The 57,671-nt window shown below is 49.3% G+C and carries 54 protein-coding genes and 2 tRNA genes (2 of these 56 cut by a window edge); 29 read left to right on the top strand and 27 right to left on the bottom strand.

Annotated elements, in window-relative coordinates; all coding sequences use genetic code 11:
- A protein-coding gene (locus Q1A54_RS06495) for a BamA/TamA family outer membrane protein (RefSeq protein ID WP_299986017.1) crosses the window boundary here: on the bottom strand, window positions 1-1,182 show its 5' end (the start). The gene continues 1,203 nt to the left of window position 1, outside the view; 1,182 of the gene's 2,385 nt are visible here — the first part of the coding sequence; its start codon is at window positions 1,180-1,182; its stop codon lies off the left edge, out of view.
- Between the two features lie 75 nt (window positions 1,183-1,257).
- Here Q1A54_RS06495 and Q1A54_RS06490 point away from each other — a divergent pair, with 75 nt between their 5' ends.
- On the top strand, window positions 1,258-2,010 hold the full coding sequence (locus Q1A54_RS06490) for an RNA methyltransferase (RefSeq protein ID WP_299986015.1): 753 nt from the start codon (window positions 1,258-1,260) through the stop codon (window positions 2,008-2,010).
- A gap of 65 nt (window positions 2,011-2,075) precedes the next feature.
- Here Q1A54_RS06490 and Q1A54_RS06485 read toward each other — a convergent pair whose 3' ends face one another.
- From Q1A54_RS06485 to Q1A54_RS06475, 3 genes are read right to left on the bottom strand one after another with little or no spacing between them, the layout of a single operon-like run.
- Entirely contained in the window at window positions 2,076-3,203 is a 1,128-nt protein-coding gene (locus Q1A54_RS06485) for an outer membrane beta-barrel protein (RefSeq protein WP_299986014.1), read from the bottom strand.
- A gap of 12 nt (window positions 3,204-3,215) precedes the next feature.
- Window positions 3,216-4,100, bottom strand: coding sequence for a hypothetical protein (locus Q1A54_RS06480; RefSeq protein WP_299986012.1), 885 nt, complete (start codon window positions 4,098-4,100; stop codon window positions 3,216-3,218).
- A 19-nt stretch (window positions 4,101-4,119) separates the two neighbouring features.
- A complete protein-coding gene (locus Q1A54_RS06475; RefSeq protein ID WP_299986010.1) occupies window positions 4,120-4,653 on the bottom strand; it encodes a sigma-70 family RNA polymerase sigma factor in 534 nt (177 codons plus the stop codon).
- 291 nt (window positions 4,654-4,944) lie between these two features.
- Here Q1A54_RS06475 and Q1A54_RS06470 point away from each other — a divergent pair, with 291 nt between their 5' ends.
- The 3 genes from Q1A54_RS06470 (at window position 4,945) to Q1A54_RS06460 (ending at window position 10,943) form a co-directional block, all read left to right on the top strand.
- The gene (locus Q1A54_RS06470) at window positions 4,945-5,268 is read left to right on the top strand and encodes a DUF6660 family protein (RefSeq protein ID WP_196114864.1); all 324 of its coding nucleotides are present in this window, start codon (window positions 4,945-4,947) and stop codon (window positions 5,266-5,268) included.
- Between the two features lie 103 nt (window positions 5,269-5,371).
- Entirely contained in the window at window positions 5,372-9,769 is a 4,398-nt protein-coding gene (locus Q1A54_RS06465) for a CusA/CzcA family heavy metal efflux RND transporter (RefSeq protein WP_299986006.1), read from the top strand.
- 1 nt (window position 9,770) lies between these two features.
- Window positions 9,771-10,943, top strand: coding sequence for an efflux RND transporter periplasmic adaptor subunit (locus Q1A54_RS06460; RefSeq protein ID WP_299986004.1), 1,173 nt, complete (start codon window positions 9,771-9,773; stop codon window positions 10,941-10,943).
- Between the two features lie 184 nt (window positions 10,944-11,127).
- Here the strand turns inward: Q1A54_RS06460 and Q1A54_RS06455 are convergent, their stop codons facing one another.
- Complete coding sequence (locus Q1A54_RS06455) at window positions 11,128-11,847, bottom strand: arylesterase (RefSeq protein WP_299986002.1); 720 nt, start codon at window positions 11,845-11,847, stop codon at window positions 11,128-11,130.
- Window positions 11,848-11,991: 144 nt separating this feature from the next.
- On the opposite strand from Q1A54_RS06455, the gene Q1A54_RS06450 reads away from it, so the two are divergent.
- Both Q1A54_RS06450 and Q1A54_RS06445 read left to right on the top strand, forming a co-directional pair.
- Window positions 11,992-12,711 carry an ABC transporter ATP-binding protein gene (locus Q1A54_RS06450; RefSeq protein WP_007652491.1) on the top strand — a complete coding sequence of 240 codons (720 nt, stop codon included), beginning with the start codon at window positions 11,992-11,994 and terminating at the stop codon, window positions 12,709-12,711.
- 112 nt (window positions 12,712-12,823) lie between these two features.
- A complete protein-coding gene (locus Q1A54_RS06445) occupies window positions 12,824-15,334 on the top strand; it encodes an FtsX-like permease family protein (protein WP_299986911.1) in 2,511 nt (836 codons plus the stop codon).
- 143 nt (window positions 15,335-15,477) lie between these two features.
- On the opposite strand, the gene Q1A54_RS06440 is transcribed toward Q1A54_RS06445, so the two are convergent.
- The 3 genes from Q1A54_RS06440 to Q1A54_RS06430 form a co-directional block, all read right to left on the bottom strand.
- The gene (locus tag Q1A54_RS06440; protein ID WP_196114858.1) at window positions 15,478-15,840 is read right to left on the bottom strand and encodes a CoA-binding protein; all 363 of its coding nucleotides are present in this window, start codon (window positions 15,838-15,840) and stop codon (window positions 15,478-15,480) included.
- Between the two features lie 90 nt (window positions 15,841-15,930).
- Complete coding sequence (locus Q1A54_RS06435; RefSeq protein WP_299985999.1) at window positions 15,931-17,508, bottom strand: FAD-dependent protein; 1,578 nt, start codon at window positions 17,506-17,508, stop codon at window positions 15,931-15,933.
- Window positions 17,509-17,694: 186 nt separating this feature from the next.
- Window positions 17,695-18,663, bottom strand: coding sequence for a tryptophan 2,3-dioxygenase family protein (locus Q1A54_RS06430; protein WP_299985997.1), 969 nt, complete (start codon window positions 18,661-18,663; stop codon window positions 17,695-17,697).
- A 343-nt stretch (window positions 18,664-19,006) separates the two neighbouring features.
- Here Q1A54_RS06430 and sdaAB point away from each other — a divergent pair, with 343 nt between their 5' ends.
- The 7 genes from sdaAB to Q1A54_RS06395 all read left to right on the top strand — a co-directional run bounded on the left by sdaAB (window position 19,007) and on the right by Q1A54_RS06395 (window position 26,556).
- A complete protein-coding gene (sdaAB, locus tag Q1A54_RS06425) occupies window positions 19,007-19,684 on the top strand; it encodes an L-serine ammonia-lyase, iron-sulfur-dependent subunit beta (RefSeq protein ID WP_196114855.1) in 678 nt (225 codons plus the stop codon).
- A 14-nt stretch (window positions 19,685-19,698) separates the two neighbouring features.
- On the top strand, window positions 19,699-21,177 hold the full coding sequence (locus Q1A54_RS06420) for a TolC family protein (protein ID WP_196114854.1): 1,479 nt from the start codon (window positions 19,699-19,701) through the stop codon (window positions 21,175-21,177).
- Between the two features lie 9 nt (window positions 21,178-21,186).
- The gene (locus Q1A54_RS06415; protein WP_299985994.1) at window positions 21,187-22,587 is read left to right on the top strand and encodes an efflux RND transporter periplasmic adaptor subunit; all 1,401 of its coding nucleotides are present in this window, start codon (window positions 21,187-21,189) and stop codon (window positions 22,585-22,587) included.
- Between the two features lie 16 nt (window positions 22,588-22,603).
- Complete coding sequence (locus Q1A54_RS06410) at window positions 22,604-23,593, top strand: NAD(P)H-dependent glycerol-3-phosphate dehydrogenase (RefSeq protein WP_196114853.1); 990 nt, start codon at window positions 22,604-22,606, stop codon at window positions 23,591-23,593.
- Window positions 23,594-23,680: 87 nt separating this feature from the next.
- Window positions 23,681-24,673: an acyltransferase gene (locus Q1A54_RS06405; protein ID WP_299985992.1), complete on the top strand. Its 993-nt coding sequence runs from the start codon at window positions 23,681-23,683 to the stop codon at window positions 24,671-24,673.
- A gap of 37 nt (window positions 24,674-24,710) precedes the next feature.
- On the top strand, window positions 24,711-25,112 hold the full coding sequence (locus tag Q1A54_RS06400; RefSeq protein WP_299985990.1) for a (deoxy)nucleoside triphosphate pyrophosphohydrolase: 402 nt from the start codon (window positions 24,711-24,713) through the stop codon (window positions 25,110-25,112).
- A 52-nt stretch (window positions 25,113-25,164) separates the two neighbouring features.
- Complete coding sequence (locus Q1A54_RS06395) at window positions 25,165-26,556, top strand: rRNA methyltransferase (RefSeq protein ID WP_299985988.1); 1,392 nt, start codon at window positions 25,165-25,167, stop codon at window positions 26,554-26,556.
- A 320-nt stretch (window positions 26,557-26,876) separates the two neighbouring features.
- Here Q1A54_RS06395 and Q1A54_RS06390 read toward each other — a convergent pair whose 3' ends face one another.
- From Q1A54_RS06390 to pdxH, 4 genes are all read right to left on the bottom strand, one after another.
- On the bottom strand, window positions 26,877-28,064 hold the full coding sequence (locus tag Q1A54_RS06390; protein WP_299985987.1) for a class I SAM-dependent rRNA methyltransferase: 1,188 nt from the start codon (window positions 28,062-28,064) through the stop codon (window positions 26,877-26,879).
- Between the two features lie 194 nt (window positions 28,065-28,258).
- Entirely contained in the window at window positions 28,259-28,840 is a 582-nt protein-coding gene (locus Q1A54_RS06385) for a Maf-like protein (protein ID WP_299985985.1), read from the bottom strand.
- The gene (locus tag Q1A54_RS06380) at window positions 28,806-30,104 is read right to left on the bottom strand and encodes a DUF1015 domain-containing protein (RefSeq protein WP_299985983.1); all 1,299 of its coding nucleotides are present in this window, start codon (window positions 30,102-30,104) and stop codon (window positions 28,806-28,808) included. Before Q1A54_RS06380 ends, Q1A54_RS06385 begins: the two co-directional genes overlap by 35 nt.
- A gap of 29 nt (window positions 30,105-30,133) precedes the next feature.
- The gene (gene pdxH / locus Q1A54_RS06375) at window positions 30,134-30,784 is read right to left on the bottom strand and encodes a pyridoxamine 5'-phosphate oxidase (RefSeq protein ID WP_299985981.1); all 651 of its coding nucleotides are present in this window, start codon (window positions 30,782-30,784) and stop codon (window positions 30,134-30,136) included.
- A gap of 275 nt (window positions 30,785-31,059) precedes the next feature.
- Here pdxH and Q1A54_RS06370 point away from each other — a divergent pair, with 275 nt between their 5' ends.
- The 10 genes from Q1A54_RS06370 to Q1A54_RS06325 all read left to right on the top strand — a co-directional run bounded on the left by Q1A54_RS06370 (window position 31,060) and on the right by Q1A54_RS06325 (window position 41,486).
- Window positions 31,060-31,629, top strand: coding sequence for a YqgE/AlgH family protein (locus tag Q1A54_RS06370; protein WP_076421796.1), 570 nt, complete (start codon window positions 31,060-31,062; stop codon window positions 31,627-31,629).
- Window positions 31,630-31,655: 26 nt separating this feature from the next.
- Window positions 31,656-33,833, top strand: coding sequence for a DUF349 domain-containing protein (locus Q1A54_RS06365; protein ID WP_299985978.1), 2,178 nt, complete (start codon window positions 31,656-31,658; stop codon window positions 33,831-33,833).
- A gap of 130 nt (window positions 33,834-33,963) precedes the next feature.
- A tRNA-Thr gene (locus tag Q1A54_RS06360) sits at window positions 33,964-34,036 on the top strand.
- A gap of 22 nt (window positions 34,037-34,058) precedes the next feature.
- Window positions 34,059-34,131 (top strand) — tRNA-Thr (locus Q1A54_RS06355).
- Between the two features lie 167 nt (window positions 34,132-34,298).
- Window positions 34,299-35,465 (top strand): hypothetical protein, encoded by a 1,167-nt coding sequence (locus Q1A54_RS06350; RefSeq protein ID WP_299985976.1) that lies wholly within the window; start codon window positions 34,299-34,301, stop codon window positions 35,463-35,465.
- Between the two features lie 6 nt (window positions 35,466-35,471).
- The gene (locus tag Q1A54_RS06345) at window positions 35,472-36,491 is read left to right on the top strand and encodes a metal-dependent hydrolase (protein ID WP_299985974.1); all 1,020 of its coding nucleotides are present in this window, start codon (window positions 35,472-35,474) and stop codon (window positions 36,489-36,491) included.
- A 10-nt stretch (window positions 36,492-36,501) separates the two neighbouring features.
- Window positions 36,502-37,272, top strand: coding sequence for an SDR family oxidoreductase (locus Q1A54_RS06340; RefSeq protein ID WP_299985972.1), 771 nt, complete (start codon window positions 36,502-36,504; stop codon window positions 37,270-37,272).
- Between the two features lie 147 nt (window positions 37,273-37,419).
- Window positions 37,420-37,662 (top strand): hypothetical protein, encoded by a 243-nt coding sequence (locus Q1A54_RS06335; protein ID WP_196114841.1) that lies wholly within the window; start codon window positions 37,420-37,422, stop codon window positions 37,660-37,662.
- Between the two features lie 67 nt (window positions 37,663-37,729).
- Entirely contained in the window at window positions 37,730-40,282 is a 2,553-nt protein-coding gene (gene gyrA / locus Q1A54_RS06330; protein ID WP_299985970.1) for a DNA gyrase subunit A, read from the top strand.
- A gap of 70 nt (window positions 40,283-40,352) precedes the next feature.
- Window positions 40,353-41,486, top strand: a complete 1,134-nt coding sequence (locus Q1A54_RS06325) for a tetratricopeptide repeat protein (protein WP_299985968.1) — start codon at window positions 40,353-40,355, stop codon at window positions 41,484-41,486.
- Window positions 41,487-41,667: 181 nt separating this feature from the next.
- Here the strand turns inward: Q1A54_RS06325 and Q1A54_RS06320 are convergent, their stop codons facing one another.
- The gene (locus tag Q1A54_RS06320) at window positions 41,668-42,591 is read right to left on the bottom strand and encodes an AraC family transcriptional regulator (RefSeq protein ID WP_299985966.1); all 924 of its coding nucleotides are present in this window, start codon (window positions 42,589-42,591) and stop codon (window positions 41,668-41,670) included.
- Window positions 42,592-42,713: 122 nt separating this feature from the next.
- Here Q1A54_RS06320 and Q1A54_RS06315 point away from each other — a divergent pair, with 122 nt between their 5' ends.
- Together Q1A54_RS06315 and Q1A54_RS06310 are read left to right on the top strand one after the other, a co-directional pair.
- Window positions 42,714-44,246 (top strand): aldehyde dehydrogenase family protein, encoded by a 1,533-nt coding sequence (locus Q1A54_RS06315; RefSeq protein WP_196114837.1) that lies wholly within the window; start codon window positions 42,714-42,716, stop codon window positions 44,244-44,246.
- A 62-nt stretch (window positions 44,247-44,308) separates the two neighbouring features.
- Window positions 44,309-44,671 (top strand): DUF779 domain-containing protein, encoded by a 363-nt coding sequence (locus Q1A54_RS06310; protein ID WP_299985964.1) that lies wholly within the window; start codon window positions 44,309-44,311, stop codon window positions 44,669-44,671.
- 107 nt (window positions 44,672-44,778) lie between these two features.
- On the opposite strand, the gene Q1A54_RS06305 is transcribed toward Q1A54_RS06310, so the two are convergent.
- From Q1A54_RS06305 to Q1A54_RS06285, 5 genes are all read right to left on the bottom strand, one after another.
- Window positions 44,779-45,213: a phage holin family protein gene (locus tag Q1A54_RS06305; RefSeq protein WP_196114835.1), complete on the bottom strand. Its 435-nt coding sequence runs from the start codon at window positions 45,211-45,213 to the stop codon at window positions 44,779-44,781.
- A gap of 96 nt (window positions 45,214-45,309) precedes the next feature.
- Window positions 45,310-45,990 (bottom strand): peptide-methionine (S)-S-oxide reductase MsrA, encoded by a 681-nt coding sequence (gene msrA, locus Q1A54_RS06300; RefSeq protein WP_299985960.1) that lies wholly within the window; start codon window positions 45,988-45,990, stop codon window positions 45,310-45,312.
- 64 nt (window positions 45,991-46,054) lie between these two features.
- Window positions 46,055-47,092 carry a cation diffusion facilitator family transporter gene (locus Q1A54_RS06295; protein WP_299985958.1) on the bottom strand — a complete coding sequence of 346 codons (1,038 nt, stop codon included), beginning with the start codon at window positions 47,090-47,092 and terminating at the stop codon, window positions 46,055-46,057.
- Between the two features lie 117 nt (window positions 47,093-47,209).
- Window positions 47,210-47,491 carry an excinuclease ABC subunit C gene (locus tag Q1A54_RS06290; RefSeq protein WP_196114832.1) on the bottom strand — a complete coding sequence of 94 codons (282 nt, stop codon included), beginning with the start codon at window positions 47,489-47,491 and terminating at the stop codon, window positions 47,210-47,212.
- A gap of 47 nt (window positions 47,492-47,538) precedes the next feature.
- Entirely contained in the window at window positions 47,539-47,949 is a 411-nt protein-coding gene (locus Q1A54_RS06285; protein ID WP_299985955.1) for a hypothetical protein, read from the bottom strand.
- A gap of 178 nt (window positions 47,950-48,127) precedes the next feature.
- Here Q1A54_RS06285 and Q1A54_RS06280 point away from each other — a divergent pair, with 178 nt between their 5' ends.
- Together Q1A54_RS06280 and Q1A54_RS06275 are read left to right on the top strand one after the other, a co-directional pair.
- Window positions 48,128-48,547 carry a hypothetical protein gene (locus Q1A54_RS06280; protein ID WP_299985953.1) on the top strand — a complete coding sequence of 140 codons (420 nt, stop codon included), beginning with the start codon at window positions 48,128-48,130 and terminating at the stop codon, window positions 48,545-48,547.
- Between the two features lie 31 nt (window positions 48,548-48,578).
- Window positions 48,579-48,842, top strand: a complete 264-nt coding sequence (locus tag Q1A54_RS06275) for a hypothetical protein (protein WP_196114829.1) — start codon at window positions 48,579-48,581, stop codon at window positions 48,840-48,842.
- Window positions 48,843-48,844: 2 nt separating this feature from the next.
- Here Q1A54_RS06275 and Q1A54_RS06270 read toward each other — a convergent pair whose 3' ends face one another.
- Window positions 48,845-49,045 (bottom strand): hypothetical protein, encoded by a 201-nt coding sequence (locus tag Q1A54_RS06270; RefSeq protein WP_007656593.1) that lies wholly within the window; start codon window positions 49,043-49,045, stop codon window positions 48,845-48,847.
- A 94-nt stretch (window positions 49,046-49,139) separates the two neighbouring features.
- Between Q1A54_RS06270 and Q1A54_RS06265 the strand changes: the two genes are divergently transcribed.
- Window positions 49,140-49,889, top strand: coding sequence for a pseudouridine synthase (locus Q1A54_RS06265; protein ID WP_299985948.1), 750 nt, complete (start codon window positions 49,140-49,142; stop codon window positions 49,887-49,889).
- Here Q1A54_RS06265 and Q1A54_RS06260 read toward each other — a convergent pair.
- The 7 genes from Q1A54_RS06260 to Q1A54_RS06230 all read right to left on the bottom strand — a co-directional run bounded on the left by Q1A54_RS06260 (window position 49,875) and on the right by Q1A54_RS06230 (window position 56,247).
- A complete protein-coding gene (locus Q1A54_RS06260) occupies window positions 49,875-50,231 on the bottom strand; it encodes a hypothetical protein (protein WP_230391969.1) in 357 nt (118 codons plus the stop codon). The two genes, Q1A54_RS06265 and Q1A54_RS06260, sit on opposite strands and share 15 nt — an antisense overlap.
- A gap of 32 nt (window positions 50,232-50,263) precedes the next feature.
- Window positions 50,264-51,199 (bottom strand): J domain-containing protein, encoded by a 936-nt coding sequence (locus Q1A54_RS06255; RefSeq protein WP_299985946.1) that lies wholly within the window; start codon window positions 51,197-51,199, stop codon window positions 50,264-50,266.
- Between the two features lie 127 nt (window positions 51,200-51,326).
- On the bottom strand, window positions 51,327-51,488 hold the full coding sequence (locus Q1A54_RS20360; protein WP_007656604.1) for a YqaE/Pmp3 family membrane protein: 162 nt from the start codon (window positions 51,486-51,488) through the stop codon (window positions 51,327-51,329).
- A gap of 589 nt (window positions 51,489-52,077) precedes the next feature.
- On the bottom strand, window positions 52,078-52,803 hold the full coding sequence (locus tag Q1A54_RS06245) for an N-formylglutamate amidohydrolase (RefSeq protein ID WP_196114807.1): 726 nt from the start codon (window positions 52,801-52,803) through the stop codon (window positions 52,078-52,080).
- A complete protein-coding gene (locus Q1A54_RS06240) occupies window positions 52,797-54,053 on the bottom strand; it encodes a glutamate-cysteine ligase family protein (protein ID WP_196114806.1) in 1,257 nt (418 codons plus the stop codon). The genes Q1A54_RS06245 and Q1A54_RS06240 overlap by 7 nt, the downstream gene beginning before the upstream one ends.
- Window positions 54,043-55,521: a RimK family protein gene (locus Q1A54_RS06235; RefSeq protein ID WP_196114805.1), complete on the bottom strand. Its 1,479-nt coding sequence runs from the start codon at window positions 55,519-55,521 to the stop codon at window positions 54,043-54,045. The genes Q1A54_RS06240 and Q1A54_RS06235 overlap by 11 nt, the downstream gene beginning before the upstream one ends.
- A gap of 3 nt (window positions 55,522-55,524) precedes the next feature.
- Window positions 55,525-56,247, bottom strand: a complete 723-nt coding sequence (locus Q1A54_RS06230) for a peptidase-C39 like family protein (RefSeq protein ID WP_299985940.1) — start codon at window positions 56,245-56,247, stop codon at window positions 55,525-55,527.
- 198 nt (window positions 56,248-56,445) lie between these two features.
- On the opposite strand from Q1A54_RS06230, the gene Q1A54_RS06225 reads away from it, so the two are divergent.
- Window positions 56,446-57,132, top strand: coding sequence for an MCP four helix bundle domain-containing protein (locus Q1A54_RS06225; RefSeq protein WP_299985938.1), 687 nt, complete (start codon window positions 56,446-56,448; stop codon window positions 57,130-57,132).
- Window positions 57,133-57,222: 90 nt separating this feature from the next.
- Here the strand turns inward: Q1A54_RS06225 and argH are convergent, their stop codons facing one another.
- Window positions 57,223-57,671, bottom strand: partial view of an argininosuccinate lyase gene (gene argH / locus Q1A54_RS06220; protein WP_299985936.1) — the 3' end only. 883 nt of this gene lie beyond the right edge of the window; the window shows 449 of its 1,332 coding nt (coding positions 884-1,332); its start codon lies off the right edge, out of view; the stop codon is at window positions 57,223-57,225.

Raw genomic sequence — 57,671 nt, 5'->3', positions numbered from 1 at the left:
ATTTCGTGTCTTCAATCGGATGCTGGAAAAAGGACCCGGTCTGCGCTCGGTAAAGTTCATACCCAATTCAGCCGTTTCCTGAAATTTCTTGGAGGGGAGGGCATTAATGAAGGCATTCAACTGGTTACCAGCTGTTGAGTCGGTCGCATCTGTGATCTTGTTATAGCTTACATTGGTAAACTGAAAAACATCCATCTCGGTCAGTCGCCGCTGTGTAAGGGATGTCCTGAACTGGCTATACCGCTGACCAGGGTATACCGAAACTTTATTGTCAAGTATGTTAAAGGAGTACTTGTGGTCGTATGCCAGGTATTTTACATTGTTGTATTCCAGCGTGTCGCGCGCCAAACCAAACCGGTCCGCATCTGTCTTAAAGTATACGTTCCGAATAGTATAAGCTTTGTGGCGCGTTCCATTCTCCGGATTCTGAATAATGGTATGCAAACGCACTGTGTTCCCCCCATAGCTGGTATCCGGTTCAAATATTATATACGCACGTGAAAAGTCAAAATATCCGTTGTGGCGGATCATCTCATGCAGGCGATCCCGCTCTTGTGTGAGCAACTGCTCATCAAACACATCACCTACCTTAAGTAGCGACCTGTCCTCGTATCGCTTCACAATCTGGAGCAGAGAGTCATCGGGAATAGTGTAGTTGAGCGCACTGTAGCGGTAAGGCTCATTTTCGGCGATGTTGATCGTAATGTATACCTTTTTGCCTTTTACCTGTTTCTCGTAGTCCGCTTCGTGATTAAAAAACCCTTTGGTATTCATGTAAATATCCACCTGGTCCATGGTGCGCTCCATCAGCAGGGAGTCATAGATGGCAGGAGGTTCACCTATTTGCATGAGCAGATTACCCTTTTCTTTACGATCACGCTGACGGGCAATGCGGCGGTCAAAACGGTCCTGGATTCGGCGCACCTTCGTGGAGTCATCGGCCTGGGCTGTTTTCTCTGCGCGTTTTCTACGTAGCTTTTCAATGCGCTCATCGATGCGGGCCGGACTGTAAAATTGCTTCCCGAAGTTATAGATGGCCAGATAAGGCGTAGAGCCAAGGAAAGTCCGGTTAGGGCGCTGTTGGTAAACGGCCTCTATATCAGTCTGGCTGACGTGTTCGATCCCTTTAGGTTCTATACCTAACAAGAGCTGCTCGTTCTCGCCCAGATTTTTGGTCGGCACGCAGGCGGTGAAACTTAAAATTGTAATTACCAGCCCGAATATATAATATCGTGTTCTCAAACGATTCTCCGCTCTATGTTGTCGAAAGCAATTGTAAAATACGTTACCTCCCTGCAAGTAAAAAAATACCGCAACCAACACCAAGCCTTTGTGGTGGAGGGAGCTAAAAGTGTACTGGAGCTGTTAAACTCAGATTTTGAGATACAGCACCTGTTCATAACCCAGGATTTCCTGCAGGAGCATGGAAACAGGCTAATCAAAGGTACAAGATACGAACTTGTTACGGAACAGGATCTGACCAGGGCGGGTACTTTTTCAAGTAATAATGCTGGTTTGGCTGTAGCCCGCATGCACCAGCTCCCTGACTTGCAGTTCCAGCCTAGCGATTTTACTCTGGCACTCGACGACATTCGCGATCCGGGTAACATGGGTACCATCATCCGGATTGCAGACTGGTACGGCATCCAGACCATTGTGTGTTCCGAAAACTGTGCTGATTTCTATAATCCCAAGACCATTTCAGCCACCATGGGTTCTTTTACCCGTGTTAAGGCCTTTTACCTCAACCTGGGTGAGTGGCTGCACCAGCTTCCGGAGAATGTGCCTGTTTACGGCGCTTCGCTGGATGGCGAAAACCTGCACCGCATGCAACTGCAGCCAACAGGCGTGGTAGTGATGGGAAATGAGGCGAATGGAATACGCCCGGAAGTTGCCAGCGAAGTAAACAGACTTATCAAGATTCCTGCTTTCGGAGAGGCAGAGTCGCTGAATGTGGCTACAGCTACCGCCATCATCATCGATAACTTTATGCGTAACACCGGCCTTTAAAACAAAAGAAGCCTCTGTGAAGAGGCCTCTTTCGCAAACAATATAATCACCTAATTAACAGCTTATTAATTGAACAGCCTTAAACCAAAGCTGATTACGTTGGCATCCGGGCCGCGGTTGTCTTTGAACAAGTCGTTCATGTTGTATTTCACGAAGAGGTCCAGGTTGCCGTAGCCTATCACGCCGGTCAGGCCATACTGGAAGTCACTCAGGTTGTAGCTGCTGCGTACCTTTTCTTTCTGCGTTCTGCCACTGTCCTCAAACTTAAACTTAGAGTGGGCACCCAGGCGGTAGCCAACAAACGGTCCGGCGCCAAGCTTAAATCCTTCCTTGCCGTTTTGGCGCTTAAACTTCAGCATTGGCATTAGCGGAACATTTACAGAAGAGTGAGTCAATTTCACTTTGTCATAGTTGATCTCCATCTCACGGCGGAAGAAGGTCACATCATTTACATCCTCCTCAATTACGAAGTTGCGGTCGAACATGTAGTTGTTGAAGGCAAATTCAAGGCCTGACACCAGGTATAGTGGGCTTTTGCGACCACCGATTTGTGAATTGAGGTGCCAGTTGATACTTACATAGCGTGAACCCAGCGGCTTCAGGTCCGGTACCTGTTGGCTATTGGTGTTTAAGAAGTTATTCAGGCCAAGGTCCAAGTCAAAATTGAAGCGGGTAGCTTTGTAAGACTTCTTCACATTGCTTGTCCGTATACTGTCCCGCTCGGCGCGGTTAGGCATGTTCACGTCAACCTTGGTGTTGCCATCCTTTTCTTCTATTTCCACATCGATCTTGATGTTCTTGTTGATTCGGATCTCGTGTTTTTCTCTGTTTACTTTCCCATCCTGGCCGGTTTCCTGCACGGTAATCGTCACAGTTTCCGGATCATTGTCATCTTTGCCAAACACAACGGTGGTCTCCTGCGATTTCAGCTCCTTGTTGGCACCGTCCATGCGGTCTACCTGGTCTACATACTTATTCAGCACGCGCATCAGGGAGTCCAGGCTATAGTTTTCGAAAGCTTTGAGCTGCTCTATATTCTGAAGGTATAGCACCATTTTAGCGCCGTTTGCCATTTTCACAACGATCGTATCCTGCTGGCCGAGTCGTTCGCCTATGGTTTGGCCGCCTTTGGCAGACACACCGGTGGCTGCAGCCATGATAATGGCCGTTACGAGAAGTAGTATCTTTTTCATGGTTTTAAAAGATTAGAGATTAATTACTTTTGATATTTTCTGTTTTCCAATTTGAGTTTCAAGTGCAATTCTGTCTGCGTTTATACCGAGTTCCGACAACTCAACCTTTTCTCCGTTCGAGAGGTTACGAACCTGCTTGAAGATATTCTTGGCAAGTTTTTGCTTCTTTTCGAAGCCGCTCAACTCTTCATCGACCTCAACCCCCTGTACATGGACAGCCCGCTTTATTATAATTTCTACTGGCTGAGCATTCATGTCGACTGTGTTGGCGGCAAAAGCAACCGGAGTTGTCTCTCCTGTGTTATAGTAGTCTCCTTTCTGAGGAGCATCCGGTATAGCTGGCTTTTCTACCTGAGCCGCCAGTTGTTGCGTTGTAGCAACGCTCTTTGTACTGATTTCAGGCCTGGTCTTTTTTGTCTCCGCGCTGGGTTCCGCTTTGGCAATCACTTGCTTCTTAACCGTTTTTGGCTGCGTAGGTGCTGGAGCAACAGTTTCAGCTGGACTGACAGGCTCAACCAATTCTTCACCTGCTGATGGGGTAGCGGCATGCTCTTCAATTACTTGTTCCAGCTGATCGTCTGCTGGGGCAGGTGCTGTGATAATAAGCGGTTGCTCAGGTTTCAGACCATTGCGGTCCGCCAGGCCGTCTCTGTCTACAGGCACGGTACCGTTCTGCACATTATAGAACACGACGCCCACCGACAGCACCAGTGCAATAGCCGCCGCAATGGAGTAGGAGAGCCACATAAAGCCTCGGGGCTTCGCGTCCTCCTTCTGGGCGCCGGGCATCTCAGTTTCTATCCGGTCCTGCAATCTGTTCCAAAGATCGGCAGGAGGCGTGGGCGAAGAAGGGCCCAATCGCTCTTTGAATAGTTTGTCTATGTCTTCTGGTTTCATAATTGAACCTCCTTTTATATTAGCTGGCGACTGCTTCCTGACCGGTTAGTCTTCGCTGCAGCATAGCACGTGCTTTGCTTAGCTGCGATTTCGAAGTGCCTTCCGTGATATTTAGCATGTCGGCTATTTCTTTGTGTGAATATCCCTCAATTGCATACAGGTTAAAAACTGCCCTGTAGCCGGCAGGTAAAGTGCGCAACAAATCCAGTAATTCGCCTTCAGCCAGATCGTGATCGGCTCCCATGCTGCCTGCCACTTGTATGTGGTCGTCTTCAACAGACAGGTATAGCGACTCTTTTTTTCTCAAAAACCCAAGAGCTTCATTCACCATGATGCGTCTTACCCAACCCTCGAAACTGCCTTTGCCCTCAAACTTGTCTATGTTCTGGTATACCTTCATAAACCCGTTCAGCAAAGCCTCTTCCGCGTCCATCTGGTTTTTGAGGTAACGCAGGCACACACCGTACATCGGTGAAGCGAAGCGCTCGTAAAGGCATTTCTGCGCTTTACTTTCGGCCTTCTGGCAACCTGCTATTAACTCCTGTTCCGTCACGCTGGGTAAAATTTTATCAAATGATGTCGCTTTTCTGGCCTTAAGTGAGCTGTTTTTGTCTCTCTTTACCTCTTAGATGTAGATACCCACCCGGAGGTTGCCTAAGCAAAAATAAATTTCTCATATTTTTTTCAGAATGTGGCATCATTAACTATAAAATACTGACTACCAACTAGATTTTATTTAACTATTTCGGCATTAACACTAGCTTCAGACTTTCGCTTTTTAAGAATTGTTCTGAATAGGTATACCTGGAACCTGTTTAGAGCAGAATACCTTATATTTGTAGAAATGAAGTTCGTGGCAATCCTTTTCTCAATCTTCCTGTTTTGGACGGCCTGTCTGCCGTGCACAGATAAGATTATGGATAGTCACGAGCACCTTCCCAATCTGACTGACGTAGCGGACACCACGGGTGAGTCGCCCTTTCACGAAGACACTTGCCCGCTATTCTGCAGCTGCGGCTGTTGCGCCACATTCACGGTCACGGTTGAGCCCGAGCATATCGTGTTCCGTGTTCCTTTCATCCCTCAAACCAAACCTCTTGTTTATCCGGAGTTGCGCGAAATAAAGATCGCCTCTACCTGGTGGCATCCTCCACGGCTGGTGGCCTGATTCTTCTATCAAGATAAAATGCAGCTTAATGATAACCACAAGCCATAAAAGTGCTTGAGTCTTTGCTGCATACCTATTTCTGTTGATTAAAATCAAGCTTACCATGTTTAATAAAATCATCGATTTTTCGATTCATAATAAACTGGTGGTGGGGCTGATGGTACTGGCATTGATCGTCTGGGGAACTTACTCCCTGACACAGCTGCCCGTTGATGCAGTACCCGACATCACCAATAACCAGGTGCAGGTGGTCACATCCTCGCCAACACTTGCGGCCCAGGAAGTCGAGCGCTTCATTACCACCCCCATTGAAATGGCTTTGGCCAACGTTCCGGATGTAATCGAGATGCGATCTGTGTCGCGCTTTGGTCTTTCAGTGATCACAGTCGTGTTTAAAGACGAGGTGGATCAATACCTGGCCCGGCAAATGATCACCGAGCGATTAGGAGAGGCCAGCAGACAGATTCCCGAACAGATGGGGACGCCAGAACTGGCCCCTGTCACCACCGGCCTCGGCGAAATTTACCAGTATGTGCTGATCACAGAACCGGGCAGTGAAAAAAAATACAGCCCAACTGAACTCCGCACCATTCAGGACTGGATTGTACGCCGGCAACTGCTCGGCACGCCCGGTGTGGCCGATGTGAGTAGCTTTGGCGGCTTCCTGAAAGAGTATGAAGTAGCCGTAAATCCGGCCAGCCTCCGCAGCATGAACCTGACCGTGACGGATGTAATTGCAGCGCTGGAGCAGAACAACGAAAATACGGGTGCGGCCTACATCGAAAAAAATCAGAGTGCCCTGTTTATCCGTGGCCTCGGACTGGTAAACACCCTGGAAGACATCGAGAAGATCGTGGTTTCCAACCGAAATGGCATGCCGGTGCTTGTTCGTGATGTGGCACAGGTACAATACGGCCACCCGGTTCGATATGGGGCCCTCACCCGCAATACAGAAGGCGAAGTGGTCGGCGGCATCGTACTGATGCTGAAAGGAGCCAGCTCGTCTGAAGTGATCAAAAATGTGCAGGATAAAGTTGCCACTATACAGTCTTCGCTACCGGAGGGCCTCATAATTGAAGCGTATCTCGATCGCAGTGACCTGGTAGGGAAAGCGATCAACACCGTGGCAACCAACCTGATCGAAGGCGGCCTGATTGTGATTTTTGTGCTGGTGCTCTTGCTGGGCAACTTGCGGGCAGGACTGGTCGTGGCATCGGTTATACCTTTGTCTATGCTCTTCGCTTTGGGTATGATGAACGTATTTGGCGTGTCAGGTAACCTGATGAGTCTGGGCGCGATCGACTTTGGTCTGATCGTGGACGGAGCTGTGATTATCGTGGAGGGCGTGCTGCACTTCATTGTGGTCAAGAACAAGGACCTGCCACTGCGCCGCCTGACCCAAAAAGAGATGGACCTGGAAGTGAAAAGCGCTGCTTCCAACATCATGAACTCAGCCGCCTTTGGTATGCTGATCATCCTGATCGTATACCTGCCCATCATGGCGCTGGTAGGTATAGAGGGTAAGATGTTTAAGCCGATGGCGCAGACCGTGAGCTTTGCTATTATGGGCGCTTTCATCCTGTCGCTCACCTATGTGCCGATGGTTTCTACTCTCTTGTTGAGTAAGACGACAAAGCACAAGCCGAACATATCCGACCGGATCATGGGCTTTCTGGAGCGGGTATACCGTCCGGTCATCACCTTTGCCCTGCACAGCAAGGCGCTTGTAATTGGAGCAGCATTAATCTTGTTTGCTTTCAGTTTGTTTGTGTTCAGCCGCATGGGAGGGGAGTTCTTGCCAGACCTGGAAGAAGGTGACTTTGCGATGGACCTACGTCTTGTGCCGGGAGCCTCTCTCAGCCAAACCATCGAAACGACGACTAAAGCCAGTGAAATTCTATTAACGCAATTCCCTGAAGTGACCGAGGTGATCGGTAAGATAGGGACTGCAGAGATTCCAACGGACCCGATGCCAATTGAGGCGGCTGACGTCATGATTCTGCTCAAAGATAAAGACGAGTGGACCAGCGCCAGCACCCGACAAGAACTGGCAGCCAAAATGGATGAAGCCTTGAAAGTGCTGCCGGGTGTAAACTATGGCTTTCAGCAACCCATCCAGCTGCGCTTCAACGAGCTCATGACGGGAGCACGGCAGGACGTTGCTATCAAAATATTCGGAGAGGATCTGGATCAGCTTTCGGAGCTGGCCGATCAGGTTGATAAACTGATAACTCCCGTAGCAGGTGTGCAGGACATTTATGTGGAAGAGGTGACGGGGCTGCCGCAGATCGTGGTGGACTACAACCGCGCCCGCATGTCGCAGTATGGCTTGCAGGTGGCTGATGTGAATGCCGTGCTCCGTACGGCCTTTGCCGGACAGGCTGCCGGGGCCATTTACGAAGGCGACCGCCGCTTTGACCTGGTCGTGCGCATGGAGGGTGGCTCCCGCAGTGACCTTAATGACATCGAGAACCTGTTTGTAGGACTCCCACAAGGCGGGCAAGTGCCCTTGCAACAGGTAGCTGACATCCGTTTTGAAGAAGGACCAATGCAGATCTCACGTGAAGAAGGCCGTCGCCGTATTGTGGTGGGCTTCAACGTGCGCGAGCGGGATGTGGAGTCGATTGTGACCGAGATACAGGACAAACTGAGCCGTGAGCTGCCCCTTCCAGCTGGCTATTTCATTACCTACGGCGGTCAGTTCGAAAACCTCGTGCACGCCAAGCAACGCCTATCAGTAGCCGTTCCGGCGGCTCTTCTGCTGATCCTGCTGCTCCTGTACTTTGCCTTTAAGTCCGTGAAGCAAAGTCTGCTTATTTTCACCGCTATACCTTTGTCAGCGATCGGCGGCATCTTTGCCCTCTGGCTGCGCGATATGCCTTTCAGTATCTCGGCAGGCGTGGGATTTATCGCCTTGTTTGGAGTGGCAGTGCTAAACGGAATCGTACTGATCGGCTACTTTAACCAGCTCAAACGGGAGGGTATGACCGATGTCTACGAGCGGGTGCTGCTCGGCACGAGTGTTCGTCTGCGCCCGGTACTGATGACTGCGTCTGTGGCCGCACTGGGCTTCCTGCCGATGGCCCTTTCCGGTTCAGCCGGAGCCGAAGTGCAGCGTCCGCTGGCTACAGTAGTGATTGGAGGCCTGTTCACTTCCACGCTGCTGACTCTCGTGGTACTGCCGGTGCTCTATTACATTTTCTCTTCGAATGAAAAGTACACGGAAGAGGAGCTGCAGCGCAAACCTGTATCTGCCCACCTGATTGCGCTCCTTCTGGTAGCCGGCAGTCTGCTTTACCCGGTACAAGGTATAGCGCAGACAACACAAGGGCCGCTGAACCTGCAGCAGAGCATAAACTATGCCCGGGAGCACAACCTCGGTTTAAAGAGTGCAGCTTATGGTGTGGAGCGCGAGCAGGCCCTGCGCGGCGCTGCGACAGATCTCCCCAAGACCAACCTCTCCTACAGCAGGGGCCAGATCAGCACCATCAATAAAGATGAATATATCTCCGCTTCCCAGCAGTTTGCCTTCCCGACGGTATACCGCGATCAGGCACGACTGGCTGATGCCACCATCCAACAGGCTGAAGCGCAGAAGCAGATCGTGGAGCGGGAGCTGATTCGGGACGTGAAGCAGGCCTGGTATTTGTTGCAGTACCACAACGAGCGCCTGCGCCTTCTGCAGCAACAGGACAGTCTGTATGGACGCTTTACCAGGGCCGCCACCATTCGCTTCAAAACAGGAGAGACTGGTTATCTGGAGCAGGCCACGGCCGAGACCCGCAGCTTGGGTGTAAAAACCGAACTGCAGCAAGCCCAGGCAGACCAGCAGATAGCCGAGCGCCGACTCCTTCAGCTTCTGCAGGCACAGGAGCCTTTGGAATTTGAAGAAGTGAGACTAAGCAGGCGGGAATTGATCTTGCAGGCGGACAGTGCAGCTTTGGCTGCCAACCCCTATATCGCCTTTCTGCAAAGCGCGACACAGGTAGCTGGACGGCAGAAACAACTGGAGCAATCTCGTCTGCTGCCAGACTTTACAGTCGGTTACTTCAATCAAACCTTTATAGGCGAAGTACCGCGTGAGAACCCGAACCGGATATACAATTCCGGTGACCGTTTTACGGGATACGAGGTAGGTATAGCCGTTCCGCTCTGGTTCGGGGCACAGCGGTCGCGTATAAAGGCGGCTAAGATGAACGAGGAGGCCGTGAAAAGCCAGGTGCGGTATCAGCAGCAGATACTCCTTACCGAACTACAGAATCTGGCGCAGGAACTGCAGAAGCATGGCAACACCCTGGCATTCTTTGAGCAGGGAGCGTTACGCCAGGCCGACCAGATGAACAAGGCCGCTGAACTCAGCTTCCGCACCGGCGACATCGACTATGTAGAGTATGTGCAAGCGCTCGACCAGGCGTACCAACTGCGCAATAATTATCTGAACGCCCTCCGCGACTACAACCAAACCATTATCAGTTTAGAATTTACTGCAGGAATCGAATAACATGACAGCATATAACATAAAAATCATCGCCCTGTGCGGACTGCTCAGTCTGGCGGCATGCTCTAAACAAGCAACAGCCGAGGAACCAGAGGCTGCTACAACGGAAACTTCCACCACCGCATCGCCCTTTGTCGTTTCATTTTCCGAAGCGCAGCAAAAGGTTGGCGGCATTGAACTGGGCACGATCGAAAACAAGCCGCTTTCGGCCCGCGTGACAGCTAACGGACAACTTCAACTGCCCCCTCAGAACAAGGCCAGTATCAATCCTTTAATGGGAGGCGTAGTGCGCTCTATTCCTGTAAAAGAAGGGGAGTACGTGCAGAAAGGCAAGGTGCTGGCCACAATCCAAAACCCGGAGCTTATCAAGCTGCAGGAAGAGTACCTGACTACACGCAACCAGCTGCGTTTTGCGGAGCAGGACTACGATCGCCAGCGTACGCTTAACGAAGAACAGGTGGGCTCTCGCAAGCGTTTTGAGCAGGCCGAGTCAGACGTGCAGGTACAACGGGCACGGCTAAAGGCACTTGCCACCCACCTGTCTGCCATGGGCATATCGCCTAAAAACGTGGAAGCAGGGCAGATCACCTCTACCATGGCCATCACGGCGCCCATTAATGGCTTTGTACGCGTTATCGACGTGAACATGGGTTCTTATGCACAACCGGGCCAGCAGATGTTCGAACTAGTGAACAACCACCACCTGCACTTAGAACTCAGCGTGTTTGAGCGGGATTTCAGCAAAATGAAAGAAGGACAGAAAGTACTGTTTACCATGCCAAATGTAGCCGGGGAGCCACTGGAGGCGGAGATCTTCGCATTGGGCAGGGCATTTGAAGGCGATTCGCGCATGGTGACGGTGCATGCCGAACTAGAGAACAACAAAAACGCCAACCTGTTGCCCGGTATGTATGTGAACGCACAGATTCTGGCCGGAAAACAGGATTTACCCGCGCTGCCCGAAGAATCGGTGGTACGCTACAAGGGCAAGCACTATGTTTTTGTGAAAGAGGGGCCAACGACTTTTCGCATGCAGGAAGTGGAGACAGGTATAGCCGAGAATAGTTTTATGGAAGTAAAGCCTTTGAAAGAAATGCCTGCCACTGCGCAGGTAGTTACCAAAGGCGCCTACTATGTACTGGCCGAGAAGATGAAATCTGAAGTGGCAGAAGAGTAGCCAGGTATAGAATCCATGTAAAAAAATACAGCGCCGGCTCCAATGAAGGGACCGGCGCTGTTATTTTTTGAAAGGATTAATTATTAATTAAACTTTCAACTTTTAGCCATGCTTTTATACGTGACTAGTGTTACAATTGGTTACAAAACTTTGAAAATAAATTAATTATTTTTCAGAAAGTGCCTTAGGAGGCTCGTTTGGCCACTAAAATTGGCTCCAGTACGGACCACACATTATCTGCCAGTATCCGCTGTCCCTCTACAGTCGGGTGAATACCATCGCCCTGGTTAAGCGCCCGGTCGCCTGCCACACCTTCCAGCAGGAAAGGTATAAGCGCTACATTCTTGTCGTTGGACAGTCGGGTAAACACCTCCTGAAACTCCTGGGTATAGCGCTGCCCCATGCTCGGCGGCATTTGCATACCTGCCAAAATGATCTCCGCCTCCGGATTTTTCTCACGCACCTTGTCAATGATTGTCCCGAGGTTATCATAGGTCGAAGCCGGGTCTATACCTCTCAGGCCGTCATTAGCACCCAGTTCCAGCACAAATACATCGATTGGCTGCTTCAGCAACCAGTCAATACGGCTTTTGCCACCGGCAGAAGTTTCACCGCTAAGTCCGGCATTTACGGCTTTGTAAGGTAGACCAAGGGAATCGATTCGCTCTTGGATCAGCGCCGGAAAGGCCTGGTCAGGTTCCAGCCCGTAGCCAGCAGTAAGGCTGTTGCCAAAGAACACAATGGTTTTGATACGCTCGTTTTTCGGTGCTTCAGCTGTAGTAGTGGTGTCTAATTGTGTCTGTTGTTCTGTTGCCACCTGCTCGGTGGTAGTGGCCTGCTCGCAGCCCGACAGGGTAAGGAAGAGGGCGAGGAATAAAGAGATATACTTGCTCGTTTTGTTCATGTAGCTTATTTTTTGCTAAATTTAGTTCTATCAATCTTAAAACCTATAACGACCTGTATAAGTTATTAGGTTCGGGAATAGTGCAGCAGTAGCTATACCTACTGCGCTATACCCGTCGTTCAATTTCATAAAAACACTACCTACGTGTCTACTATACTAGAAATCAACAACCTGAAGAAAACCTACGACAGCGGCGACCGTCACCTGACGGTGCTGGAGGGCATCAACTTTACGCTGCAGGCCGGAGATACCTGTTCTATCGTAGGGCCTTCCGGAAGCGGCAAAACCACTTTGCTGGGCCTTTGTGCTGGACTTGACAGGGCCAGTAGCGGCTCTGTTGTTCTCAATGGCGTGCGCCTCGACAACCTGAGTGAAGACGCCCGGGCGCAGGTTCGTAACCAGTACGTGGGCTTCATCTTTCAGAATTTCCAGCTTATACCTACACTCACGGCACTTGAAAACGTGATGGTGCCCTTGGAGCTGCGTGGTGAGCGCAACGTGCAGCGACAAGCCATGGATCTGCTGGCCCGCGTGGGACTGGCTGAGCGCCACGACCATTACCCGACTCAGCTTTCAGGTGGAGAGCAGCAGCGGGTGTCGCTCGCAAGGGCTTTCTCCAATCGACCTACCATCCTCTTTGCCGATGAGCCAACCGGTAACCTGGACGAGGAGACCGGCGATAAGGTTGAAAAGCTGCTGTTTGACCTGAATAGAGAAGCGGGTACTACGCTGGTACTCGTAACCCACGATCTGGAACTGGCCGAAAAGACGCAACGCATTATTCGCATAAAGGGCGGGCATGTGGTGTCTGATACAGGGGCTCCTGAAACGGTTCACCAGTCCGAGGACTCCAACCTTTCCTAAGGTATAAGCATCAAGTTTATAAACTCTTACCTCACTAAACATCAAGTATACCTTGTCTGACAACAAGCCAAATCCGGATAAACCGAAACTAAACATACCCTGGCTGCTCAAAATGGCCTGGCGCGATACCCGTCGCAGCCGGGGCAGGCTGGTGCTGTTCCTGTCGTCTATTGTGCTGGGTATAGCCGCGCTGGTGGCCATCAACTCTTTCCGCGACAGTCTGCAGGTAGCCATTGACGATAAGGCCCGTGGCCTTATAGGCGCAGACCTGGTGATGGGCATGAACAAAGAGCCTGATTCGCTTTCCATGGCCCTGATCGATTCGGTGAGCACACTGGGTAAGCGTTCTGACGAGAACCGCATGATGTCGATGGTATACTTTGTGAAGAGCAACGACACCCGGCTTGTGCAGGTGCGGGCGCTGGAAGGGGAGTTCCCTTACTTCGGAGCCATTGAAACCGACCCGGTAGAAGCCAGCCGAAGCTTCCGTGAAGACAGAAGAGCACTGGTGGATTACAACCTGATGCTGCAATACGAGGCCCAGCCGGGCGACTCGATCCGGGTGGGTGCGCTGACCTTTGCTATCGAAGGAGCCCTGCACCGTATACCTGGCCAGACCGCCATGACGGCTGCTGTTGCGCCTGTGGTGTACATACCGAGACAATACCTGCCCGAAACCGGACTGATACAGCGCGGCAGCCGGGTATCTTATTATTATTACTACGACCTGAATGATAGTGTACAACCCGATACGCTAGGCAACAGGCTGGATCCGCGCTTTGAGGAGCTAGGTATGTTCTACGACACGGTAGAGACCCGCAAAAAGAGTATGGGCCGCTCTTATGATGAACTGGCCCGTTTTCTGGCACTAGTAGGCTTTGTGGCACTACTGTTAGGTTGCGTGGGAGTAGCCAGTGCCGTGCATGTGTACATGCGTGACAAGCTGGCAACCATTGGTATACTTCGCTGTCTGGGTATGAGCGGCAAACAGGCCTTTCTGGTATACCTGTTCCAGGTGATGGGCATGGGGTTACTGGGCGGACTCGCTGGTGCGGTATTAGGTAGCGTCGTGCAACTGGTGCTGCCAGAGCTGTTTGGCTCCTTCCTGCCGGTATCGGTAGATGCCTATTTCTCCGTAACTGCTGCTGCACAAGGTATATTGCTGGGTGTGGTCGTATCGGTGCTCTTTGCGCTGCTCCCTCTGTTAAGCATACGGCAGGTTTCGCCTCTGATTACCCTGCGTGCCACGGTAGAGCACCTGACCAACCAGAAAGACCCGCTCCGTTGGGCGGTATATGGTCTGATACTGGCCTTTGTCGTTATTTTCTCCCGTTGGCAAATGGGCACCTGGTGGCAGGCCTTATACTTCACGGGTGGGGTCATTGCAGCCTTCCTGGTACTGGCTCTGCTCGCAAAAGGCCTGTCATGGGCTGTCAAGCGCTTTTTCCCGTCGCACTGGGGCTACATATGGCGTCAGGGGTTGGCCAATCTGTACCGACCAAACAACCAGACCTTGCTACTGGTGGTTTCCATCGGTTTAGGTACGGCCCTGATCGGCACGCTTTTCATGGTGCAGCGAACACTGCTTAGCGAAGTATCGCTTTCAGGTACTGAAGAACAGCCAAACCTGGTATTGTTTGACATTCAGAATGCTCAGCGTGAGCAGGTAGCTGACCTGACAAAACAGGAGGGACTCCCGATCCTCTACTTTGACCCGATTGTGACAGTACGGCTTGAGCAGATCAATAACCTGACACTGGCAGATGTACGCAAGGATACCACGCTGGAAATCAGACCATGGAACTTCACGCGGGAGTATCGGGTGACGTACCGTGACCGATTGAGCGATTCTGAAAAGACACAGGAGGGCGCCTGGAGCGAAAACCAGTATAGCGGCAGTGGTAAGGTGCCCGTGTCGCTGGAGGAACGCTATGCCGAGCGGATAAAAGTTAAAGTCGGTGATTCGCTGCTGTACAATGTGCAGGGAGCAACTATACCTGCCCGCGTAGCCCATATCAGGCGTGTGGACTGGAACAGGGTGCAGACCAACTTCCAGGTTCTTTTCCCCACAGGAGTGTTGGAAGAAGCGCCTCAGTTTCATGTATTAATGACGCGCAGTGACAACGAGCAACAAGCTGCGCAGTTTCAGCGCCGCGTCGTGGAGGCCTTTCCGAACGTATCAGCTATCGGACTCGACCTGATCCTACGGACACTCGAGGAAGTGGTCAGCCAGATCTCTTTTGTAATCCAGTTTATGGCACTCTTCAGTATTTTCACAGGATTACTGGTGCTGGTAGGCTCAGTTAATGTAAGCAAATATCAGCGGGTACAAGAGAGTGTGCTCCTGCGTACACTTGGGGCCAACAAAAAGCAGATATTAGGTATAACGCTAATGGAATACATGATGCTGGGTGTACTGGCTGCCGCTGTAGGCTGCGTGATCGCCTTTGGTGCCGCATGGGCCCTGGCTGTATTTAGCTTTGAGATGGACTTTGTGCCAGTACTCTGGCCACTGCTGATCATCTTTGTGCTGGTGACATTGCTTACTGTGGCAGTGGGTTTGCTCAACAGCCGCGGGGTACTGAACAGACCACCATTGGAAGTGCTGAGAAGGGAGGCATAAAAACAAAAAAGGGATCTCTTGAAAGATCCCTTTTTCTAAAGATTGCATAGACAACAAATGCCATCTGCAAACTTTGATTATATTGGATTATACGCCCGGCTTTTCCGGAAGTTACAGCCTCCAAAAAATATTTTGAAAAAATTTTAATAGGTGCTGGAAGCCAGCATCACCAGCGTGCAATGGTGCATGGTTTCTATACCTGCATCCTCGGCCATTTGCTCCAATTCACGGTTTTCAGTACCCGGATTGAAGATAATGCGCTTGGGCTGCAGGGAGATAATGTAATCATACCATGTTGGCTGATTCTGTGGCCCTACATATAGCGTAACCGTATCAATGCCATCAATCTTTTGTGTCTTATCAGTAATAATGGGCTGCCCGCCGACTTCTCCTTTTCGAATGCCCACTGGCACCACTTCGTGACCATGCTGTTGCAGCCGGTGTATAGCCTTGTAGGCAAAACGTGAAGGATTATCAGTAGCACCCAGTACAAGTGTCTTTTTCATAGTTCAGATATTTTGCTCCCTCTATTTAACAGCTATACGCTCTGAAACGTTACAGGGCAATCAGGTATAAGACATATACAATCCAATTGGCTATACCTGTCGGAGCACTTTTGCTGCTATTTTTTCGGCACAGCGTTCCCCGTCCATTGCCGCTGACACAATGCCACCTGCATAACCGGCACCTTCTGCACATGGGTACAGGTTCTTCACCTGCACATGCTCCAGGGTCTCTCTATCGCGGGGTATCCGTACAGGGGAGGAGGTACGGCTTTCCACCCCAATGATCTGGGCGTCGTTGCTCAGGTAGCCGCGCATTTTGTTGCCAAAGGCCTTGAAACCTTCCCGCAGACGATAAGCCATAGCAGGGGAGAACAGTTTGTTCATGTCTACAGGTGTCAAGCCAGGCTGGTAGGAAGTCTCCAGCAGGGCTCCTCCGGTTTTCTGACGTGTAAAGTCAAGGAGGAGCTGGGCGGGAGCTTTCTGGGTGCCACCTGCCATTTCGCAAGCTTTGCGCTCCAGGGCTTCCTGCATACGCAATCCGGCCAAAGGACCGTACTTGTCAAGCTCCATGTCTTCCAGCTCTATCGCTACGACTATACCTGAGTTGGCAAACTTAGAGTCGCGGCGACTCGGGGACATACCATTCACCACCACCTCACCAGGAGATGTGGCAGAAGGTACGATAAATCCACCCGGACACATGCAGAACGAGAAAATACCGCGCTGCTTGTTATCATATACCGTCTGGTGTACCAGCGCATAGGAAGAGGCTGGCAGCCAGCAACCGCGGGCTTCGCACTTGTACTGTATGCTGTCAATTAGTTTTTGCTGATGTTCTACACGCACACCCATGGCAAAAGGCTTTGCCTCAATGGTGATACCCTTGTTATGCAGCAGTTCAAAAATATCGCGGGCGCTATGGCCGGTTGCCAGTATAACGGCTTCACCGGAATACTCCTGCCCATCCTGCGTCACGACGCCTTTCATCTCATCCTTCTCCACCATAAAGTCTGTGACACGCTTATCGAACAGCACCTCGCCACCTGCAGCCTCTATAGTTTCGCGGATAGCGGTAATAATACGGGGCAGTTTGTTTGTACCGATATGGGGATGTGCATCGAAGAGGATATCGCGGGTAGCACCGTGCTGCACGAAAATCTCGAGTATACGCTGCAGATCGCCCCGCTTTTTGGAGCGGGTATAGAGTTTGCCGTCCGAATAAGTACCAGCACCGCCTTCCCCGAAACAATAGTTCGAATCCGGGTTCACGATATGCTCTTTGTTGATAGCCGCTAGGTCGCGGCGGCGCGAACGGACGTCTTTCCCACGCTCCAGCACAACAGGCTTCAGACCAAGCTCAATGCAACGCAGAGCGGCAAACAGACCAGCCGGACCAGCACCGACAATAATAACCTTCTTTTCAGTGCTTACATCAGGGTAGTTATACCTTGGGGCGATAATATCAGCAGGAGGGGTGTCCAGGTAAATATCGGCTCTGACCCGCAGCAGCACCTGGCGCCCGCGGGCATCAATAGAACGCTTGATGCGGTGAATATGCTTTACATCTTCCGGCTTCACACCGGCACTTTTAATAAGCTCCAGCTCCAGCACTTCGTCGTTGTACGCCACCTCAGGCGACAGCACAACTTCAACTTCTTTCTTATTCATTTACAGTTAGTAAGGTATTTATCCTTAAAGTTTAAATTGTTGATTGATTAACTCAATATGAGTAGTGGTGTAACACTTCGAGTTAGATTGTAGTCCAAAAGCTTTAAACTAAGTACTGGCTCAAGATTGGTTACAACTAAGTGTTAAATTGGTGGAAATACAATCAACAATTAGCGATCAGTAATTCTAAATATCACCATTCAGCACTTTCTCGACCCAGCCCTTGCCCCAGTTTTCAAGCTCTTCTTCAGACCAAAGCTCCGGGTAGAAAATGCGCTTCTGGAACTTGGGAGGAAGGTATTTCTGCCAGTTGGTCCCGCCTGTGGCAGCAATCACCTCCGGGTCGCGCTGCAGGTAGCGTACGGCTGACTTATAGTGCATCAGCGGCCAATTTACATTCACATTGCTGTCAAGCTCACGCAGCTGGCGAATCAGGCGAGGGTTTTGCTGTTCTTCCTCAGACAAACGCTTATAGACAGCCCAGACATTCATGCCTTCATACTGCCTTGCAAACTGAATGAGTTGCTGCGTATACTTTTCTTCAAATCGGATCAGCGTGAGCGTCTTGGCTCCAGATGACACTTCGGTGGCGCCTTCTTTCCAGTAGATACAGCCCATCAGTTCCTCATGCGTACTTTGCAAGCCCAATGCTTTGCGTTTCTCTTTATCCGTAAGGTTGCGCAATTCTGTCGAGGCAATCTCAATCATGCGGTACTGAACCGACTGGAATCCACTGGCTGGCATCAGTGCCATTCGGAACTGTAGGAATTGCTTCGGGTCCATACCGTCCACCATCACATCAAAGGAGTCGATCAGGTTTTCAAAATAGCGGTTGATACGCTTCAAGCGTTTGAAGAGCACTTCTCCTGTAATCCCTTTATCTTCACCTATTTGCCGGTACTCCTCCAGGCACAGCTTAAAGTAGAGCTCGGTTATCTGGTGGTACATGATGAAGATCTTTTCATCCGGTATGGTCGTGCGAGGGTTCTGCAGGCTCAACAGGGTATCGAGGTGAATGTAATCCCAGTAGTTGAGGTAATCCGTGTAGTAAAGTCCCTCCAGATAGGCTGCCAGATCCTGCCCGAGCGGCACGTACTTGGCTTCCAGTCTGCGGAGTTGATCCAGCACTTCCGACTTAAAAGGTTGTTGCTCCATGGTATACAGATGGGGGTTTATGAGACGCCATTAGCCTACAAATAAAGTAAAACAATCGCATAGATTTTGAAGACGAACCCATATTTATCACTCCTTCCATGAAAACAATTATCTGCCAAAATAAATCCAATGATGCCAGGCAACCATTTTTTTACCATTAGCATCATGTGTGTTGAAGGCTTACAAAGCCGTGCAATTCAATATAGTTGATGGGCCGAATACCGATATTAATAGAGCAAAAGCGACTGTTGGTAGAAATCACCAGAATATACAGGCGAAAAAATGTTATAATAAGCCTTAATTGTTAAATTTGGGTTTTACGATATTTACCCGCTTTATCCCCATGGCAGAAAAAAGCAGTGTCTTTGATATGATTGGTCCCATTATGATAGGTCCCTCAAGCTCCCATACCGCTGGCGTAGTGCGCATTGCGCGTGCGGCCATCCGTGTTTTAGGAACGGCTCCCGAGGAAGCTATCATTACTTTTTATAATTCTTTTGCCCAAACCTACGAGGGCCATGGCTCTGACCGTGCTATTGTAGCAGGGCTGCTGGATTTTAAAACAGATGACAAACGCATCAAGGAAGCTTTTGACCATGCCAAAGAACGCGGCCTGAAGTATACCTTCCGCTCGGTAGGCAACGCATCCACCATGCACCCCAATACCATCAAGCTGAACCTGAAAGCAGGTGACCGGCAGGTGGAAGTGATTGGGCAGAGCCGTGGCGGCGGTGTGATCAAGATTGTAGAGGTAGACGGGTTTACGGCAAACTTCTCGGCCAATCTGCATACGCTGATCATTGACGCGGATGATGTAAAGGGCAGTATCGCCTTTATCGCTACCGTGATCGCACAGGATGATTGTAACATTGCCACCATGAACGTGTCGCGAAAGGGCAGAAATGAAATGGCACGCCAATTCATCGAGATGGACTCCGGCATCAAACCTATCACACTCGAGTACCTGAAACAACTAAGCTGGGTAAAGCATGTGATTTACATCCCTAATATCGACCTTTAAGAAGAAATCATACTATGAAAAAAATGTCAAACAAGGTGCTATTGTTGGCCCTGGGATTAACAGTTGGTGGATTTGGCTCCGCCATGGCGCAGCAGCAAGGTGCAGGAGGTGATGGCGTATGGTCGCTGCAGGAAGCGGTTGATTATGCGAAGGCAAACAACCTGAATGTGCGTCAGAGCAGTCTGAACCGAGATTTAAGCAAGGCTGACCTGAATCAGTCACGTGCAGCCCGGCTGCCCAGTATCAATGCCAATGGTAACTACAGCTTCAATACAGGTTCATTTCAGGACCCGGTAAGCTTTAGCCTGCAGACGCAGAACGCCCGAACTTCCAATGTTTCGATCAACGCGTCAATGCCGCTGTTTGCAGGTTTTCAGCAGGTAAATCAGATCAAGCAGAACAGTTTAGACCTCGAGGCGAGTGAGCAAGACTATCTTTCTGCTCAAAATGATATCACAATCCAGATCGTAACCGCTTATCTGAACATCCTGTTTGCCAACGAACAGATGAATGTTTCGGATCTGCAGCGCAACCTCACCACTCAGCAACTCACCCGTACACAAGCGCTTTTGAAAGCTGGCAGCGTGGCCGAAAATGCTGTGTTGGATCTGGAGTCGCAGCTTGCAACAGATGAGCTTAACTACATTACAGCACAGAATCAGCGCGATATAGCAAGGCTGACGCTGATGCAACTGCTGAATATCCCGACCACAGAAGAGTTTCAGGTAGAAATACCAGACATTCCGGAGCCTGATGAGAACCCAGTCATTGTGGATGGAAGCCAGGTATACGATGTGGCCCTGCAGACGCTCCCTGCCATTCGTGCCACCGATCTGCGCTTGCGCAGTGCCGATACAGGTCTTAGTCTGGCTCGTGGTGCTTATTTCCCACGTCTTAGTCTTTTTGCAGGTGCAGGAAGCAGGTATGCAAGCACCAGCCGCAGACTGTTGGCTATCGAAAGGGAAGTGGTAGGCCGTGTGCCACAAGTTGTATACCTGAACGAAACAGGCTCTGCCTCTCAGACACTCTGGTTTGATAATGTGGAGACACGCCGTATTGATGAATATTACGGTATGTTCCGTCAGTGGGACGACAACCTGAACACACAGGTGGGTGTGTCACTTCAGATTCCGATCCTGAACAGTTTGCAGGTCCGCACCAATGTGCAGCGAGCCAAGATACAGCAGCAAAACGCACAGCTCAATGCGGACATTGCCCGTAACAACCTGCGTCAGACGATCGAGCAGGCCTATGTGGATGCCATCGCGGCACAGCGTCGCTACGCAGCTGCCCGACAGCAGGTAAATGCCTCTGAGAAAAACTTCCGCAATGCTGAACTAAGACTTCAGGGTGGTGTGATCAACACAGTAGATTTCAATGTAGTAGCGAACACCTACCGCTCGGCTCAGTCCAGCCTGGTACAGGCGAAATACGAATATACCTTTAAACTAAAAGTCTTGGATTTCTACCAAGGCAAAGACCTCTCTTTCTAATATAAAATTATGGCAGCGAAAAAATCGAATAAGCTTATTTACACCCTGATAGGCGTTCTGGTTCTGATTCTTGTACTGGCTCTGGTAGCTAAAAAGGCAGGCTGGATTGGCAAGGAAGAAGGAACAGAGGTAGTGCTGGCAGAAGCGAAGCGCTCCGAGATTGTAGAGAAAGTAAGTGCCTCTGGTAAAGTACAACCTGAAACTGAAGTAAAAATAAGCCCGGATGTATCAGGAGAGATCATTGAACTGACCGTGCAGGAAGGCGACTCCGTTGTAAAAGGTCAACTGCTGGTACGCATACGCCCTGACAACTACCAGTCGCTGGTAGACATGCAGACAGCTGGTGTAAACCAGGCTCGTGCTAACCTGGCGCAGTCTAAAGCCCGCTTAGCGCAATCAAAAGCTAATTTTGTTCAGATCGAACAGAACTTTCAGCGCAACAAGAGCCTGTTTGACCAGAAGGTGATATCCGAAGCAGAATTTCAGCAGATCAAATCACAGTACGAAGCAGGTAAGCAGGAGATTGAGTCTATGGCTCAGAGCGTGCGTGCCGCTGAATTCAGTGTTCAGAATGCGCTGGCTTCTTTGAACGACGCCCGTGAGAACCTGAACAAAACTACCATCTATGCTCCGGTAAGCGGAACGGTGTCAAAACTTAACGTGGAAAGAGGAGAGCGAGTGGTAGGTACTTCCCAAATGGCCGGTACAGAGATCATGCGCATTGCCAACCTTAACAACATGGAGGTACGTGTGAACGTGAACGAGAACGACATCATCCGGGTAGGTATGGGAGACTCCGTAATTGTGGAAGTTGACTCATATACCAGCCGCGACGAGAAATTTAAGGGTATTGTAACTTCAATTGCCAATACAGCTAAAGACGCCGCTTCACTGGAAGCCGTGACTGAATTTGAGGTGCGTATCCGTTTGCTGAACGAATCTTACAGCCACCTTGCCGATAAGAACGCCCGTCCTTTCCGTCCGGGCATGACAGCTTCGGTTGACATCATCACAGCACGCAAAAATAACGTTTTATCTGTACCTTTGTCCGCTGTGACGACTCGCTCGAACACGCCAGCCAGATCATCAGGAGAGAATGCTGAAGGAGAAAACGGTAATGGTGAAAATGCAAATAATAACGCGGAACCAGCTCCGGCAGCACCTTCAGGACCAATCGAAGAAGTTGTGTTTGTGTATGCAGACGATAATACTGTTAAATCAGTAAAGGTGAAAACCGGTATCAGCGACTTCGAGAACATCGAGATTCTGAGCGGTCTGGAAGAAGGTCAGAAAATAGTATCCGGTCCTTTCAGAGCTGTATCGAAAACATTGAAAGACGGAGCTAAAGTGGCTGTGAAAGACGAGAAGTCACTAAACAAATCAGCTTTGGCTGAAGCGAATGGTGAATAACAAATAAACATCCGGTTTGGAAAAAATTGCAGTTATAGGAGGGGGAAGTTGGGCATCAGCCCTCGTGAAGATCCTTTCAGAAAATAAATCACAGGTACATTGGTGGATGCGCAACGAAAACGACGTGCAACACCTGATCAATTACCGTCATAACCCACGTTACCTGAGTGGCGTGACCTATGACCTTAACTACGTAAAGCCATCAACGGACCTGCGCAATGTAGTTGCCGTGGCGGACTGGGTGATCCTGGCCGTACCTGCTGCTTTCGTACAAGAGGCACTGAGCGGCCTGGAGCAGGATGCGCTAAAAGACAAAGTACTGATCTCTGCCATCAAAGGAATGATCCCGAAGCAGAACATCCTGATCACTGACTACCTGGGTCAGCAGTACGACGTCCCGAACAGCCACCAACTGGTGATTGCCGGTCCGTGCCATGCCGAAGAGGTGGCCATGGAAAAGCAGTCTTACCTGACCATTGGTTCACACGATCTGCCCACAGCGGAACGCTTCTGCGAATTGCTGCGCAACCGCTACGTCAAAGCCAATCCGCTTGACGACCTGGACGGCGTGGAGTACTGTGCTGTGATCAAGAACATTATTGCGCTGGCTTGCGGTATAGCCCGCGGTCTGAACTACGGCGACAACTTTCAGGCGGTTCTCGTTTCAAATGCCATGCAGGAGATCGAGCGCTTTCTGCATGCCGCCATGCCGATCCACCGCGACCTGAACGGTTCAGCCTACCTGGGAGACCTGCTCGTGACTGCCTATTCACAATTCAGCCGCAACCGTACTTTTGGTAACATGATCGGACATGGCTATACCGTGAAGTCTGCCCAGATTGAGATGAACATGGTGGCGGAGGGTTACTATGCTGTGCAAAGCATTTACGAGCTCAATAAAAAGCTAAAAGTAGACATGCCGATCACGACAGCAGTATACCTGATCCTGTACGAGCGCATCGCACCGGCTGTGGAGTTTGAGATACTGAAGGAGAAACTCACCTAAGCCGTAACAGACCATATAGCGCGAAAGGCATACCCTGTGGTGTGCCTTTCGCGTTTAAAGCCCATATTGATTGGTCGGGCCTGATACATGAAACAGCATTTCCAACAAATTGATATCCTGAAGGGACTGGCCATTATCGCCGTGCTGCTGTTGCACTCGCTCTCGCGGGAGCAATTGGTTGGCAGCTATGCTGTGTTTCATATCTGGCAGGCTGTACCTGTTTTTATGGTATTGATGGGGCTGAACCTGGGGATGTCTTACGGCAGCAAAACACTGCATTTTGACCAGCTATATACCCCGCATTATTTTCAGAAGAAGGCCCTGCGCATCATTTTCCCGCTTTTGCTGATCTATATCATCGCCTTAGTTGCGGGCTATGTATCAGAACAGGTATACGCACGGGAAGTCTATACCCTGGGCTGGAAAAACCTGATTGGCGTACTGCCTGTTTCAGGCAAAGGCAATTACTTTATCACGCTTTTATTGCAGTCTTTGATCGTGCTTCCCCTGATTGGCTATACCTTCCATCGCTGGCCTATTCGCACCAGTATTGTGTTGGTACTCTTGGAAATAATCTTTCAGCTCACAGCTTATCACATTAATTATTTCGAAGAGGACCGCTCTCTGTACGATGCAGCACTATTCCGTTACTTTTCAGCTATAGCCCTGGGCTTATGGCTCTCCCTACTGATTACCAACCCTTTTCAGAAAAAGAATAGTTTGTTATTGCTACTGGCGGGTATTGCCAGTGGCATATACCTGTACTTTCATCAGTATCAGGATATCAGTCTGCCATACATAAGACCCGAATGGCAATCACAACTGTTCCTGACTTTCCCATACGCCACTTTACTTATTTACCTGGTCATTCTGGCTTTCCCGCAGCAGTCGGACCATGTGGTACTTCGCTTGATGGCTAATATTGGAAAAGCATCCTACCATGTTTTTCTGGTGCAGGTGCTATACTTTGGACTAGTACGGGATGACTCAGATATAATACTAAACCTGGCTATTTGCTTACTGGCTGGCCAATTATTCTTTTTGCTGGACTCTTACCTGAGTAAAAAAATATCACATTAAAAGTCAATACATTTCTGCCACTTCACTAACTTATGCTATGATTACAAAAGTTACCTGTGCCCTGATTGAACAATATGGTCGCGTGCTGGTTACCCAGCGCAGTGAAACGATGCCGCAAGCCATGCTATGGGAATTCCCCGGCGGAAAAGTAGAAGATGGTGAGACTGAGATCGCCTGCCTGATACGTGAGATTCAAGAGGAACTAAACCTGAGCATCACCCCGGTGCAGCGTCTTACACCTGTTGTACAGGAATACGATGATAAAAGGATCGAACTTATACCTTTCCTTTGCCAGTACGACGGCGGAACAATCAAGCTCACAGAACACCGCTCTTACCACTGGGTAATGCCACAGGATCTGTCCAATTACGATTGGTGTCCGGCTGATATTCCCATTGTGCAGGAGTTTTTGGCGCTAATAAATGAGCAACCGACCTAACAACACATATCACTTCTTTTCCTGAAAGACCAAATAGCCGTACCTTTAGGGTATGGAATTACCTCATTCATTTGTCGAGCGCATGAAAGGGCAACTGGGAGCGGACTATACCCGCTTCGAGTCAGCTTTGCAACACCCTGCGCCGGTCAGCATCCGTTTAAACAAAAATAAGCTGCAGGGGCAGCCTAACCTGCCACGGGTCCCCTGGACAGAGACGGGCTATTACCTGCCTTCGCGACCACAGTTCACGCTGGACCCGCGTCTGCATGCCGGTGCCTACTATGTGCAGGAGGCAAGTTCCATGTTTCTGGAGCAAGCGCTTCGTCAGCATGTTGACCTCAGCCAGTCGCTCCGTGTGCTGGACCTTTGTGGAGCGCCCGGAGGCAAGTCAACTCACATCGCAAGTTTGATCTCAACTGACAGCTTGTTGGTCGCCAACGAAGTCATCCGCAGCCGTGCCAGCATACTGGCTGAGAACGTGACCAAGTGGGGAAGCGGCAATGTGGTAGTAACCAACAATGACCCGCGTGATTTTGGCAGACTGCCAGAGTTTTTTGATGTGATGGTGGTAGACGCCCCCTGCAGTGGCGAAGGCATGTTCCGCAAGGACCCGCAGGCAATGAATGAATGGTCAGACGAGAACGTGAACCTATGCGCTCAGCGGCAGCAGCGCATCCTGATGGATGTGTGGGAAGCCCTGCGACCGGGTGGTATCCTGATCTACAGCACCTGTACCTGGAATCTGGCGGAAAACGAACAGAACATTGCCTGGCTGGCTGACCAGGAAAATGCGCAACCGCTATCACTCACACTGGATCCGGCATGGGGGGTAGAAGCTACTTCCCTCGACAGTGTTGCTGGCTATCGTTTCTACCCGCATCAGGTGCAGGGCGAAGGTTTCTTTTTGTCAGTCATCCGAAAGGCAGGAGAGTATGAAGAACCGCAGCGATCATCCAAAAAGAAAAAATTTAAACTGACCCACGCTGGCAAGAAAGAACAAGCTATGGTCAATGACTGGCTTACGGAAACGGAGCGCTTTGCATGGGTACAGTACGGTGAAGTGATATCGGCTATACCTGAAAATCTGTTCGAAGAAGTTGACCAGCTCTACCAGAATCTATACGTGATCTACGCAGGCACCGAAATAGCTGAAGCGAAAGGCAAAAAGCTGAAGCCGTTGCAAGCCCTGGCACTTTCGCAATATCTCAACAAAGCAGCTTTCCGCACGGAAGAGCTCGACCTGGAATCGGCTTTGCGTTATCTCCGTAAAGAAGACATCGGTATCAGCGGCAACAGCAATGACTGGATCCTGCTGCAATTTGAAAACCTGCCCCTCGGCTGGGCAAAGCAAGTTGGCAACCGTCTCAATAACTACTACCCAAAGGAATGGCGCATCCGCATGGAATTGCCTCAAGTTATCGAGTTTGAGAGTTGGGGAGTTTAGGAGTAAGAAGGTTGGATTGTAGCGCCGTGGTTCTACGCAGCATTAACGTTTCTTTGTAGGGACAGGTCGCGACCTGTCCGAATCGTGCATAGGCAATTAGGCACTTATGTTTTTTAAGGTAGGTCAAGTTAAATAAAGCTGATTAAACCACCATTAGCCTAATCTTATTCCAAGCTCACGTATGTCGGCTAACGGCAGTTGTAGACTTCCCCTAAAGTTGAGAGCCATAAAAATAAGGAAACCCGCTAAAAAGGCGGGTTTCCTTATTTTATCGTAGTGAATAAGCCAGAATTAACAACTCACAAACTCCTAAACTCACCTTACTCTACAAACAGCACCAGCCCCTTCAAATATTCACCTTCGGGGTGGAAGATGGAAATTGGGTGGTCGGCGGGTTGGGAGAGATGGTGCATGATCTTGATGTTGCGTCCAGCTTCAATGGCAGCTGCCATCACCGTGTTGTTGAACAGGTATTTGTCTACCACCTGTGAGCAAGAGAATGTAAACAGAATGCCACCCGGCTTGATGCGCTTCATCGCCTCGGCATTCAGGCGCTTATAGCCCATCACGGCATTATGACGCACTTTCTGGCTCTTGGCAAATGCCGGCGGGTCCAGAATGATCACTTCGTAGCGATCTTCCTTACCTTTCAAGAACTCGAACGTATCTACGGCATACGCTTCATGGCGGTCAGGTGCCTGACTCAGTTCACCATTTTTGATTGTCAGTTCAATGGCTTTTTTGGATACATCCACCGAGTGTACTTCTTTGGCACCGGCATTCAGGGCGTATACCGAGAAACCACCGGTATAGCAAAAGGTGTTTAGCACTGACTTGTCTTTGACGTAGCGGGCCAACAACTCCCGGTTTTCGCGCTGGTCTATGAAGAAGCCTGTCTTCTGACCGCTTTCCCAATCCACAAAGAACTGGTTCTCGTTCTCGGTTACCACTACGCCGCCGCTTGACTCGCCAAGCAGATAGCCATTTTCAGCCTGTACCGGCGACTTCGCCGGTAATGACTCGGCGCTCTTGTCATATACCGCCTTTAGGTGCGGACCGTAGATTTCCTGCAGCGCTTTGGCAACATGCTCGCGCACAGAATACATGCCCACAGAGTGCGTCTGGATCACGGCCGTGTCTTTGTACATGTCTACGATCAGCCCGGGTACGCCATCGCCTTCGGCGTATACCAGACGGTATACATCCGTATGCGGATTGTCGATCAGTCCAAGACGATTACGATAGTCATAGGCTTGCTGCACCTTGCTTTTCCAGAAGGTATAGTCCGGCTCAACTTGCTCAAAAGAAAACACGCGCACCGCGATAGAGCCCGGCGCCCAATGGCCCATGCCCAGAAATTCGCGCTGATTGGAGTATACCTCCACCGTGTCGCCTTCTTCCGGCTCCGTTCCTTCTATTTTTTTGATAGCGCCAGAGAAAACCCACGGGTGAAAACGCTTCAGGGAGTGTTCTTTTCCTTTGGCCAGGTATAATTTGGTAAGAGACATCTAGATTTATATAGTAATTGATGATGTGCTGATTCGGCAGTTAAATTAAAAGCGAATACGATTATTAATAATTCCGTTAATTAACCCTAGCAGCATGAAACAGATTAAGCTGTATAGGTAAAATATCGTTCCGTTTTTAGAGAAGAATTTGATCCTTGCTATACCTGCAATCGGAGAAACAGTGAATAGCAAACTTACAAAGTGATCACCTGTAAATCCTTCAGGTAGGTATAGAGTTTCTGAACAGGCAGGCCTACTACATTAAAATAGGAGCCCTCGATCTTCTCGATACCGATCTTGCCAATCCACTCCTGTATACCGTAGGCACCCGCTTTGTCGAAAGGCTGATAGTGCTCGATGTAGTAATTGATTTCCTCGTCACTTAACGTCTTAAAATAGACCTTAGTCACGTCATGAAAGATGGTCTTTGAATTTTTCGTGAGTATACAGACGCCCGTAATCACTTCGTGGTGTTTCCCTGACAAGGCCCGCAGCATTTCAAAAGCTTCTGCGGCATCCGCTGGTTTGTTCAGGATGCGATCACCCAGGCAAACGATCGTATCGGCCGTGATCAGCACTTCATTTTGTAGGTCGGAGGTATAGGCGTCGGCTTTGTGCGAAGCCAGAAACTCGGCCACCTGCTCGCGTTGCAGGTGCTCCGGGAAATCCTCATGGACCTCCTTTACATGCACTTCGAACTGAAGCCCGAGCCCGGCCAAGAGTTCTTTGCGGCGTGGGGAGTTAGAGGCAAGCAGTATCGGACGAGATAAATTCATTTTCTTTGATTGAGCTGAATAAAAATCCGCAAATCGTTTTCGGGTAAAAGAAGGTGGACTTCTGCGGCATGATTGCACCACTGTAACAAACGCGTTTCACCTGTTCCATCGACACATCGTTGGTGATCAGGGCCAGACGAGCTTTACCGGAGTCAACCTGGCTGACACAGGCGGTGAAGTTGCGCACGTAGCTCAGGCCAGGATAGTCGCGTTGTGCTTCACGGCCAATACCCAGCACCTTTTCAAACACGAAATAGTGCATCACGGTCAGGTCAAGATCTTTTACTTCCTGCGGTACCGGCCAGTCGATCTGCTGGTGCACTTCCGGCTTTAGGCGCAGCTTGTAGGCATTACCTGAAAGGTATAGACCAAAAGCCCAGTTCTTGCCCACGATCACCTCGTTGAGTTCGTAGGCATCCTCTTTCGGGGTTACCACAAAGTACTCCCGCAGGCGCTCCAGAAACTCTTCGTCCGTCAGATCTATATTTTCCAGCACCCGATGTGTCGGCAAAATGCGTAGATCGTCGGCTTCGGTGTTGGTCAGGTACATCAGGTGGTAGTTGTAAGCTTCCATGCCGGTGTGGTTGGGATTGTCGGCCATGCGCTTTTTGCGGTACTCCAGCGAGCCCTCGTAACGGTGGTGTCCATCCGCCAACAGTACCTGTCGCGACTCCAGTACCGCCAAAAAATGCTTGATCACGTCACGGTCATGAATCACGGCCAGTACGTCGCGCACCCCCTGGTAGTCTTCCGTTACATAAAGTGGCGATTGAATACTTTCATCCATGTAACGTTCCAGCACAAAATCAGGATCAGTGTAGAGCCCATGGGTGGCACTGGTGTTCATCAGGGTTTTGTCGAGCAGGTCTATGCGATCATTCACAGCACTCGGAATAGTGTTTTCGTGGCGAAGGAGCATACCTTCGTTCCAGTCGTAAGCTTTGATATGGCAGATAAAACCCTTGCGGCAGTATTCTCGGTCGCTACCCGGGAGCCTGAAATACTGGTAGTACACATAAATGCCCGGTAGCGGGTCCTGCACAATTGTACCCGCTGCTTTCCACTCTTGCAGCATGTCTGCCGCAGTGTCAGCGGGCGTATCGCCGCGAGGTACTGAAAGGTGTATGCTGTTGATCGGGTTCTGGTACAGCGCCTCCCGCTGCTTCGCTGACACCACATCAAAAAGGGGAGAGGTCAGTTCTTCAATTGACTGGTTCAGCTCTTCTTTGTAGCGCCATGCTTTTATGGGTAGTATTTCAGCCATCAGGTTTGCTTACAGGTATAGGTATAGAATCAGGGTGCGAGCCTTTTGCGGTTCCATTGGGCGTCGGCATGTTCAAACACGATGCGGTCGTGCAATCGGTTTGGGCGGCCTTGCCAGAACTCAATACGCTCAGGCTTCAGCACATAGCCTCCCCAGTGATGTGGACGGGGTACTACATCCAGGCTGGCAAAGTCTAGTTCATATTTCGCCTCCGCCTGTTCCAGCTCTTCACGATTGTTTATCTCACAGCTCTGCGGCGAGGCCCAGGCCCCGATCTGGCTGCCACGCGGACGGCTATGGAAGTACACATCCGATACCTCCGGGGCCACTTTCTCTATAGTGCCTTCAATGCGCACCTGCCTCTCCAGCTCCGCCCAGAAAAAGGTCATCGAGCCATAAGGCCGCTCCGCCATTTCCTGTCCTTTGCGGCTTTCGTAATTGGTAAAAAACACAAAACCCTCCGAAGAAACTTCCTTTAAAAGCACCACACGTGACGAAGGACGACAATCAGCCGACACGGTAGAAATCACCAGCGCCGTAGGCTCCAGCACCTCCGAATGGATAGCCTCATTCAGCCATACCTTAAACTGATCAAGCGGATCATTGGAAACGGATTCTTCAGTAAGAGCCTGCCGGGAGTAATTCTTCCGGATAGAGGCAATGTCATGCTGTAGCGACATAAAGGACTAGATGTTTTGCCCAAAATTATAAAATAATCGGCTGAGGCTTAAATTTTAATTAATATTGCAATAATTTAAAATTATTTTATAAAATTAGAAGACTTATTTCCAGTGCTTACAGGTTTCGTCCCGTTATCAAATGTTTTGGATGGCTTTGTTAAATGAAGGGAACTGTACCCTAATGTGTTGTTTCCGTAAGAAGGTATAAATAGCGATTGCCAGGCCTGCCAGGCCAGAAGTTTTTGTAAGGTAAAGCAACTAAACCCTGGAGAACAATGGAGGAAGAAAGCGAAAATAAGCCACAAAACGGCAGCATACTGATATCGGAGCCATACCTGGGTGACCCGAACTTTGAGCGAACTGTGGTGCTGATATGCAGCCACGTGGAGGGAGAGGGGACATTTGGGCTGGTACTCAACCGATTATCAAACCTAAAGCTGTCTGATGTGGTTGATATTTATAATGATTCATTTGAAGCCGAACTCGGTATAGGGGGACCTGTGCAATACAACACCTTGCACTATGTACACCAGATACCGGATCTGCCGCAGGCAGTGCAGCTGGATGACAATCTGTATTGGGGTGGCGACTTTGAGTCGCTACGCACCATGATCGGCACAGGAGAGGTAACACCGGCAGATATCAAGTTCTTTCTTGGCTACTCCGGATGGACACCTGGCCAGCTGCAGGAGGAGATCGACAAAAATGTTTGGATCGTGAACAACAATGCTGCGAATAAATTATTTAATTTGGAAGCAGATACGCTTTGGCGAAACATACTGCGCCAAATGGGCGGGAAATACAAGGTACTATCAAACTACCCCGTAGACCCCCGCCTGAACTGACAAAACGTGGACTAAAACCTGAAGTCATGACAACTGATAAACAGCACACCGACGCAAACGGAGCTGAGGCCAACAAGCCCCGGCCACAAGACGAAGCACAAGCCAACGAGCAGCAGGCCTCGTCGCCGATGGACATTGTAGAACAGCGCCTCGCCGAAATCAACGCACAAAAAGAAAGCGCACAGGACAATCCAACGGAACAAGGTGTGCCCAAAGAAGAACAGCCTGAAATAAAACCAGAACTGGCTTCTGAGGCAGAAACGTCAGAAACAGAAAAAATAACAGAGGCCTTTGCAGATGCTAACCTACCGGAGGCGGAAACAGCTGCAGCATCTGAAACCGAATCAGCTACTACGTCTGAAACGGAAACACCTTTACAAGCAGAAACACCTGTAGACTCTTCACCAACCGCCTCAGCGGCACCTACAGCAGATGCAAAGTCTCCAGCAGCTGATGATCATCATGACGACGAAGAGTTGGACGAGGATGACCACACTGACTACACCGAGATGTCGATGGAGGAACTGCGCAACCATTTGGCCCAGCTTCTCAAAGGACCTGATGCAAAACGCAAGTACAAGAAGATCCAGGAAATCCATCGCCAGTATGAGGATAAATTCCAGGTTGAAAAAAACCAGGCACTAGACCGCTTCCGTCAGGAGGGAGGTACTGAAGAAGACTTTGAGTACCATGCACCGATGGAGCACAGCGAGCTGGAGCAACTCTATACTGCCTATCGCGAGGCACGTTACCAGGAGCGTCAGCACAGCGAGGAACAGCGTCAGCGAAACCTGGAGCGCAAGCGTGAACTGCTGCAACAGTTGCGTACGCTGGTAGAATCGGCAGAAACCAAAAACAGCAGCGATGAACTGAAGAAATTACAGAGTGAGTGGAAGAGCATAGGTCCGGTGCCGCCAGGCGAAGCGCAGGAGCTTTGGGATTCGTATCATGCACTGCTGGACATCTTCTATAACAACCGCAGCATGTTCTTCGAAATGAAGGAGCTGGACAGACGCCGTAACTTGGACGCCAAAGTGCAGTTAATCGAGCGCGCCGAAGCCCTTCAGAACGAGCCTTCAATTAACAAAGCCCTGCAGGAGCTTCGTCATCTGCACGAGGAGTGGAAGAACATTGGTCCGGTGCCTAATGAGCAGCGCGACACAATCTGGGAGCGCTTCATACAGGCCTCTGAGAAAGTGCACGAGCACCGTCGCACTTACATGGAAGAGCGCAAAACTGTTGAGCTGGCTAACCTGGAGAAGAAGCGCAGCCTGCTGGATCGTCTACAGGAGTTCCAAAGCTTCAACACCGACCGAATCAACGAGTGGCGCGACAAAACCGATGAGATCCAGAAGCTTAAAGAAGAGTGGGACAATGCCGGCCTCGTACCGAAAGAATACGCAGAAGAAGTCAACAAGACTTTCTGGAGCAATTATAAAGCATTCTTCCAGCATAAGAATCAGTTCTTTAAGGGGCTGGATGAACAGAAAATGCAGAACCTGCGCCTGAAGACTGAGCTGTGCGAACAGGCTGAAAGCCTGAAAGAAAGCACAGACTGGAATGCCACCAAGGAGAAAATGATCCAGCTCCAGAAGAAGTGGAAAACCATAGGCCGTGTGCCGGACAAGCATTCCGACAAGATCTGGCAGCGCTTCAGAGCCGCCTGCAACGAGTTCTTTGACCGCAAGCAGGTACAGGAACAACAGAAAGGGGCCGAAATGGAGAAACTGTCTTCAGAAAAGCTGGCCCTGTGCGATCGCGTAACAGAAGAACTGGCGCAGCCAAACACAACCACCTCGCTGGAAGACTACAACAAGATCGTAGCGGAGTGGAGCACCCTGGATGCCGGTAACAAACGTGTAAGCGCAAGGGTAGAAGAGAAGTTCCTGTCGCTGATGGAGCGTTACCTGGAACGCGTGCCTGATCTGCACTACGATGATCGTGCTACTATGCTGGCGCAGCTGCAGGTAGACCGTCTGAAAAACAGTCCGGACGCCTCACAGAAGCTGTACCAGAAGGAGCAGACGCTGCGTCGGGAGATATCACAACTGCAGAACGACATCCAGACACTTCGTACAAACCTCGACTTCTTTGCGCGTTCCAAGAATGCAGACAAGTTGCGTGAGGAGTATGAAGGCCGTATAGAAGACACACAGAAACGAATAGACATCCTGCAGCGGCAGCTGGCTGCTTTCAGAAGATAAAAATTTCTGTTTGATACTCAAAAGCTTATCGCAAAAGGGCAAAAAATCCTGCAGGAGGTGTTTGTATATTAAAAACTATATTATACCTTTGCAACGCTTTAGAACGATAGGGCAACACAAATAAAGTATCGCCTCCTTAGCTCAGCTGGTAGAGCAACTGACTTGTAATCAGTAGGTCGCTGGTTCGATCCCGGCAGGGGGCTCAACTTTATTTGTACATTTACCGCCTCCATAGCTCAGCTGGTAGAGCAACTGACTTGTAATCAGTAGGTCGTTGGTTCGATTCCGACTGGGGGCTCTTAAAAGGCTTCAGAGAAATCTGAAGCCTTTTTTGTTTTTAATCCTTCCCAATCCCCTCACTGCCTCTCCTTTGCAATGTTTTGACCTGAAGCAACTGATGCTATATATGCTTTTTCAAGTTTTATGACTTATTTTGGGGATTCATCCAAGTACTGAATCCGATCCATGCAACTGATAGAAGTAAACACACCTGAACTGGCTGAAGAGTTTTTGAAAATGCAGGTCAGGCTATACCGCAAAGACCCAAAGTACATCCGGCCGCTTGACAAGGACGTGCACCAGGTATTTGATCCCAAAAAGAACAAACTGCTGCGTGACGGCGAAGCCATCCGTTGGATTCTGCAGGACGAGACAGGTGAAACCATCGGAAGGGTAGCTGCATTCATCAACAAGAAAACAGCAAACTCTTTTGAACAGCCTACCGGTGGCATGGGCTTCTTCGACTGTATCAATGACCAGGAAGCAGCTAACATACTATTCGACGCCTGCCGTGACTGGTTGCAGGAACGAGGAATGGAAGCTATGGATGGTCCCATCAATTTCGGCGAACGCGATAAGTGGTGGGGACTTCTGGTGGACGGCTTTTACGAGCCTACCTATTGTATGAATTACAACCATGCTTATTACCAAAAACTGTTTGAGAACTATGGTTTTAAGCTTTACTTCAATCAATACGTTTACTACCGTACAGTAGACGACCCACTGGCACCTGAGTATCACGAAAAAGCACAGCGCGTACTGGCTGACCCAAGCTATACCTTCCAGCACCTTGACAGAAACAACCTTGACAAGTATGCCGAGGATTTTCGTGTCGTATACAACAAGGGCTGGGTAAAACATGAAGGTGTGAAGGCCATGGGCGAAGCACAGGCAAAATCCATTATGAAAGCCCTGAAGCCGATCCTGGATGAAAAAATCATCTGGTTCGCTTATCACAACGGAGAGCCTGCCGGTTTCTTCATTGCTATCCCTGAGTTGAATCAGTTGTTTAAACACGTGAATGGAAAACTGGACCTGTGGGGCAAAATCAAATTTGCCTATCATCGCTGGAGAGGGTCCTGCAAGACGATGTACGGCATTGTATTCGGTATCACACCAGAGTGCCAGGGCAAAGGCGTAGAGGCAGCCATGGTGGTGTCTGCAGCTAAACTGGTACAGGGTAATCCAAATATCCCTTACTATGATTTGCAAATGAACTGGATCGGGGACTTCAACCCGAAAATGATGAAGGTAGTGGAGCAGGTGGGGAGTCGTATTCTGAAAACCTATGTAACCTACCGTTTCTTGTTCGACAGAGAAAAGGAGTTCAAGCGTGCCCCGATCATTAAGTAGCCAAAGATGGATTCACTAACACAGATCGTACTGGGAGCCGCCGTAGGCGAGGCGGTGGCTGGCCGCAAGCTGGGCAACAAGGCGCTGCTTTGGGGCGCCATAGCCGGCACTATACCTGATCTGGACGTACTGGCCAATCCGCTACTGGACATGGTGGGCCAGTTAAGCTTCCATCGATCTGTCACACATTCTTTCTTTTTTGCCATTGTGGCCTCCCCATTGCTGGGCTGGATGCTTTGGCGACTTTACAAGAACGAACATGCCAGCTTCCGCGATTGGACCTTGCTGTTCTTTCTCGGCTTCACTACACACGCCATACTGGACAGCTTTACAACCTGGGGGACTCAGTTATTGTGGCCCTTCAGCAACTACGGGGTAGCGTTCTACAATATCTTTGTGATAGACCCGCTTTATACCGTACCCTTTCTGATCTGCGTGATTGCCGTCATGTTTTATGACAGGCGAAATCCCAAGCGTCGACGCTGGAACAATGCTGGTCTGATCATCAGCACCGTCTACATACTCTTCTCATTCGGAGCTCAGGCTTATGCTAAAAATGCGTTCACTGAAAGCCTGCAAGATCAAGGTATACGCTTTGAATCTGAGATCGTGAAAGCCACACCTTTAAACACCCTGCTCTGGTCTGTCACTGCGGCTACGGACGATGGCTTTTATACTGGCTTCTACTCCTTGTTGGACCAGGACAGGGATATCAGGTATAGCTTTGAGCCGCGGCAGGAACATTTGCTGGACGAATACCGGGGCCATCCGAAGATGGAACGCCTGCTGGAAATCACCAAAGGCTATCATGCGGTAGAAGAGGTCGAGCGAGGTATATACATCAAAGATTTACGATTCGGCCAGTTTGATGGCTGGCAGGAAGGCAAAGGGCAGTATGTGTTCGTTTACCATGTCTGGCGGGAGCAGGATGGCTCACTAAACTTTGAAGAAATAAACAACCGCCCAAAAATAGACGGTGACTACCTCAAAGCATATCTAAATCGTATTCTGGGAAATAAAGATTAAGTCAATGCGTATGACATCAGCAAGATGGTTGCTCAGTGGCAAGAAAGCCGTTGTAACAGGAGGCTCCAAAGGTATAGGCGCCGCGATTGTAGAAGAGTTTATTGCCCTTGGAGCCGAAGTGCTGGCAGTGGCACGAAAAGAAGCAGACCTGCAGCAGTTACAGGAAAAGTTTCCCGAAGGACTGCAGGTGCTCGTAGCTGATGTAAGAACTGCAGAAGGTCGTCAGAAGCTGCAGGACACAGTGCAAACTCTCTGGGGTGCGTTGGATATACTGGTCAACAATGTGGGCACCAACATACGCAAGCCGGTAACAGAATATACCCCCGAAGAATACGATTTTGTGATGAACACTAATCTGCGCTCAGCCTTTGAACTGAGTCGCGGCTTTTATCCGCTGCTTAAAGCATCTGAACAGGGCAATATCATTCATGTCACTTCGGTGGCAGGACTTACGCATGTGCGAACAGGTGCCATTTACGGCATGACCAAGGCTGCACTGGTGCAACTTACCAAAAACCTGGCAGGGGAGTGGGCTGCGGACGGAATCCGTGTCAATGCTGTTGCACCCTGGTACATCAGCACGCCGCTCGCCCAGACTGTGCTGCAAGATGAAAAGTACCTGCACGAAGTACTGATCCGAACCCCTATGCGCGTGATTGGAAAACCCGAGGATGTAGCAGGGGCCGTGGCCTATCTTTGCATGCCTGCAGCAGCCTATATCACTGGTCAGACATTGGCCGTTGACGGTGGTTTTACGATCAATGGTTTTCACCCCGCCTGAGGTGTAAAGCAGGTATAATAGCCGCACTCAGAGCAGCTAAACTATCCCCTGAAACACTGGTTTATTAATCCAAATTTTACTACTTTTGTATGATAAGGCTGCAAGAGCGCAACAACTGTTTCCAGTGCTCTTCATAACCCAACATGCATGGCAAAAATCCGACTGCTTTTACCCTTTAGCGCTGCTCTGCTGCTTCTGACTGTATCCTCCTGCAAACCACTTTGTCCCATCGGTCCCTGCCAGGTACGGATGGTGCATGCACATGGTGAGCAGGAATTCCGCGGCCAGCCCATTCACAAAAAACAAAACCCTAAAATAGGCGAAAAGCTGCCGAAGCAAACAGGGGAGGTGCACAAGCGCACCAACGACAAGAGCCAGCGCAAAAACTAATGAACGTTACAGGCTTCCGCCTGAAAAGTATATCAACCAACACAAAACTATTATTTAGACCTTGAACATGAACGAAGGCGAACGAATAATACCGATCAACATTGAAGACGAGATGCGCGGTGCATACATCGACTACTCAATGTCTGTTATCATTTCCAGAGCCTTACCCGATGTGAGAGACGGCCTGAAGCCAGTACACCGCCGTGTACTGTACGGTATGTCTGAACTGGGGGTATCCTATAACAAGTCCTACAAGAAGTCAGCACGTATCGTAGGAGAGGTGCTGGGCAAGTATCACCCGCACGGTGACTCCTCGGTATACGAGACCATGGTGCGTATGGCACAGGAGTGGTCACTGCGTTACCCGCTGGTTGACGGTCAGGGTAACTACGGCTCCATTGACGGTGATTCACCGGCTGCAATGCGTTACACTGAGGCCCGCCTCAAGCGTATAGCCGACGAGCTGCTCGCTGACCTCGATAAAAACACGGTAGACTTCGTGCCGAACTTCGACGACTCTCTGAAGGAGCCGTCTGTTATGCCAGCTAAGTTCCCGAACCTGCTCGTAAACGGTACGTCCGGTATTGCGGTAGGTATGGCAACAAACATGGCGCCGCACAACCTGACCGAAGTCATCAACGGTACGATCGCTTATATCGACAACAGGGAAATCACGATAGCTGAACTGATGCACTACATCACAGCGCCGGACTTCCCGACTGGCGGTATCATCTATGGTTATGATGGCGTGAAGGCCGCTTTCGAAACAGGTCGTGGCCGTGTGCTGATGCGTGGACGCGCTAATTTCGAAACAACTTCTACTGGCAAGGAGCAGATCATCGTTACGGAGATTCCTTACATGGTGAACAAGGCTTCTCTTATTGAGAAGACTGCTGCCCTGATCAACGAGAAGAAAATCGAAGGTATAGCTGACCTGCGTGACGAGTCTGACCGAGACGGTTTGCGCATCGTGTATGACTTGAAGCGCGACGCAATACCTAACGTAGTACTCAACAACTTATACAAGTACACACAATTGCAGTCTTCGTTTGGCGTGAACAACGTGGCCCTGGTAAAAGGCCGCCCGATGACGCTGAATCTGAAAGACCTGATTCATCACTTTGTAGATCACCGACACGAAGTCGTGATCCGCAGAACACAGTATGAACTGGACGAAGCCAGAAAGCGTGCCCATATCCTGGAAGGCTTGCTGATCGCCCTGGACAACCTGGACGAAGTGATCAACCTGATCCGTTCATCACGTGACCCGGAGATCGCCCGCAATGGCTTGATGGAGCGCTTTGCCCTGTCAGAGATTCAGGCTCGTGCTATCCTTGACATGCGTCTGCAGCGTCTGACCGGTCTGGAGCGTGACAAGATCCAGGCAGAGTATGCCGAGATCATGAAACTGATCGACTACCTTACTTCTGTTTTGAATGATGAAGGCCTGCGTATGCAGATCATCAAAGACGAGCTAAATGAAATAAAAGAGCGTTACGGCGACGTACGTCGTACCAGCATCGAGGCCTCTACCGGCGATATTTCTTACGAGGACATGATCCCGGAAGAGAACATGGTGATCACTATATCGCACGAAGGTTACATCAAGCGTACTTCGCTAAGCGAATACCGTAGCCAGAGCCGTGGCGGTGTTGGTTCACGTGGAGTAGCCGCTTCGAAAGAGAGCGACTTTACAGAACACCTGTTTGTTGCGAGCACCCACCATCACATGCTGTTCTTCACAGAGTTCGGCCGCGTGTTCTGGATGAAGGTGTACGAGATTCCGGAAGGAGGGAAGACCACCAAAGGACGTGCTATCCAAAACCTGATCAACATTGAGAAGGACGATAAGATTCGGGCTGTGATCAATGTGCGCGACCTTAAAAACCAGGATTTCGTGCTGAACCACAATCTGGTATTCTGTACTGAGCAAGGCACGATCAAAAAGACCGTATTGGAGGCTTACTCCAGACCACGTACCAATGGTATCAATGCGATCACGATCAATGACGGTGACCGTCTGCTGGACGTACAGCTGACCACAGGCAACAGCGAAATCATCATTGCGCTGGGTTCCGGACGAGCTATCCGCTTCAACGAGCATCAGGTGAGACCGATGGGTCGAAACGCTGCTGGTGTGCGCGGTGTAACACTGGCCGGAGCTGACGATAAGGTAGTTGGTATGGTTTGTGTAGAAAACGAGAACACAGAACTGCTGGTAGTATCTGAAAACGGATTTGGAAAGCGTTCACTGCTGGAAGAATACCGTATAACGAACCGCGGCGGAAAAGGAGTAAAGACCCTGAACGTAACGGACAAAACCGGCAATCTGGTGGCTATCAAAGGCGTGGTAGATACGGATGACCTGATGATCATTAACCGCTCAGGTATCACAATCCGACTTCGCGTAGCTGATATACGTGTGATTGGCCGCGCTACACAAGGCGTACGACTGATCAAACTGACAGAAGGCGACCAGATTTCATCCGTGGCAAAAGTGGAGATGGAGAACGAAGAAGAAGTAGCTGAAGCCCTGATGGAGCAGTCAGAACTGAAACCGGAAGACTCCTTGCAACCTGATAATCAGATAGATCCGAAAGCAACTGAGGATGAAGTTTAATCTGTAAAATGGAATTTTATTTTATTTATTAATCGTTTAACAAACAAACAAAAACCAATCTCTGAATAGTATGAAAAAAATACTGATGACAGCCATGGCAGCCGTAAGCGTTCAGGTTGCTGTCGCTCAGAACTCAGCCGTGAATAGCGCCGTGCTTAATCACAAGAACGGTACGCTTGACAAAGCGCTAGAAGACATCAATAAAGCCACAGAGCACAAAAAGACGCAAGACAAAGCCAAAACCTGGTTCTATCATGGTGTAATCAACCAGGACCTGATCGGCCACCCAATCTACGGAAAACTGGCTACAGAGAAAACTCCGGAAGTGGCACTTGCTTCATTCAACAAAACGCTGGAGATTGACGGTGAAAACGGTCAGTTCGGTAAGATGGTGCCAGAGCGTATGGAGATCTTGTACGGTCAGATCCTGAACCAGGCAGTTGAGTTTCACAACAACCAGGACTGGGACAATGCCATTGCCAAGTATGACATGGCTTCTAAGATAAATCCTTCAGATACAACGGCTGTGCTTTATGCTGCTTACGCTTCAACAGCCAAGCAGGATTATGCCTCAGCTATTAAGTATTATGATAAATTGATCGGTATTGGTCATACAACTGAAGATGTTTACAAAAACAAAATTCAGTTGCAGCAGGCCGTAGAAGCGAGCGACGAAGAAGTAATGGCGTCTATTGCTGCTGGGCTGGAGAAGCACCCGAACAGTGTATACCTGATGCAGGAAGAACTGCGTTACTACCTGAAAAACGACCGTGCTGACGAGGCAATGGCTAAGCTGGACAAAGCTATTGAAGCTGATCCGAAGAATGCCAGCCTTTATGCGGTTCGTGGTAACTTGGAAGAGCGCAAAGGAAACATCGATGCTGCTTACAAAAACTATAAGAAAGCAGTAGAAGTAGATCCAAATAACTTCGACGGTTTCTTTAACCTAGGTGTACTGGAGTACAACAAGGGTAGCGAGTTCAACAACAAAGCTGCCAAAATGGACTACGCGACTTACAAGAAGCAAGGTCCGGCATTGGAGAAGCAGGCTATCAAGCACTACGAAGCTTCATTGCCATACTTTGAGAAAGCGCTTGAAATCCAGCCTGAAGATCAGGCAACACTTGCCAACCTGCAGCGTGTATATACACGTTTGAAGCGTACTGCTGATGCAGAGAGAATCGGTAAGAAACTGAAAAACTAATCTTACTCGCTAAGATAAAAGAAGGAAAGGGAGCTTATTACAGGCTCCCTTTCTTATTTTCATATTTATTACTTAACATAATATAAATTATAAGACTGATTATATACGAGTATTAATACTCTATAATAAGTGTCACTGATAATATACTTTATGTTAAGTAGAGTGATCTAAACGCTAATCATTAATTATGCTGCTGCTGAAATGATTTTGGTGTGAGCCCGACTTCTTTTTTAAAAGCACGGATAAAATAATTCAGATTTTGAAATCCTGCCATATAACAAGCTTGTGTGACAGAGTTAAGCGGATTGCGCAGATAGTCTTTCGCAAGTCTGATGCGCTCCTTTAAAATATAGTCGGCTGGTGTATAGCCAAATTCCTCTTTGAATTTCCTGAAGAAACTGGCCCGGCTCATGCAGGCTTTGTCGCTTAGCTTGTCTACATCGATCTTCTCCCGAATACTGTCTTTGATGTATTTGATGATATGCGCAAATCTGTTGTTGGTTGCCAGACTCACATAATTTGTCTCAAAAAGCTGCCTGGCCTGCGTCTGCATCAGTCTCACAAGCAGCTCGCGCAGTGCTAAGCCAGCTAAAATATCCTTTTCTCTGTTCTTTTCATTGATGCTGATCCGGATTAGCCGGTTAATGATATCAGCTAGATCCTGGTTGTTCACCAGGTGAAACATTTCTTGGTCAATACTCCAGCAAGCATTCCGCTCTACCTTCGGGTACCGCTCATTCAGCAAAGCGACAGTTGTCTGAATTTGCTCCTGTGATATGGCAAGTGCAATGCATTGTGTAGGATTATCACGCTCAGCCTCAGGAAAATCAATCTTCATCAACTCATTGGGTGGCACAATGACCGATTCGCCTGGCAGATAATCAAATCCCTGCTTACCGAACAAGTGCATCACCTTTTTGCCACGCAACATACTTGTCAGGACAAGATCATTGAAAACGAGGCTCACTTTCTCCGCGGCCTGATGCGTTTCAAAAACATTTAGTTCGCAGTTCTCAAGTGTGTAGGCCGAACGATGCTCCACTAGCGTCGTAAGCGCCGGTTCTTTTAGTGTGGGCAGCTGTTGAAGTTGATGTTTTATGGGCATATATCTTAAACGGCTATAATCCTGTCTTATTCTGATATTAAAGATACATTTTTTGAGACAATAAGTTTAGTTTAAAAAGATATAAGTCAGGAGATTAGCCATGTAACCAAAACCTTTATTTTATGGCAACTCTAGATATGACAGCTGAAGCACAAAACGTGCTGGAACGCCCTCAATTCAAAGAAAAGTATGAACACTTCATCGGTGGTGAGTGGGTAGCACCGGCAAATGGGGAATACTTTGACAACCTCTCTCCCATTGACGGCAAACCATTTACAAAGGCTGCACGTGGCACTAAGGACGACATTGATCGTGCGCTGGATGCTGCGCACCATGCCTTTACATCTTGGTCAAAAACATCTGCCACGAAACGCAGTAATATTCTGCTCGCCATTGCCGACCGCATGGAGAAAAACCTGGAAATGCTGGCCCGGGTTGAAACTATTGATAACGGCAAAGCCATCCGTGAGACCCGTGCAGCAGACCTTCCGCTGGCCATCGACCACTTCCGTTACTTTGCCGGTGTGATTCGAGCAGACGAAAGCTCCATGTCTGAACTCGACGAAACAACGATCAGCATCAATCTACAGGAGCCACTCGGCGTAGTAGGCCAGATTATACCCTGGAATTTTCCGCTGCTAATGGCGACCTGGAAAATAGCCCCTGCCCTGGCCGCTGGCTGCACCATAGTACTCAAGCCAGCTGAGCAGACACCGACCAGTATTATGGTGCTGATGGAGTTGATTCATGACCTGCTGCCTCCAGGGGTGCTCAACATCGTTACTGGTTTCGGACCAGAGGCAGGAAAACCACTTGCCACCTCCCCTCGCGTTGCCAAAGTTGCCTTTACCGGCGAAACAACCACTGGCCGCCTGATTATGCAGTACGCATCCGAGAATCTTATACCTGTTACTATGGAGTTGGGAGGCAAATCGCCGAACATTTTCATGCCTAGCATAGCTGACGCAGATGACGAATTCTTTGACAAGTGTGTGGAGGGTGCTGTCATGTTTGCCCTGAACCAAGGCGAAATCTGCACCTGTCCATCGCGCCTGATTGTGCACGAGAGCATCTATGACCGTTTTATGGAGCGTGTCGTGGCCAGAACAAAATCCATCAAGGTGGGGCATCCGCTTGCCGAAGATACCACTATGGGTGCACAGGCCTCTAACGATCAGTTCGAAAAGATTTTGTCTTACATGGACATCGGAAAGCAGGAAGGTGCAGAAGTTCTTTGCGGCGGAGGTATAGCCAAACTAAACAATGGTCTTGAGAATGGCTATTACATTGAGCCTACGATCTTTAAGGGCAACAACAAGATGCGGGTTTTCCAGGAAGAGATCTTTGGTCCGGTTGTTTCAGTTACTACCTTCAAAACTGTTGAAGAGGCAGTTTCCATCGCAAACGATACGCTGTACGGCTTGGGTGCAGGTCTTTGGACACGCGATGCCCATGAGATCTACCAGATACCACGTGCCATACAGGCTGGACGAGTTTGGGTAAACTGCTACCACGCTTACCCGGCACATGCTCCTTTCGGTGGATATAAGAAGTCAGGCTTTGGTCGTGAAACGCATAAAATGATGCTCAATCATTATCGCCAGACCAAAAACATGCTTATATCCTATGATAAGAATAAGCTCGGTTTCTTTTAAGAGATAGTAAAACCGGAATCCCTGCTCAATTAATTAAGCAGGGATTCCTTTTTAAAGAAAATATGGATTTAGAACGCGTAAAAATTACCGAAGAAGCCAAAAAAGTAATTGATGAACTGAGAGGGAAGCATGGTCCGCTGATGTTTCACCAGAGCGGCGGCTGTTGCGATGGGTCGCAGCCTATGTGCTTTGAAGAGGGTGAATTTAAAACTGGAGACAGTGATGTGTTGCTTGGGCAGGTACACGGCTGCAATTTTTACATGAACCGTGACCAGTTTGAATACTGGAAGCATACGCAGCTAACCCTCGATGTAGTGCCAGGCAGAGGATCCAGTTTCTCCTTAGAAATACCGCTGGGCCTACGCTTTCACATCAGGTCCAGAATTTTCACTGATGAAGAAATGGAGCAATTGCAAGCTATATAGTGCAGGCCTCCCCTGCTATACCTTGTATAGCTAACACAGTAAGAGGCGGTATCATAGAATCTGATACCGCCTCTTACTGTGTTAATTAAAGACTTATGGTTTCCTTATTACAGATAAATAGTATAACCGTTAGACTCACTACCTTGCTTAGCATAAAACTGCTCAATATTAGGTTTGGTTTTAAGCATGGCGTAATCATCGTCTCCACCACGGGCCCAACCTAGGAGCGCTAAGGCAATAGCTGTGGCAATGGCTATCGCAAAAGCTGGCCACCAGCCGTCAACCTTAAAATTACCTACTAGTTTATCAACCAGTTTAATCATAAGCGCGGTCACAATCAGTCCGATAATGGCTTCCAGCAGGAAAAATGAAACCAGGTTAAGCACGCCGCGCAGCAGCCAGCCAATGGTTGCATTGAACAAACCGATCAGAAAAGCCACCCAGAGCGCTGTCAGAAAACTCTTAACATGCACTTGTGGCATGATGTAGGCCAATAACACAATAACACCGGCACTTACCAGTAAGTTGAGTATAAAATCCATAGTTTATAGTGTTTTAGTGACAAGATTTTGTCCTAATACGGATATAAACGCTTATAGATGTTTTTACTGTGATCAAAAGCTTGGATGGCCCTTCAGCTATTGTTTGATGTAACTGGGTTTAAGCTTACTGCGAAAAGCATCTTCGAATTTTAAAACCTTGGGATGGGTAATCGATATTACATAAGGATCATCCGGGTTATTGCGGTAATAATCCTGGTGATAATCTTCGGCAATCCAGAATTTACTGGCTGGCTTGAGCTCTGTGACAATCCGGTTACGAAAAGTACCGGCATCTTCTAATGCGCGCATATAATTACGGGCCTGCCTCCTTTGCTCTTCATCGTGGTAATAGATGGCCGATCGGTATTGCTTGCCTACATCGGGGCCCTGACGATTTAGTGTAGTGGGATCGTGTGTGGCGAAGAATACTTCGAGCAGTTCCCGGTAAGTGATCACATCTGGCCTGTACCAAATCTGCACCGATTCCGCATGACTTGTTTTACCGCTGCTAACCTGTTCGTATGTTGGACGCTCTTCACTCCCGCCCGTATAGCCGGACTCCACACGGTCCACGCCTTTAAGCCGTTCAAAATAAGCCTCTGTGCACCAGAAACAGCCTCCGGCGAAAGTCGCTTTGCTAAGTCCGAGTGTATCTGCACTGTCGCCGTAACTGTAAGCACTCTGCTGCAAAACAGTTCGCTGCTCTCCCCCAGACTCCGTGCAAGCCCAGAACAGCAGTAATAAGGGAAAAAACAGGTAAGTATATTTTCGTTCCATACGCCACAAGCCTTACTATTGGCTACGCTAATTTAACCGGTAGGTATAAGTTTTTGTTAAAATTTTAAGTACCTCTCCCCTCCGACCTTTCACTGCCGTCCGGGTTTTGGATGCCGTGCTTTTTATCAGCTATCACTTTGTCCAGATCCCATTCTACCCGCTTCCTGAAGGGAGCACGCCTTACATCACAATCTGACTTCGTACAAACCGGGCAGGACACTTCTACGCAGGGATCTGTGTGAATGAAAAGCTCAATATCAGGATCAATATGCTCACGTACCAACATGCCGACAGCCTCTACTTCTTCGTGGGCCTCCAACACCGTCAGGTACCAGGGCACAGTCAGGTGGCAGTCTATATGCAGTGTGTTACCATACTTGATGACACGCAGATTATGAATATCAATCCAGTTCTCACGCCGGTTCTCATTCAACACCTGTACAATACGCTTTAGCAGCTCATAGTCGGCCTCATCCATTATACCTGCCAGAGACACACGCAAAATGCGGTAACCAGTATAGCAGATAAAGGCTCCGAACAGAATGGCCACCGCACTGTCAAGCCATACCTGGCCGGTCAGGGACAGGAGCAAAAGACCTATCAGAATACCGGCAGTTGAATAGGCGTCTGTTTTGAGGTGTTTGCCTCCGGCAACCAGCGCCATGGATTTGGCCTTGTTCCCGTGACGCTCTGTCAGGTAGCCCACTATATAATTGACAATGCCAGAAATTGCAATCAGGTATATACCTGCATCGAGTCGGGAGATGACCTGAGGCTCAAATAAGTTATACACCGATTTCAGAATGATAGCCCCACCTGCCACCAGGATAAGAGAACCCTCCAGGGTAGCGGCCACAAACTCTATTTTGCCATGCCCATAGGGATGGTTCAGGTCCCGTGGCCGGGCTGAAAGCACAAGACTGTACAACGAGAAACCACCCGCCACCACATTGATAATGGACTCCAGGGCATCAGTCAGAATGGCATTGGAGTTGGTCAGATAAAATGCCAGGAATTTGGCAAGCAGCAGCAGCACACCTACAACCAGCACAAGCAGTTGCATGCGTATGTTCTCGTTTTGCTGCTGCAGCAGTTTTATCATTGTGTTGGCTTGTTTTCGGTAGGTACATGTCGTACCACCCTATACCTTACAAGGTACAAGGAACAGACGCCGAAGGCAAACATAGTGTATAACGTAATTTGAAAAGAGGAGTAAAAATCAGCTTAAGGTATCTGCCAGGTCCAGCCAATTTGGGTTCATGGATTCAACGAGGCGAAGGTGCTCATCAGGGCCCGAGGATTTGATGTGGCGCTCACGTACCCGCGCTATTTCTTCCCGGTCATAATGCTCGTAGTACACCAGTTTAGGCTGACTATCGTAAGCACCCTGAAGTGAAATTTGCTGTAGAAGATTTTCAGAAACGCCAATGTTTAACTGAGGCTGCGATTGGTCGCCTATGATGTAAACATAGAAGTGATTTGCGTGCTGGTCTGGCTGCATAAATAAGGTAAGTTTGTTTAATGGTATACGAGTGATGTATCGCCTGGTTAGAAAACCTGCAGCCACTGGCGGGCATCCTCCGGGAGGAAAAAGGTTCGCATGGAAATTCCAGTACTTCTGTCCACTGTATTATCAATTTCGAGCTGTGTAAAGAATTCGTAAGAGTAGATCCAGGCAAAGTATTTTACACCTGCCTCACGCAATTTCGGTATCCAGAACTCGTTCATCCATTTCGTGTCACCTGAGTGCCCTGTCACTTTCGAGTTGTCATTCAGGATCTTGGTAATTTTATACTCATTTACATAGTCAAGTATTTTTAAACAGCCAGTGTGTCCTTTCTCGGTATTCAGCCAGCCTGTCCAGTTTGACAGTAAGATTTTCTCCCTTTGATTAACCCTGATCTCCAGAAATTCACTCTGATGCACCAAAGAGTCCTGATTTTCATGCACATACAACATAACAATTAGCGCTTATATATCTTCTTGTATTTTTTACCTGTTAAATAGACCTAATGTTACTTTAGCCATGTCAATCATTGAACTATCCTAATAATACACTCTTAAATATAACGTTTTTTGAACTTTAAACCCCTTTTAAAGTATTGTATTAACACTGCTCATTCGATAATAAACTTAAATGAATCATTATAAAGACAATTATTGTCATATAAGTTACCTTCCGGATACCAATCAAATCTACCTGAAGTGGCACCTTCCCCCTTGCGAATCAAAACTTATCCAATGTTATGATAAAGGATTTGAAATGGCCATTAAAAACCAGGCAGTAAGCTGGGTGACGGACAATAGTATTGGGTTTCAACCAGACCTTTCGATGCAGCGCGCATTAGCTCAACTGGCAGCTAGTCGGATGAAGCATACGTCTCTTAAAAGATTTGCCCGTGTGACACCGATGGATGTGTTTCAGGAATTATTAACACACAAGATTCTCAATCAAATTAATGACCTGACTGTGAATACCGTAGAGTACGAAGTATTTCATAACCCGAAAGATGCCCAGGTCTGGTGCGCGCAACTTAACCTGCTTTCAGTGAATTAATCAACGAAACCAAACTATACCTTCCAGATTCATGGCGCTTGGACCAAAACTGATCGAAAAGCTCAACAAGCTTTATACGCCTGACAGCAGACTTGACCAGCATTACAATGGCAAAGACCTGACCCTCATCACCAACGAAAACGGAGAGGCGGTTACTTTGTTTATCGGCAAGCGGCTGGAGGATGGTGCCATTTCAGGGGAGCGCTATGTACGCAAGATCGTACGTGATAGCAAAACCGGGAAAGTGCTACGAAGTCATTGGGACCTGAAGGGCAAGGTGACACGAAGTACCTGATCTTAGAGTTCCTGCATGTCAAAGTCTTTGCCACGGCCATACCTGATCAGGTCGTGCAGCATGAATACTTCCAGGGTATGGAGATCCTTCACACGGTAGGCTCCCTCCTCTGGCATGTCCAGCACCTGAAACTCGAAGCGTTCCCCGTAATTCTCCAACACATATTTTTTCCCTCTCCGCAGGTTGTCAAACGATATGGCCATGCTTTAATTTCTTTTTGACGATTTTCGGCAAGTATAGGCAGCTTTCAGGTCAATTCTTAATATATGGCTATCTTTGCCAGAAAAATAATTTAAGGTGCTAGAGATTTTATACGAAGACGAAAGCTATGTAGCGGTGAACAAACCGAATGGACTACTGGTGCACCGCACACGCATTGCTGAGGAAAAGAAAGAGTTTGCCTTGCAAATGCTGCGCGACCAATTGGGTTACCAGGTATATGCCGCACACCGTCTGGATCGAGGTACCTCTGGAGTGCTGCTGTTTGCCAAAAATCCGAAATCAGTTGCGCCCATTGTAAACGCTTTTGAAGAGAAACAGGTAAACAAGGTATACTATGCTATCGTGCGCGGCTATACCCCCGAAAAAGACACGATCGATAGCCCCATACGACCGGATAAGGACCATAAGCACAAAGCGCCACAAGATGCTGTGACGCATTATGAGCGCCTGTCTACTGTCGAGCTGCCTATACCTGTTGGGCGCTACAGCACAGCCCGATACTCGCTTGTGAAGGTGCAACCGGAAACTGGTCGCATGCACCAGATCCGAAAACACTTTGCGCACATCAGACATTACATCGTAGGCGATAAACGGCACGGCGACTGGCGTCATAATCAGATGTTCCGTGAGCGGCTTGAGTCACCTTACATGCTATTGCACTCAGCCACCCTGGCATTTGCGCATCCTGTGCATGGTGGAATAACTGAGCTTAAGGCTCCCCTGCCCCAACACTTTCAGCGCTTATGCCTGCAGTTTGGCTGGGAGGATATGCTGCAGAATGAAAATTTAGTGATGGGTTCTTTCCTTGAATCAGGTATGATGTAGCATTTGCTTCACCATTTCAAGTTGCAGTTGGGCGACAAAGGCATTTCTGGAATCGGCGTTGAGGGCGGTGAGTAGATAGGCCATGCGCGAGAGCCGCCAGTCCTGCACCACTTCGCCGTTTCGTGAGCGGTACACCACTTTAAAATTTTCCTGAAGCGGCACATGCATGCAATTGCACACTTCCGTAGCCCGCTTCACGGCATCGCTCAGTTCCTGCAGACTCTGACATCCCTGCTGCTCCAGTAAGTCGCTGGCATAGCAGGTCAGGTTACGATCTGCCAGGCTATCAACAAAATCTTCGATGGGGTTATGGATACTGATATGGTCGATGGTCATTAACATGGCAAGGTGGGCTTAATGGTGTTCTCTATCTGTTATACGCTGGCGGTCTTGCGTTGATGCAGTTCTCTAAGCCGCTCCATCAGGCTCCGCTCCTCTTCTGTGAGATGCACAGGCAGCTGTACTTCTATTTTTACGTACAAATCGCCGTGCTGGTCTGCTTTCCCATAGACGGGCATGCCTTTTCCCCGCAGGCGAAGCGTTTTCCCGTTTTGCGTGCCGGCCGGTATTTTGAGTTTAATTTTACCGGTCAACGTATTGACCTGTACCTCTCCCCCCAGTATGGCGGTATACATGTCGAGGTTCAGTCTGGTGTGCAGATCATCGCCCTGCCGCTCAAAGCCCGGCAAAGGCTGTACCTGTACGCGTATATACAAATCACCGGCAGCGCCTCCAGCCATGGCAGGCCCACCTTTCCCTTTGATCCGAAGCACCTGTCCGTCAGAAACCCCGGGTTTGGTCGTAATTCGCAATTGCTGCCCGTTGACAGTCAGCAAACGGGAGGTACCGTTATAGGCTTCCTGCATCGTGATAAGCATTTCGGCTTCGTAGTCCTGCCCTTTAGGTGCCCGTCTACCAGATCGGAAACCGCTCCCCTGCTGCGAGAACCCTCCGCCAAAAAACTGCTCGAAGAAATCTGAAAAACCGCTGCCGCCTCCGAACATGTCGCCCATGTCGCCTTCGTAAGAAGCGCCGCCATAGCCACCACCGGGACGCCCCTGGTACTGTCCGCCCTGCTGCTGGAAGTGTCGCCAGTTAGCGCCCAACTCGTCATACTGCTTGCGCTTCTGTTCATCACCTAATACTTCATAGGCCTCACTGATGTCCTTGAATTTCTCCTCGGCTGCTTTGTCGCCTTTGGTTTTGTCGGGGTGATACTTTTTGGCTAAAGCACGGTAGGCCTTTTTGAGCTCAGCCTGTGAGGCAGCTTTCTCTACGCCCAGTATTTTGTAATAGTCCTTGTATTCCATGCCTGTAAAGGTATAAAGGTCAGCTACAGGTATAAAACGCAAACGTGCACAGGGGGTTAAGCAGGTATAAAACAAAAAGCACTGCCCCGGGAGGCAGTGCTTTTGATCAATGATGAATTCGGTAAGTTTAGATGGTATCTGTCACGACGAGCAGTGCGTAGATCACACCCGGAATCCAGAAGAGTAGCGTCAGGATAAGGCTGATCCAGAACTGTGTGCCCAGGCCTACGTGCAGGAATACGGCCAATGGCGGAAGCAGTACTGCTAGAATGATCTTGATGATGCTCACACCGCCACCACGGCGATCCTGCTTCAGGGCTTCGCGCACCTCTTTCTTAAACTCTTTCTTCTCCGCCTTGGTCATGTTGGCCAAACGCTCTTTCGCCATCGCCAGCGCTTCGGCCTCTGTCACCGTCAGTTCTTCTGCAGAAGCAGGGGCAATCGGAGCTACCTTAGGAGTTGGTGCAACAGGAGCGGCAGGTATAGCAGCAACACTAGCCTCCAGTACAGGTTCCTCGTCAGCTTTCTCAGTGGCCTTTTCTTCGGCTGCAGCCATGGCTACTTCGCTCAGCGATATTTCAGGGGCTACCTCCTGCTGTGGCGCAGGCTTCTTCATGTCATGATAAGGGGCCTGCTTGTGGCCGGCAAACTCGTAGTACTTGGCTGAGCTACAGGCAAACATTAGTTGCGCCGCTACCAGAACAAATACCAGATTAAGTAAACTTTTGATCTTCATAGTTTTAGGTTTTTAAAGTATTAAAAATAAAAAGATTGATCCCTGGTAAAGGGTGTAAACTACAGAAAGAGATAGTGCTATGGTTATATGCAAAACTCTTCATATATAACATACAGTACTGTATTACAGCTTATTTTGTTCTCTAAATAGCATTCTCAGATAGCAGGGCCCTATTTCGGAGCACTACTTCCTGCAATGTGGTGGCCAATAAAGCCTGTATTTCCTGCCAGCGGACACCCCCTTGCTGCGGGAATTTCTGGTTAACTTCAAGCTCAATGCCCACATATTCATCTGCTGTGAACTTGCGCCGCAGGTATGTCGGGAAGCCATCGGATATGCCCAGGTATGGGTAATTGAAACGGACCAGCAGTTCTTTGTCGGCTTTGTTCAGAGCGGCTTTCCACTCCTTGCTATAGGCCTGCTCGTGCTTACGCTTGGGATCATAGAGTAAGCCGATGTCAGCCTGCCGCTCCTCCCCATCCAGCACCGGCGTGAAGGTATGGACCGCCACATGCAGCATGCGACGTCCCGCTGACACAAAATCAGAAACCATTTGCTCCACCTGTTCCCGATAAGGCTTGTAGTGTTTTTCAAGAAGGCGCTCCTTCTCAGCGGGCGGCAACACCTGCGTAAATTCAGAGAAGAGCCTGGCATGGTGAAGCGAACGGTTCAGTTCTACCAGCAGCCTGCTTGTTTCAGAGTAGAATCCCACATCAGCTATTGGTTTCATGGTCTGATATAGCTCCAATGCTCCAATGTCGTAGCCCTGGTGCGTTTTCAGCACTTCCTCCTGACCTTGAAAGAGTGGTGCATAGGCAGATGGGATCAGGTTTCCTCCGTGTTCGCAAGTGAGTAATAGTCTCAGCATGGCTTATCAGGTATAAATACACCGCCCTGTCCCAGGCAGCGGGCAAGGCTCAGGTATACGCGATGAATGTCCTCCTCGCCAGGATTTTCCCCCAAGGCTTCGACAATACGCTTGGAAAGGCAGCCGCGTGACAGGATTACATTCAGGGCGTGGGCTACATGGGGTTGTTCTTCCAGATTGAGCGTTTCGGCCACGATGTGCTTCCAAAGCTCACCCACGGTACAATTATCTTCACAATCAAAGCCAAAGCAGTCGATGAAATCGCGGTCATTGATCACGGTTTCCTGTCCGCTGCGCACTACTTGCAGGAAAAGTTCAGACAGTCGGGTTTCGTTCCATTGCTTTAGTTTGTCTACACCTACCCAGCGCTCCCCTACCAGCGCCTGTATGGCCGCTACGACAGCTTGCAACACGGCCAGGTCAGCCACCGGGCTCTCCTGTATATCAATGATGCGGATTTCAATGGCGTTGCGGTCAAAGCGGGCGATGGCACCGCGTGAGTTCAGGAATTCCTCCTGCAGCACACCCTCCGGATCGTAAGGTGCCACCGCTTTATACATGCGGTTCAGGATCTGCTCCTGGTAGTCCTTTTGCGTAAACACAGCCTCGGGCACCACCTTGCCGGCAATGGCTGGAATCTTATCCTGGTTGTGACGGTATACCTCCAGGCGGGTGTCCAGCATACCGGATACCTTACCGTCCAGCACTGGAGATGAAGCTGCAAGCGCAGGAATAAGCGGCAATACCATACGGATGGCAGCATGCAGCTTTCCAAATTCTTCGTCGTTGCCAAAAGGCAGGTTCAGGTGGGTACTCTGCAGGTTAGCCCATCCATGCCCGCGACAGTCAAAAATACGGTTATAGGCTTCGTACACGGCATTATGTTCGTGCGGCCACAGTTTGGTTTCTTTGAAAGGATCCATCAGGGGGTGCGCTCCCGTCGGTAGCAGCATAGCATTATGCTTTTCCAGCATCTGATTTATCTTTTTCACATGCTCCTGAAAGTCATTTTCCAGGCCGATCAAGGTATGGGCAGGGGTCTGCGTCTTGAGCTCCACTACATGCAAAACCAGTTCATTGGACCAGGCCATTTTACCGAACTCTACATCCGACACGTAGGCACCCATCTCATCATAGATCAGTTGATCCGTGATAGGGCGTACCTGCAGCGTGTCCCGGTCTACGATCATGTATTCCATTTCCACGCCATAGCCTTCAAACAGGTGCAGCGTCGCGGTTTTAGTACTCATCTGTTCTAACGTTCTTGTTGTCATCTATGCGTTTCTTTATGGATTTAAGGATAGCGGTATAAAGTTCTTTTTTTAAGATCTGGTCCTCACAGCCCGCGTCAATGCTTGGGTTGTCGTTTACTTCTATCACATAGGCCTTGCCGTCTATCTCCTTTATATCCACCCCATACAGCCCGTTGCCGATCAGGTTTGCCGCCTTTATGGCTGTGTGCAGCACCACAAACGGCACCTCTTCAAAAGGCACCGTCTCGTGATCACCCTCTGTGTCGTTTTTCTTCTTGCCGTTCCAGTTGTATATCTGCCAATGTCCCTTGGCCATGTAGTACTTGCAGGCGTAAAGTGGCTGCTTGTCCATGATCCCGATACGCCAGTCAAAGTCGGTCGGTGTGAACTCCTGCCCGATGATCAGCTCTGAGTCGACGAGCATTTCATCCAGCTCGCGCTGCAGACCTGCACTGTCTTTGGCCTTTACGACACCCTGCGAAAAAGAGCTGTCCGGCTTCTTCAGCACACAGGGTATACCCAGTTCCTGCTCTACAAGTTCGCGGTTGTCTTTGTGGATGATCATGGTCTTCGGTATCGGTACTTTGGCTTTAGTGAGCAACTCCGCCAGGTATACCTTGTTAGTACAGCGCAGGATCGAAATCGGGTCGTCGATCACTACCAAACCGTCAGCGTAGGCTTTACGGGCGAACTTGTAAGTATGGTGATTAACAGAAGTCGTTTCGCGGATGAAGAGGGCATCAAACTCTGGCAAGCGACGGTAATCATCTTTAGTGATCATCTCCACATAGAAGCCCATTCCCTCACCGGCCTCTACAAAGTGCTGCAACGCTTTTTTGTTTGATGGAGGCTCTTTTTCGTCCGGGTCAACCAGGATGGCCAGGTCATAGATTTTGTTGCGGCCGATTTTGGCGCCTGAAAAACGGTGCCGTGCAAAGTAGGATTTGGCAAAACGGAGCAGGTAGCGCAAATGGTGTTCCGGCACGTCGTTGATAGGTATAGCCGAAATACTCTGCAACACCCATTCATCTTTGTAAACAAACTGCGCCCTTAATAATGGAGCCTGAAACAGGTCATGCAAATGCTTACAAAGCTTTTCGTATTTCTTGGCCACGTTCTGCCCGAAGTATATGCTCAGGGTAAAGGACTTGGACCGCAGACTTCCCAGCGTCTTCTGGATCAGTTCATTCAGCTCCACGGTAATGGCCCGCACAATGGTCGGGCTCTTGAGGTCCTGCATGGTGGCTACGCTCGGGATGGGTTTATGCCCCCTTGCTTCAGCCAGAAGCGATACGTAGTAACCCGCACTCTGGTATCTGTAAGAGCGGCACAGGTTAAAAATACGGGCATTTTTTATATCAGTATAGGTAGTATCAGTCAGGTAGGTTTGCACATCCACTACTTCCACGTCTTCAATCGCCACATCCCAGTCTTTGGGATAGTCCACAACTACTATTTTTCGCATGATTTATTCGTCGATAGGTTCAGATTTTGCGGGCTGTATAGCCAGCAGGTTGGCATCGTAGGTAGCCATGCCCAGCATAATGGAGTTGAGCAGGTGCGATGCCTTCACCTCGTAATAATTGTTTTGAAAGAATGGATTCTCCTGGTAAGGGTCCGCCACCACAATGTGTTTCTGATCCTCTGCAAAACCGCAAAGCACCACAAAGTGTCCCATCGGGTAACCTCGCACGTCATCGTAAATGGAGTTGCCGTTTTCGTCGGTGAACTCACGGGCGCTCTGGTAGAGGTAAGTAGCGCTAAGCCCCGTCAGCAGCGGAATGTCCCGCTCAAAATACTCTTTCAAAAGACCCTTAGTCAGGTCAGTACAGCGCAGTTCACCACCCCGTTGCAGAAAATCAATGTAGGCCATGGTAGCCCTTTTGAATTTGGTGCCTTTCTTGAACGCCAACTGCTCCTCCAGTCTGGCAATGATCTCATCATTGCTGAGCTGAAACCAGGTGGGGTCGAAAATATGCAGGTTGTAGGTATAGATGCGGGCCCGGTAGCCACGCTCCAGTGCATGACAAGCCAACAGCACCTCCAGCGTTCCGCCTTCGTCCAGGTAGGGCACTTCCTTGATTACCTCACTAAGTGAGATAGGATCTTTGAAATAGCGATAAACCGCGTGCAAACTTGTAGGTCCGCAAGTGGAATCATCAGGTTGCGTATGGATCTTGATCGGTATCACAGGCAGCTACTTTTGCGTTGCACTTTATATCAGTGTGCCTGTTATACGCGGACCATGCAAGAAGTTATCTGTATTTTAGAAAGAAGAATTAACAATATGCCGCAAGTTCAGCACAATTATTGCGTGTAATTAAACGTGTTTCATTGGGGAATCTAAGCCATAAAACGTATATTGTCTTTTACCTAAAACTTACCTGTTATGAACTGGGCCTATCGGATAACAAAACGTGATAAAGTAGCATTTGCGCTGGGTTCAGTGTTTGCTATCATCATCCTGGCTAACTGGTTTGCCAGCTACAGCATTGGTCGTGTAAGTAATCAGTTCCGTGAAGTATACCATGATCGCCTGGTGCCTTCGCTGGTTATATCAGATGTGATGGAACGCTACTATCAGAACCGTCTGACACTCGAAGACCACATCCTGTCCACCGCTGCATCAGAGCAGGACAGCCTGCATCAGCTGGTGCTGTCAAATACGGAAGAGATCGAGTCGTTGATAAACAAATTTGAAAGCACATACCTGATTGAGCGCGAGAGCGAAGGTCTGGCCACTTATAAGATAGAGTTTAAAAAGCTCGTGGCTGTGCAGGATCGTATTTTACAGCTAAGCAGTGCAGGCGACAAAGCCAAAGCTGAAAACCTGTACCGAACGGAGGGCCATCAGGCCTTTTTGCACCTGCTGGAGCCATTGCATGAGCTGATCGCGCTGCAGGGAGAAGTTGGAAAAGAACTGTACCAGTCGGCTGACAGACAGGTTAAAACGTTGAAAGTACTCTCTTACCTGGTAATCGGTATGTCGGTGTTTATAGCCCTGCTGATCGCTACGCTGCTACAGGCTACCCGCAAGTTGAAGAACATCAAGCCACAGAATTATCACTGGAATTAGATAAGTCAGGTAGCCTACCTGACTTATGAAAAAGGGGAAGCAAGAAATTATCTTGCTTCCCCTTTTTCATGTCAAAACCTGCCGACTCTGTTACTTTACCAATTCGATGATGGCTTTGTTGGCTCTTTCAAAATTGAAGTCGGCTATGGCCTGGTTTATCAAAGAGGCGATTTCGCTGTTGCAAAGATTCCCGATGCTTCCTTCATGGGTATGGCGCACTGCTTCAGGAACAACAAAAGTACCTGCTTCAATTCGCTCTCCTACTACTTTGTAGGCATCCCGGAAAGGCATACCTGCCAGTACCTCCGCATTCACGGCATCCACACTAAACGCATATTTATATTTTTCCTCATCCATGATCTGATCACGCACTTCCAGCTGCGGCAGCATGAAAGTCATCATTTGCAGGCAGTCTTTCAATTCTGTGATAGCCGGGAAAAGTGATTCCTTGAGTAGCTGTAGCTCCCGGTGATAGCCAGAGGGCAGGTTGATGAGCAGCATGGAGATTTCGGTCGGCAGCGCTTGCAGTTTGTTGCACT

Origin of the sequence: uncultured Pontibacter sp. (assembly GCF_947502515.1) — a bacterium.
Taxonomy (GTDB): domain Bacteria; phylum Bacteroidota; class Bacteroidia; order Cytophagales; family Hymenobacteraceae; genus Pontibacter.
Note: the sequence above shows the minus strand (reverse complement) of the source record. Positions and strands in the feature narration are given on the sequence as shown.

Bases quoted from the DNA above. Each gene is read 5' to 3' on its own strand.
- Q1A54_RS06280 (WP_299985953.1), top strand. From the start codon at position 48,128: ATGAATCATTATAAAGACAATTATTGTCATATAAGTTACCTTCCGGAT.
- msrA (WP_299985960.1), bottom strand. From the start codon at position 45,990: ATGGAACGAAAATATACTTACCTGTTTTTTCCCTTATTACTGCTGTTC.
- Q1A54_RS06290 (WP_196114832.1), bottom strand. From the start codon at position 47,491: ATGCAGCCAGACCAGCACGCAAATCACTTCTATGTTTACATCATAGGC.
- Q1A54_RS06460 (WP_299986004.1), top strand. From the start codon at position 9,771: ATGACAGCATATAACATAAAAATCATCGCCCTGTGCGGACTGCTCAGT.
- pdxH (WP_299985981.1), bottom strand. From the start codon at position 30,784: ATGTCGCTACAGCATGACATTGCCTCTATCCGGAAGAATTACTCCCGG.
- Q1A54_RS06390 (WP_299985987.1), bottom strand. From the start codon at position 28,064: ATGTCTCTTACCAAATTATACCTGGCCAAAGGAAAAGAACACTCCCTG.
- Q1A54_RS06345 (WP_299985974.1), top strand. From the start codon at position 35,472: ATGGATTCACTAACACAGATCGTACTGGGAGCCGCCGTAGGCGAGGCG.
- Q1A54_RS06305 (WP_196114835.1), bottom strand. From the start codon at position 45,213: ATGGATTTTATACTCAACTTACTGGTAAGTGCCGGTGTTATTGTGTTA.
- Q1A54_RS06445 (WP_299986911.1), top strand. From the start codon at position 12,824: ATGGCCTGGCGCGATACCCGTCGCAGCCGGGGCAGGCTGGTGCTGTTC.
- Q1A54_RS06430 (WP_299985997.1), bottom strand. From the start codon at position 18,663: ATGGAGCAACAACCTTTTAAGTCGGAAGTGCTGGATCAACTCCGCAGA.
- Q1A54_RS06420 (WP_196114854.1), top strand. From the start codon at position 19,699: ATGAAAAAAATGTCAAACAAGGTGCTATTGTTGGCCCTGGGATTAACA.
- Q1A54_RS06340 (WP_299985972.1), top strand. From the start codon at position 36,502: ATGACATCAGCAAGATGGTTGCTCAGTGGCAAGAAAGCCGTTGTAACA.
- Q1A54_RS06245 (WP_196114807.1), bottom strand. From the start codon at position 52,803: ATGCTGAGACTATTACTCACTTGCGAACACGGAGGAAACCTGATCCCA.
- Q1A54_RS06255 (WP_299985946.1), bottom strand. From the start codon at position 51,199: ATGGAATACAAGGACTATTACAAAATACTGGGCGTAGAGAAAGCTGCC.
- Q1A54_RS06455 (WP_299986002.1), bottom strand. From the start codon at position 11,847: ATGAACAAAACGAGCAAGTATATCTCTTTATTCCTCGCCCTCTTCCTT.
- Q1A54_RS06405 (WP_299985992.1), top strand. From the start codon at position 23,681: ATGAAACAGCATTTCCAACAAATTGATATCCTGAAGGGACTGGCCATT.
- Q1A54_RS06260 (WP_230391969.1), bottom strand. From the start codon at position 50,231: ATGTTAATGACCATCGACCATATCAGTATCCATAACCCCATCGAAGAT.
- Q1A54_RS06435 (WP_299985999.1), bottom strand. From the start codon at position 17,508: ATGAATAAGAAAGAAGTTGAAGTTGTGCTGTCGCCTGAGGTGGCGTAC.
- Q1A54_RS06320 (WP_299985966.1), bottom strand. From the start codon at position 42,591: ATGCCCATAAAACATCAACTTCAACAGCTGCCCACACTAAAAGAACCG.
- sdaAB (WP_196114855.1), top strand. From the start codon at position 19,007: ATGGCAGAAAAAAGCAGTGTCTTTGATATGATTGGTCCCATTATGATA.
- Q1A54_RS06385 (WP_299985985.1), bottom strand. From the start codon at position 28,840: ATGAATTTATCTCGTCCGATACTGCTTGCCTCTAACTCCCCACGCCGC.
- Q1A54_RS06225 (WP_299985938.1), top strand. From the start codon at position 56,446: ATGAACTGGGCCTATCGGATAACAAAACGTGATAAAGTAGCATTTGCG.
- Q1A54_RS06275 (WP_196114829.1), top strand. From the start codon at position 48,579: ATGGCGCTTGGACCAAAACTGATCGAAAAGCTCAACAAGCTTTATACG.
- Q1A54_RS06395 (WP_299985988.1), top strand. From the start codon at position 25,165: ATGGAATTACCTCATTCATTTGTCGAGCGCATGAAAGGGCAACTGGGA.
- gyrA (WP_299985970.1), top strand. From the start codon at position 37,730: ATGAACGAAGGCGAACGAATAATACCGATCAACATTGAAGACGAGATG.
- Q1A54_RS06350 (WP_299985976.1), top strand. From the start codon at position 34,299: ATGCAACTGATAGAAGTAAACACACCTGAACTGGCTGAAGAGTTTTTG.
- Q1A54_RS06440 (WP_196114858.1), bottom strand. From the start codon at position 15,840: ATGAAAAAGACACTTGTACTGGGTGCTACTGATAATCCTTCACGTTTT.
- Q1A54_RS06365 (WP_299985978.1), top strand. From the start codon at position 31,656: ATGACAACTGATAAACAGCACACCGACGCAAACGGAGCTGAGGCCAAC.
- Q1A54_RS06470 (WP_196114864.1), top strand. From the start codon at position 4,945: ATGAAGTTCGTGGCAATCCTTTTCTCAATCTTCCTGTTTTGGACGGCC.
- Q1A54_RS06465 (WP_299986006.1), top strand. From the start codon at position 5,372: ATGTTTAATAAAATCATCGATTTTTCGATTCATAATAAACTGGTGGTG.
- Q1A54_RS06315 (WP_196114837.1), top strand. From the start codon at position 42,714: ATGGCAACTCTAGATATGACAGCTGAAGCACAAAACGTGCTGGAACGC.
- Q1A54_RS06310 (WP_299985964.1), top strand. From the start codon at position 44,309: ATGGATTTAGAACGCGTAAAAATTACCGAAGAAGCCAAAAAAGTAATT.
- Q1A54_RS06235 (WP_196114805.1), bottom strand. From the start codon at position 55,521: ATGCGAAAAATAGTAGTTGTGGACTATCCCAAAGACTGGGATGTGGCG.
- Q1A54_RS06335 (WP_196114841.1), top strand. From the start codon at position 37,420: ATGGCAAAAATCCGACTGCTTTTACCCTTTAGCGCTGCTCTGCTGCTT.
- Q1A54_RS06400 (WP_299985990.1), top strand. From the start codon at position 24,711: ATGATTACAAAAGTTACCTGTGCCCTGATTGAACAATATGGTCGCGTG.
- Q1A54_RS06380 (WP_299985983.1), bottom strand. From the start codon at position 30,104: ATGGCTGAAATACTACCCATAAAAGCATGGCGCTACAAAGAAGAGCTG.
- Q1A54_RS06415 (WP_299985994.1), top strand. From the start codon at position 21,187: ATGGCAGCGAAAAAATCGAATAAGCTTATTTACACCCTGATAGGCGTT.
- Q1A54_RS06480 (WP_299986012.1), bottom strand. From the start codon at position 4,100: ATGAAACCAGAAGACATAGACAAACTATTCAAAGAGCGATTGGGCCCT.
- Q1A54_RS06285 (WP_299985955.1), bottom strand. From the start codon at position 47,949: ATGTTGTATGTGCATGAAAATCAGGACTCTTTGGTGCATCAGAGTGAA.
- Q1A54_RS06295 (WP_299985958.1), bottom strand. From the start codon at position 47,092: ATGATAAAACTGCTGCAGCAGCAAAACGAGAACATACGCATGCAACTG.
- Q1A54_RS06325 (WP_299985968.1), top strand. From the start codon at position 40,353: ATGAAAAAAATACTGATGACAGCCATGGCAGCCGTAAGCGTTCAGGTT.
- Q1A54_RS06370 (WP_076421796.1), top strand. From the start codon at position 31,060: ATGGAGGAAGAAAGCGAAAATAAGCCACAAAACGGCAGCATACTGATA.
- Q1A54_RS06270 (WP_007656593.1), bottom strand. From the start codon at position 49,045: ATGGCCATATCGTTTGACAACCTGCGGAGAGGGAAAAAATATGTGTTG.
- Q1A54_RS06240 (WP_196114806.1), bottom strand. From the start codon at position 54,053: ATGAGTACTAAAACCGCGACGCTGCACCTGTTTGAAGGCTATGGCGTG.
- Q1A54_RS06490 (WP_299986015.1), top strand. From the start codon at position 1,258: ATGTTGTCGAAAGCAATTGTAAAATACGTTACCTCCCTGCAAGTAAAA.
- Q1A54_RS06485 (WP_299986014.1), bottom strand. From the start codon at position 3,203: ATGAAAAAGATACTACTTCTCGTAACGGCCATTATCATGGCTGCAGCC.